We start from the raw sequence: 54,973 nt of genomic DNA on the forward strand, positions 1-54,973 counted from the left end.
TGTTCCACTTCCAGGAATTCCCAGAACGAGTGTTGGTATAAGAGAGCTAGAAGTGACAGCATTGTTTGATGCTTCTGAAGCAATAACTCCTTCCGGATTGCCTTTTCCGAACTGGTCAGGATTATCAGAAGCACGTTTGGCTTCTCCCCAGCTGATGAAGTTGGCGACCGAGGTACCTGCACCGGGGATCGAACCGATAATTGTGCCGATACTAGTAGCTCGGAAAAGTTGGAACGGATTTTTTAATGCGTATTGAACGCCTTCAAAGACGTTATCGTAGGAGTCAACATCAATGTCCGTATCACTGATTTTTTCTTTTTTGATGAGATAGAGTAACTCTGAGATGGCAAATAATCCGACAATAATGGGTATAAACGGTAGATCAGAGTACAGCTCAGGAAATCCAAAGTCTAGTCGTCGCTGGCCTGTAACTGGGTCTAACGTGATTGCGGCTATAAGCAAACCAAACAGTCCTGAGAGTAGCCCTTTGGCGATGTTGTCGCCTAGTACAGATGCTAGGGCGATTATACCGAACATAGAGAGTGCAAAGAATTCTGGCTGTCCGAATAAGAATGCGATCTCTGCAACAGGGTTGATGAGTAGTACAAGGAAGATGGCGGAGGTTAGCCCGCCGAATACGCTTGCAGCAATAGAAATACCGATTGCTTGTCCTGCTTTCCCTTGCTGACTCATTGGATATGCATCCAATACAGTCGCAGTAGCACCAGCAGTACCTGGTGTGTTTATCAGTACTGCAGGAATGGCTCCTCCATAGTTGGCTCCGACGTAAATAGCAGCTAGAAACACGACAGCCGTTTCAGGGGCCATTGCCAACGTGAAGGGAAGTGCAATAGCCACGGTGTTTGTGCCAGTAAACCCTGGTATGGCGCCTGCTACGATGCCGATACAGACTGCAATACTAATTAGTAGCAGATTCTGTATAGACAGAAGGATTCCTAATCCTTGAATGAGATTATCGATCATGCTATAGTTCTCGCTTAGGTTTTACCATGGGGCTGTGAATTCTATCTGTACGTAGCCAGTAGGTGGTCGAATTCCTAAGACCACGACGAACAGTATGTAGACTGCAACAAGGGTGGCTATGCTAACGGTTCCAATTAGCCGCCAGTTCTGTACCCCCCCTACATACATTATTGTGATTATTGCCAAGAATGAGGCTGGAAAAAATCCTATTGTCTCCATAATAGCGATATAACCGATAGCAGTGACTACAACTAAGATCGAAGCACCCCATTCAGAGAGTAGTCGTTTCACCGAATTTGAAATACTCAAAGTATCGTTTGAATTTCTCAAAGTACCGAATATCTCGTTTGCATATATGACTGCAACCATTGCGAGTGCTAGTAGTAAGATCGCGTATGGATAAACGAGCGTGCTTAGATCTAAACGACCCCAAGTACTATTCAGATAGAGTACACAGAAGACCAGCACCAACGTAGGAAACGCAAGCTTCTTTGCTAACGTAATAACAGTGTGATCTAACTTTTCAGTTTGTTCACCGTCGCTACGTGCTGATATCTGATTTGATGCTGATTGTTCAGAAGACATGTGATAGGCTAAATTACCTCTTCCATAGTATCAATATGGCTTTCCATTTGGTCTTGTTTCTCCTGCACCAATTGTTCAGTTTCGTCTGGCGGTCTAAAATCTCGCTTCCTTTCCTGGGGAGGTGATAATTCGCTTAGATACTCTTCGTATTCTTGTGAGGTAACGGATTCTTCGAAAGATTCTCGGAGGATACTGAGACGTTCTGAGTATTCATCCGCCGCCTCAGTACTAGTATACCATGCATATCTGACTTCAGGCCCACTTGGTGGCACTTTTTCTTGTTCAAATCCAAGAGCATCGCTAAATGTAGGGGCATTATCTGTCAATTCAGCCCAATTGTTTTCTTCCGCGTGGATTGCTAGAACCTCTGTATCATCAGTAGTATTCACGCTATTGTAGACGTTTGCATGAACTAAATCTACCTCTCGAGTAACGAGCGCGTTACGGGATGGGCCCCCTCCGTCGTAGGGGACAATATTAAATTCTGCGCCAGTTACTTCTTGCAGAAGAGCAAGCCCCAACACGTTCTGATTATACGGGCCAGAGGTACTCACCGAAAGGTCGCCTGGATTTTCACTTGCGTATTCGATTACATCAGTAATGTCTTCGAATCGGTCATCATCTCGATGTTTGCGCAGAACACCCGGATCTACCAATTTGGTACCGATCCAGGCAAAATCACTGAGTTCATAATCTGCACCACCCGTAATCATAGTGAAATTAAATGCGGGAAGCGATGCTACTCCTACAGTGTAACAATCAGAGTTTGCATCCAAAACTGCTTGTTGACCGATTTGCGTTCCTCCGCCTGGCCTGTATTCTAGTCGAAGTCGACCATCGATGGATTCCTCAAAGAAAGACTGGAGTTCACGGACGCTTCGATCAACACCTCCGCCTTCACTGAATGGAATGATTGTTTGTATTGGGTTCGATGGATAATCTTCTGCGCCGCCACTACTATTGTCACTACTGACACTTAGACAGCCAGTGATGCCAACTACACTTGCACTACCAACTGTACCTAAGAATCGTCGCCGTGATTTGATTTTTGTTGTCATATAACCATCAGTATGAGTGTTATCCACTGCCAAGACAAACATCTGATCCACTACACTTAACTCTTGTGCTTCTATAAGCAAAAGCCATGATAATGCTTCTATGAGACGCCAGAAGAGTGGAGTCAGGATATAGAATCTATATCTTCAATAGGTCTGATTGTAACTAGTGACCATGATCAATGAGCGTGGGTCTGATCGAACGATACAGTCTCTCAAGACGGGATTCAAAATAATCGAATTATTGCGTGATCAGGATGGTGGGTATCTAACGGATGTTTCTACTCAACTCGATATACCGAAGAGTACTGCGTATCAGTATTTGGATACGCTCGAAGAGATCGGCTATTTAGTCAAAGAGGACAGCAAATACGAATTGAGTTTGAATTTTGTGTCCCTTGGTGAGTACGCACGGACACGCAAGGAAGCCTATACACTCGCTAAACCCATGGTTCAGCAGCTCGCTGATAAAACTGGAGAGCGTGCCCAATTTCTTATTGAAGAACACGGAAGAGGGATCTATCTTTATACTGACCAGGGGAGTCAGGGAGTCCAGACAGACCGTTGGATCGGTGAACAACGATATCTCCATTCGAGCGCGGGGGGGAAAGCAATACTAGCATACTCGGAGACAAGGAGAGTTAAAAAGATAATCGATCAGATAGGGCTGCCAGCTGAAACACAAAATACGATTACAGAATCTGAAAAATTATTTAGAGAATTAGAGGAGATCACGGAACGGGGATATAGCATAAATAACGAGGAATCAATTGATGGGCTTCGAGGTATAGGAGTGCCAGTAATTGGACCAGATGACATGATATTTGGAGCATTTAGCATTTCTGGCCCGATTCAGCGGTTTTCAGGAGATTGGTTCCAGGAGGAACTACCTGATCTCTTACTCGGAACAGCGAATGAGCTCGAATTACGTCTAAAATACTTATAAAATATCAAAATTAATAAATTAGTTTGTCATAGACGGACCCAAGGAGTCAGTAGATAACATCCATATGTATGTAATACATGCTTTGATAGAGAATGAAGAGAATCCTTTTAGATAAGTACAATTCTTCTATACTAGATTATAATATACTATTCCGTCATCGACGAACTGTGGGTAGCATACCCACCACATATCACTCCCGTATTGCTTCTATTTTCTGGGGGAAAAGTTCAAGTCGGTTACTATCGCTGGTGATGTTACAGCGAGACAATCACATGGAGATTCGTACGATAGACGTTCACCGACTCGAAGTGCCGATGAAAGGCTCATACCGTGCATCTGTTCACGACTTTTCAGTTATGGATTCGGTATTAGTTGTACTGAACACCGCTGATGGCGAGCGAGGAATTGGGACAGTTGATCCATCGCCAGGATACTCGAGGCAAACACCATCCAGTATTGAAAATGTACTCATCAACTATTTACTGCCAGCCCTTATCGAAGTAGAACCAGAATCACCCAATAAACTGACCGAGCTACTACGTTCGTTCGAAGGGAACGCGAACGCGAAATGTGGGATAGAAATGGCGTATCTTGATCTATACTGTCGGCAACGGGGACAGACACTAGCTGAGCTATTTGGTGGAGCACTTAGACAAAGAGAGAGCCTCAATGCATGGATCGGTATTGATGATCCTGAGAAAATGGGTGAAGAAGCAAAGCAATGGAGAAACAAAGGATATGAATCAGCAAAATTGAAACTGAGCGGTGATCTCGAAATAGACTCTGCTCGTATCGAAACAGTATGTGAAATGGTGAACCCGCAGAGAAAAGGAATGGAAGTTCGTGCTGATGCAAACGGGGCATATTCAGTACCAGATGCAATCAGCCTTGCACGCTCTGTAGAGCACCTTCCACTTGCCCATTTAGAGCAACCAGTCCCCTTCAACGATTTAGAAGGATTAGCTCGGGTCAGCGAATCAACGTCAGTACCGGTGATGGCGGACGAGTGTTTACTAAGTATTCAACACCTCTCGTCTGTGATCAGTCTAAAAGCTGCAGACAGAGTGAAGCTGAAGCCAATGCGGCTAGGGAGTCTTCTATCTACGAGGACTGGAATTGAGATCGCGGCAGCGAGTGGTCGATCTACGGTAGTGGGACATGGTTTCGGCCTATCACCAGCAACTAGTGCTGAGATTCAGCTAACTGCGTCCACAAAAGGGGTACATCGCCCGGTTGAAAGTGTAGGCCCCATCAAGATGCGAGACGAACCATTTGAACCAACAATTACAGATTCTAATGGATCTGTAGAACTACCAACTGGAGCAGGGCTCGGCATTGATCTCGTCGACAGCAAACTGCACTCATTCGCCACAAATTCCACAACGATCAGCTGATGATCGGCTGAAACAGTAAACTTAATACATATCATGTAATAGGTACTCATGGTATGTCGCAACAAGCCCAGAAGCAAGAGTCAATACAAGATACAACTATCGTCGATACAGACGTTCACTTATCAGTACCAGCGAAAGAAGTGGCGAAGTATACTGACGAACCATATCGGAGTCATATGGCGAATACAGGTTATGCACCACTACCCTCAAGCGGCTGGGATCGGAATCTTGCGGGGAAGATCGAGCATTATACCGTGCAATCTCCAGAAGACGTCCAACAAAGACTCTGTGAAGAATTCCAAATAGATCATCCAATTCTCAATGCGACTTCAAAACTTCCTCGTCTCCCCCAATCAGACTTGGCAGTAAATTTGATGTCTGCCTACAACGACCTGCTTATAGATCAGTATCTCGATGAGTATGACCACTTCTATGGACTGGCATCGCTAGCGACTCAAAAACCCGATAAAGCAGCAGAAGAGCTTGACCGTCTCGGTGATGAGGATCAGATTGTCGGCGCATATATTGCTACCACCGGTCCAAATCCACCACTTGGAGACCCAGAGTACGATATACTATACCAAGCAGCTCAGGACAACGATATCCATATCGCGTATCATGGTAGTGGCGGAGCATTTATGTTCGAATTTCCTCGACAGAACCAGTCGTTTGAGAAGTTCATTGAGGTCCATACCATGGCTCATACGTGGAGTCAGATGATGACTTTGTCAAGTCTCCTCGTACATGGCGTTCCTGAGAAGTTCCCCGATCTCAATTTCACTTTCCTTGAAGCAGGCATTGGATGGATTCCGATGATGATGTTCCGGCTTAATAAGGAATACTCCATTCGTCGCAGCGAGGCGCCTCTCCTCGAGAAGAGTCCTGAGGAATATATTCGTGAATTCTACTTCGCCAGCCAACCTATCGGTGAAGCGAACGACCCGAAGCACATGAAACAACTGATAGATATAGTTGGCGTGGACTCGCTTACATTCGCATCTGACTACCCACACTGGGATTTTGATCATCCAGATGCGCTTGAGCAATATCTTTCAACGTTCAATGAAGAAGGTCGCCAGAAGATAATGTACAAAAACGCCGCCGATGCGTTTGCGCTTGATCTATGACCGACCATATTGTAGCACCTGCAGACGAGCTTGAAGAAGGAGGCCGAATCATCACCGAGTTGAATGGGAGAGAGATCTGTGTATTCAATATCGACGGAGAGTACTATGCATACAACAATTGGTGTGCGCATCAAGCAGGACCGATCTGTGAGGGAAACATAACAGGAACTACCGAGGCTTCCTTTGATCCCGAGTCTCTAGAAGTCTCATTAGACTACTGCCGCGAGGGGGAGATCCTGAATTGTCCTTGGCATGGATGGGAATATGAAGTTAAATCTGGCAAGTGTTTATCCAGACAGAAGGTTCAGCTCCCCAGTTACGCAGTTCGAGTTGAGGGAGAGGATATCATCGTAACGCTATAGCGCGAGTTAGCCTTGGAATGAAGTTGATATCAGCTGGCAGAATTCCGAGGACGTCATTTCATAAACAGTATTTCCTTTCTCATTGCGATATCGACCGATTCGCCCTACAGTTGATCCATCGACTCTGACTTCCCAATCATCACCGTATCGAGTATCGATACCTATTAGCGAAATAGTACAGCCATGTTCTTGCTCGAGGCGAGTAATGACGGTGTGTGTATAACGCCCATCTACGAATTTGGGAGCGTCGTACTCAGGTAGATTAAGTTCATCTCGTATCTTTTGATTGGTTATCCACCAATCCGGATAGGTGTCGTTAGCCATGATAGCAGGAATGTCTATTGGGAGTTACTTAGGTGTTTGAGAAATGCAACCAGTAAACCTCCAAGCGTCAGGCTCACTATGAGGGCCGAAAATGATACAGCGAAATTTGAGATATCTGCGAGATAGCCTACAAGTGCAGGGGAAAGTGCTCCAATGAGAGTCATAACCGTTCGGACGATCCCCAGAACACCTCCCCCGAGAGAGGTGGGTATCAAATCCATTAGATAGGAATCGCGAACGGGTCTAAAACCGTGAAGACCGATTCCCATTGTAAGCGTCAATACTAACAGCGGAATGGTCGTCTCAAGGATGATTATGAGTATGAGACTAACTGTCATAACTAGAAACAGGAGAATTGAGATAGGAAGGCGACCGATCCTGTCACTTAGATTTCCTGTTATCAACTGGCTGAGACTCGCTACGAACAACAGTGAGTATGCGGTACTCGCTATTGCTGGTGAAAATCCTTTCTGATTAGTGAAAAAGAGAGGTAGGAAAGAAGCGATACCATTCCAGCTAAAGGTGAAAAGAGTCATTACAACCAGAAAAACAGCCAATTTCGTATCAGAGAAGATCGAGAGATACAGAGATAAGCTGTGATCAGCACTATCTTCCGCTACTGCAGTATGGTTCGGAGGAAGAGAAGATGGTGGAATGTTTCGAACGAACAGAACTGCTAGGAGGATACCGGCAATAGAGATAAGTGGGAATACCAAGCTCCAATGAAATGAGCTTGCTAATAATCCAACAACAATAACAGGAGCCACAATACCCCCAAATTGGCCGATTGTATCCAGGATACCGAGTGCAGATCCAGTTCGCTGGGGATATTGTTTCGAGAGAAACGGTATTGCAACGGTCTTGTGAATGCCAGTACCAATACCAATTAGAACAGCCGCAGCGGTAAAGAGGGTAAATGAAGGTGCAAAGAAAATCACAATCGAAGCTGCAGCAAAGATGCCAACCCCGCTTATGATTATGGCAGGTTCTCCAAATCGATCTCCCAATATCCCCGCCGGTAGCTGTGCAGCAGAATATCCTAACATAAGAAGAGTGAACAACAGCCCAGTCTGGGTATTAGAGACGCTATATGTTGTCTGGAGCGTTTCAAAAAGAGGAGGAAACACATATCGTGAAAACTGCACCATAAACCAGATAAGAGAGACAAGAATTATTAGTCGGTACTCAAGCAGTCGGAGTAGCGCTGCTGAAAGTCGCTGGCTTCTGACCACGATGTCCTATACATAACCTACATAAGAGACTGTTTCACTCTTTGGTTGTAGGCAGTATGCGTGAAAGATTGAACAGACAGAATACAGAAGATAGTATTAAAAAGGTAGGCGGAGAGCAATACTCATGGACTTACAGTTAGAAGACAAGACGGCGTTCGTGTCTGCTTCAAGCAAAGGCCTCGGAAAAGCAAGCGCTAAACGATTAGCAAAAGAAGGAGCAAACGTCGTTATCTCCTCTCGGAAGCAGGAGAATGTATCACAGACGCGGAAAGAGATCATTTCGGAGGCAGGAGTCAAAGACTCCCAGATATATGCAACAATTTGTGATCTGAATGATAGTGTTTCGATTGAATCCGCTATTGAAGCAACGACCGAGGAGTTTGGAGGATTGGATATTCTCGTAAATAATCATGGAGGCCCTCCAGCGGTAACGTTTGAGGCAGCAACTGAAGAACAATGGGATGATGCGTATGTGAGTGTGATCAAAGCAAATATTCGTCTTGCTCAGGCCGGGCTGCCTTATCTTCAACAGGGGGATGGTGGGTCACTAATCACGGTGACAAGTGCATCTGCTCGTGAACCAGGAAGCAATCATGCAATTTCCAATGTATTTCGTTTAGGCCTATATGGCTTGACAAAATCTATTGCTCATGAGTATTCGCCATCTGTTCGTGCAAACTGCATCACACCACGGTTTGTGATGACAGATCGAATAAAGTATAAGATTGAACGACGGGCAGAACATCGAGACATCTCTATAGAGGAAGCTACAGAATCTAGAGAGCAGGAAGTTCTATTGAAACGAGCTGGGAGACCAGACGAGTTTGCAGATGCAGTTGCGTTCTTGGCATCACCACGGGCTAGTTACACTACTGGAAGCGTTTTTGATGTGGATGGGGGATGGTCTCGAAGTGTACTTTGAATTGTATTTGAATCATCATGACGTTTGAGTAGTTGTAAAGTGAGAATTGGCCATGATAGTGGCAGCCGCGATTGACGGGAGTAGAAGCTCTGGGCATCTTGTATCAGAGGCAGCAGAATTAGCAGATGCTCTGGGTAGAGAATTGCATGTTATTCATGTGATGGAGCAAGCAGATATGAAACAAGGAACTGGAGATGTAGAAGGTCCAGATGCTCGTTCAATTAAACAACAGGCGAAGGACATAGCTGCAGATACGAGTTCAGCAACTAGCGCTGATTTTACACCAATTGGTCTAATAGGACAACCAGTAAGGGAAGTAATAGAATATACAAAAGTCACGATATAGATTACCTATTATTGGGGAAAAGATCAATCACCCGTAGGAAAGGCTATGTTTGGTAGCACGGTACAGCAAATTCTTCTCAATGCAGACTGTACGGTTGTAGTTGTAACTGATGTAAGTACTTCGAATAAGAAATAAGCTTGTCCTCCCTATGGGAGAATTGCGGCTGAGAGTCCTAGAGTCGTGTCTTTTTGTAGAAATCGAGATTGGCATCTATCTGCTCTCGTTTGTGATTACACTAACTCTGTGTTGTGCAATATATCATTTTCATTGAGAGCCAACGTTGCACACCGTAGACTCTTTTTACGAGTGACTACCCCTTTCGGTTCTAGACAACGGATACGCTTCACTCCATCGGTCGACATCATGTGTCGCTCGATACTAGTGATCGTACGCTTTCTCGACAGTCCGGAGATCGAGCCCACCTGGGTTCCGTTCCGGAGTGTAGTACGGAGTCGTGGGTAGTCAGAACGTCGTAGTGCTCGGTCCTCACCGAGGAGGGCTGCAACCATGTATCGATCACCGACTACGTAGGTCGTCGGATTGTGAAACGCGAGAACGACTGTGGCGGCCGCAGGCCCGATCTCAGGGATTGACGTGAGGGTTTCCATCTGGAGCTTTGGATCGCCGACGAGGAAGGCTGCTTCACGTATTCGCTGGACGAATGCTGCAGGAACCTTGGACATCCACTTGATGTATCGATCACGCTGTCCACATTGCGGTCAGTTTCCACTGCGTCACCTTCTATTGGGTATTTAGGACCGCTGGAATTCGTCGTGCTTGCCAGTATCACGAATCCCCTTAGAAGTTCGTTCGGCGAATCCGTACTGCTTAAGATACTCGAATCGCCGTTCGATCTCATCTTCTGCAACACCTAACTCGGAGGCCAGTTTGCTCACAGATTTTGGAGCAGTATCGTCCAAGTGTATTCGGAGCTCGTACCCATCCATATACCGCCGATAGTACTCCCCAACAACGCCGTCGAGTGGCGTCTGGACTCCCTCGTTTTCATCGAGCCGCTCCAGGGATTCGGACATCACCGTGACGAAGAGCTCCCCGCCCAAGAGCTCTACTTGGTGTTCGATTTCGTCTTCGATGGCGTCAAAGTCGAGATCCGTCTGGATGAGCGTGGCCATGTCGCTGATATCATCCGGACGCTCTGCAACGGCTTTGAAAAGAAAAATGTCCTCGAACGAGACGAGACCGATCGAGAAGTACTTGTCCGAGAGAAACGGCTCGCTTCGTGTACGCATTCCATCGCTGAAGAACAGCTTATCGGCGATCTGTCGGTAGAAGATATCGAACTGGCACCCAGCGTCGTTCCGTACGCAGTGGCGTGCACCCAACCGATCGTACTCGTCACCAAGATCAATAACTTCCTCGTACCCGAGGTCGTCGAGTACCCCCAACAGGCGGCTGAGAGCAGCCTCGTCGACAACAACGAGATCGATGTCTTTGGTCGTGTCCTTGAGTGACGGTTCGTGAAGTGACATCGCGCCACCGCCGATGAGATACGCCTCAACCTTCGTCTGAAGATGATCTGCAATCGTTTGAAGTTCGGTCTCGATATAGCTACGACCAAACCGTTTACGAGAGCTCATACAGTAATCTCGTAGTCTCTGGCTGTTTGTTTGAACTCTTCCCATTGAGGCAGTTGCTCAGTCGTTGTTTCTCCGTCTGTTTCGAGATATTCGCTGAGATCGTCAACGATAGCGCGTAGATCGATCGCTGTCTCGGGGAGATAGTGTTCGGCACAGTCCTGTAGTGCCGCCTGGTCGACCTCCTGCTTTTGTATCAACAACAGACAGTACGTTCGGTACCGAGAGCCATCGTCGATCAGCAGTGTATGGCAAACTAACTCCGCGGGAGTGATCTCTGAAAGTCGATCTGTCCGGACGTAGTGTCGTCGATCACGGGTGAGAAGTGGAACACCGAAATCGCCGAACAATGCTGGCCCAGTGAGATGAAATCCTTCAGTGCTAACGTCGTTGTCGCACGCAAAGAGATACTCGTCGTGTGTTTCCCATACAAAGTTGAGTCCAGTCGCGTGTTGCTCTGCTTCACGGCGATGTTTCTGGTGGAACAGCCCTCTAGCGATCGACACTAGTACTGTGAACGGGTCGTTGAGACGGTATCGGGATTTCGATTTTCCGACGACACCAACACGCTGGAGGTTATCTAAACGCCGATATACCGTTGCCCGGCTAATGCTACTTCGTTCAGCCAATTCGGTCGCAGTCCGTCTCTGATCGAGATAATAGAGGATCTGTAACCCAGAGCCGGCGATGAGGCTAGGGAGGTCCATATGACTATATTCCGTAAGAAGTCCCTCCAGTTGCTCGATTGGTTCGATATCCGTGAGTGAGACCAACTTTTGTCGACTACTTTGTTCGGTGTGTACGTATCCGTCCGCTTCTAATTCAGCGACAATGCGTGAGGAGTGGCCAGGACTCCATCCGAGTTGATCAGCAAGTGTGCTGATACTCACTTCCGACTCACCCTCTACTATGAGATGTGAGATTATCCGAAAATGGCTTTCCTTGATCATATTGTCTCAAAAGACGCAAGCAATATATAAAACCTTTTCTCAATTTGAGACATAATATCCGATTTATAACAGATGAGGTCTGGAATTCCACCGATGCCGTCTCTATTATCTGAACTCGGCTAGGTCGATTCATTATGCATAGTCCTATGTGGAATTTAGATCATCAATTGATTCCGATATCCATCATGCATGAGAAAACCACCTGCCTGCCTTCAGCTCTTCTGGAGTGCGCTCGTATTTTCGCTTTCGATGGGGGTGATCGCAGCGTACCCTGTCAACGTCCTCCTCATCAAGTGAGGTGTGAAAGAAGGGATGGCAAATCCGGCAAGCATGGCGTCATAAGAAGCCGATTTTCGCGCTGTTATAACCTTTAGGGCATATGTCCCGGCTGGGTGACGATCATCGCCCCTGCGACATCGCTTTGGTTCGGGTGGGCAACGATGACACAGCCCGCCCAGTCATCGCTGAGGCTTGACGAGCCACAGACGGGACAGGCTTGCACGCTCGCCTCGTGGAGACTGTGACACTCCCGGCAGGCCAGTCGATCCGTCATTAGACTGCTGCCTCCGTCTCGGTGTATTCTCGCTGTTCAGCCTGCTGACGCTTCCCTTCGACTTCGAGCAGCTCTTGATATCGATTCCGGATCGTGACGGTGCTGACGCCGACCACCTCGCTGACTTCGTCCTGCGTCAGTCCATCGTTCGTCAGGATACCAGCAGCGTACAGCGCAGCGCCGGCGAGGCCGACGGGACTCTTGCCGGAGTGTGCTCCTTCTTCCATCACCGTTTGAATGAGTTCACGAGCACGGCCTTCGGTCTCGTCGTTCACATTGAGGTCGGACGCGAACCGCGGCAGGTACTGGTCGGGAGCCGGCGGCCCGACTTCGAGGCTGAGTTCCTGATTGATGTAGCGGTAGGCGCGCTTGAACTCCATCTCGTCCACGCGCGACACCGCTCCGACCTCCTCGACGCTTCGGGGAAGTCCCATCTGGCGAATCGCGGCGTACAGCGCGGCGGTCGTGACGCCCTCGATGGAGCGCCCTGGCAGGAGATCCTCCGAGAGCGCCCGTCGGTAGATGACGCTCGCGGTCTCGCGGACATCCTCCGGGACGCCGAGCGCGCTCCCCATGCGCTCGATTTCGGCGAGCGCCTGTTTGAGATTGCGTTCCTTCGAGTTGCGAGTGCGAAAGCGCTCGTCCCACGTGCGGAGGCGACTCATCTGCTGGCGCTTGCGCGAACTCAGGGCGTTGCCGTAGGCGTCCTTGTTCTGCCAGCCGATCTGGCTCGACAGCCCCTTGTCGTGCATCAGCTTCGTGGTGGGTGCGCCGGTGCGTTTCTTTCGATCGCGTTCGGCCGAGTCGAACGCGCGCCACTCGGGGCCGTGATCGATCTCGTCCTCCTTGACAACGAGACCACACTCGGCGCAGGTGGTTTCGCCGTGCTCGGCGTCGTTCACGAGTCGGCCACCGCACTCGGGGCAGACGCGTTCGGTTTCGTCAGTGGTTTCTTCGCGTGTGTCTTCAGTGGTTTGTTCGTTCGATTCGTGCGTACGGATGCGGGTTGTGTTGCCTTCCAAGATGACGTACGAGTGAGCGCATGCTCACTGGGTTGATTGCGACGGCGATACAACGAATTGCTACATCAGTAGATAGGAACCGAAGCTATTTAAATTCTCGTCTGAAGTCGACGAAAATTGGCCTATAGATGCGTCATGCTCGTCGATTACGGGCGTTGTGGTGGAGCAGCTCGCGCTCCAGACCCCAATCGAAAGGAACCCATATCTCTAATACTCTGCATTGAGTAGCGGGATCATATGACAAACGAACAGGTGATAGAGCTGCTCCGAAGCGCCTACAACGACGAGATCGAGACCGTAATGAACTACCTGACGAACGCGACCGTCCTCGATGGGGTCAGCGCAGAAGAGGTCAAAGAGAGCCTCCGAGCCGACGCGAAGCAGGAAGAACTCATTCACGCTGAGCGAATCGGGAAGCGACTAAAGGAACTCGATGCCCAGCCCCCGGCTTCATTCGAATTTGAGCCGGAACAAGAGGCACTCCAACCACCGGAAGACACGGCCGACGTACTCTCGGTCATCGACGGGGTGATCGAATACGAAGAAGACGCAATCGATACGTACCGGTCGCTCATGGAAGCTGCCAGAGAGGCGGACGACCCGGTCACCGAAGACCTCGCTATTGATATCCTCAGCGACGAGGAATCCCATCGGAGCGAGTTTCGCAGCTTCCGGAAAGGCTACGATTAAACGACGTCTCTGTCACGCCTTCTGGGTCGTAACTGTGTACTTCTGTGGTCGAGCGGAGACGGTATCTCGGTCTGGTTCACGGGATCGGTCGAGAGCGTTCTATACTGTCGGACAGAGTCGCGTACGGATTAGAATGGAATATCTATCTGCTGTCCGGTGATTCACCGGCGTCTGATATTCAATCACCTCTGTCCGACAGTATAATCCGGAGAATAGGGCGTTTCAATGTTCTCACAGCAGTATTGCTTCGATGGCCGTCGTCACGCCGTGTTCGGTGAACAGGATTGGTTCGTTTGCAAAACCGAGTCACCTCGCCACCTTCGGCTTTATCCATACTACTGGTCCGTTGGCGACCGCATGTAGTGTCCGCCAAAGATTTCGTCGGCTCTATTTGCCCGCCGATCAACCAGGTGAGATGAAACTTGCTGAGGATGACGCCACCCGGATCTGTAAGCGAGTTGTTGATCACGGCGTGGACACTGCGGTGGTTGCTGAGCAGTTCGAGGTCAGTCGGCGGCGTGTGCAGCAACTCGCCAAAGCTACCGTGAAAGCGGTGAGATTCCACAGCTGGAGACGCCAGGACGCAGACCCTACGCAGAGTATCCCGACGATCTCGAAGACCGCGTACTCGACGTACGTCAGCGCCTCGGCGCTGGCGCAGTCGTCATCGTGCACGTACTCCGCGTCAGAGACGGTCTCTCGGTCGCCAACAAGCGCGTTCACGAGATCCTTCAGGAGCACGACCACGTGACCGAGAATCCTACCAAGCAGGGCCGCAAGCGGCCGTGGGTGCGCTTCGAACGCGAGCATGCGGCGGTGACGGTCCATCTGGACTGGTACCGCAATAACCGTGGCCAGCAGGTGCTGGCGGTCGAAGACGACGCCTCGCGGGGTGTCTTTAATACGATCGCGACCGACAGCAGTTCGGCGAGCCAAACTGTCCCGATCCAGGAGGTCATCACCGACCACGGATCGGAGTTCGTCAATCCTCGTCGAGATGATCGACCGTGTCTCGATCACGAGTTTGAACGCTTTCTCCACGATAATGACATCGACCACACGCTCTGCAAAGTCGGCCGACCGCAGTCGAATGGGAAGATCGAGCGGTTCTTCCAGACCTACGAGAAACACCGCGGACGGTTCGGAACTCTCTCCGAGTTCCTCACCTTCTATAACGAGGAGCGCCCGCACATGAGCCTCGACTGGGACAACTTAGAGACGCCAGCTGAGGCGTTCGAGCGGTTGGTGCCATCGCCAGCGACGGGCGGTGGCGACCTGCTCACGACCGAGGTGACTGTCGATGGATGACCGACGAAATCTTTACCGAACAGCACAACCGTCGATGGGTATGATACAGCCGCAAAACGAGGCATGGTTGAATAGCGAGGTCGGAACGTGCTCAACGGGGAGGAACGTCGACGCTCGAACCGACAGCCATGCCGAGACCGATCGCTCGCCTCGTGCGACAATCCGGACCTGCCTGGAATGTGACTCGACCGACGTTCGTCACGTCCCGACTCGCGGGGAGATCGTCTGTGCGTCCTGTGGGCTCGTCGTCGAAACTGACGAGGATCTCCCGCGCACGCTCGACGAACTCGCCGACGTCTCGCGGGTCGAGAAGAGCGAGATCGGGCATACCCACCAGTACCTCTCGGGAAAACTCGACCTCAATCTGGAACCCGTCGATCCTGCGAAGTACGTTCCGCGCTTTTGTTCGGCGCTTGGTCTCTCGGGGGAGATCCAACACCAGGCGAACAGGATCATCCGGGCGGGCGTCGAGGAGAGAGCGCTCTTGGGGAAGTCCCCCTCGGTGTTCGCTGCCGGTGCGATCTACTTCGTCTCGCGGCTCTGTATCGAAGGCGTGACCCAGCACGACATCGCCAGTGCTGTACAAGTCTCTACGGTCGCGGTTCCCAATCATTACCAGGCCCAGGTCGACGTGTTAGGACGCTTAGACGGGGACGTCTTCCAGGAGCGATGCGTCCCGCTTCGCCGTGAAGACGAGGAGGAGGCCACCTCGTGAGCACGATCGCGGGGATTACGGGACCGCTCGGACACGTCGGGGCAAGAGCGACGCCGTTTCTCCAGCTCGTACACGACGGAAGCGGACTCGGTGCTCTCCAGGAGGTGCTCCGAAGCGCTCTCACGAACCCGGCGTTTCTCGCCGTGTGGGGGGTGCTCGTTTGCGGATCGCTCGCCGTACTCGCCTGGGATCTCCGGACGAATAATTCGATGTTGGGGAGCTTGATGAAGTACGTCTGGGGCTTTACTGTGCTTTACTCCGGGCCGCTCGGGCTACTGGTATACTGGTACTCGGGCCGAGCACAGATCGCCCACGACTCGCTGTGGCGGCGGGGCTTTCGCTCGGTGAGCCACTGTTATTCCGGATGCGGTGCCGGCGAGATAACTGGCGTCGTCATCGCCGTGGGTCTGTTGTCCCTCGGCAAGCTCCCTGTTGCGCTGATAACGTTCACCTTCGCGTTCGTCTTCGGCTACACGATGACCGTCGGCCCGCTGCTCGAAGACGGTGTCGGATTTGGTGAGGCGCTGGCCGACGCCTTCTACTCGGAGACCGCCAGCATCGCGATGATGGAGGTCGTCGCGATCAGCACCGACCTCTGGTTGGCGGGCGAGGCGACGATGGGCGATGTTCTCTTCTGGAGTGTGCTCGTATTCTCGCTCACGATGGGATTGCTCGCGGCGTACCCGGTCAACGTCCTCCTCCTCAAACGGGGTGTCAAAGAGGGGATGATGAACCCCAGGGAGATGGCGTCGTGAGAACCCGAGAGGAGGATCGTGCTACCCGGCCACCGACCGAACGATGTCGTCGAAACGTTCGCCAGTCGGTCGACCAACGAAAAGAACAAGCCGTCGGTCGGAGTACGCCCGTTGATGCGTAACTTCACCGTGAGAACGGCTCTCCATCGACGACGGGAATCGACGCCCCGTCGCGTGCGACGATCGTCGTTGACCATCGGGATCGACGACTCCGTTGGAGGACCGGGATGAGTGACGAAGGGACCGATCAAGAAGGTCAGATCCATGAGCCGGACCGCGCCGCCTCAGGCGTGCCGGTCACCGGCTGGGCGATCGGCGACCGCTTCTCGACGAACGAGATCTTCCAGCGACTCCTTGCAAGCGCCGACGAGGAGGTCGCCACCGGTACGACGGAACTGCTCTTCAGTGGGATCGCTGCGGGCTTCGCGATCGTGTTGACGTTCGTCGGCCACGCGGTGGGCAGTGCAGTCTTCCCGAACAACGGGTTCTTGGCCGCGATTCTTTATCCGCTCGGGTTCGTCTACATCATCGTCGGTCGCTATCAGCTCTATACCGAGAACACCCTTCCTCCAGTAGCGCTTGTGTTGACCAGATTGGCCAGCCTCCCGTTGCTGTTGCGCGTCTGGGGGATCGTGCTGTTCGCGAACGTCGTCGGGGCGGGCCTCGGAGCGTTCATTCTCGCCAATAGCCACGTCCTCTCGACGGCAGCGATGCACGCCGGCGCGGAGTTCACCAGGAGTGGGCTCGAACACGCGTGGTGGGACGTGTTCTTGAAAGCTCTGTTCGCGGGCTGGCTCGTCGCCGGGGTAGTGTGGCTCGGTACTGCTGCGCAGGACACGATCGCCCGCCTGTTGCTCATCTACAGTGTCTTCTACATGATCGCTGCAGCGGAACTCTATCACGTCGTCACGGCGGCGGCGGACGCGCTCTTTTTCGTGTTTCTCGACGTCCCCAGCCCTGGGTTGCTCGTTGTTTTCTACGATTTCTGGCTACCGGTGTTGCTTGGGAACACCGTCGGCGGCGTGTTCTTAGTCGCGCTCGTGAACTACGGTCAGACCGAACAACGGCGCTTCCCGGAGGTCCGCGAGCTCTCCGCGCGCGAGGTGCTCTTCAGCTGGAAGGGCGGCCGATCGCACACCACGCCCCGCCCGTACGTCGAGGAGAACGAGCCCGGAACCGACTGATCGACGACCCGTCGCTCCGCCCTCAACGAACTCGTCGTCTTGGAAACCCCGCAGAGCGAGATTTCCGGTGGGGCCTTGTGGTATTCCTGTAACTGTTTCGGTTTTTGGAGAAATAAGTTACTGAGACCTGTCTCTTCCTGTTTTAGCCGGTAGATTTTGGCTTCGACTTCGAATCAGAATCAACGGCCGATAGCGTGGTGTGTCTCTTCGAAAGCCCATAGACGACACTGGCGCGGACGGCCAACAGGAGCACGAGCGCAACGAGGACAAGTTGGCCGACACCGAGGATTTGCTCGGAGGACACCTGGAGCCCGATGGCGATGAACAACACCGTGTTGAGCAGGAAGACGATCCATAGCTTCCTTCGTCAGTGGCTGGCGAAGTTCAGGGGCGTCTCGAAGCACCACCACCAGAAATACCTCGGATTCCTCGGACTGAAACTCAACTCACCGGACGACTGGTTCGAGAAACTGCTATGTTGCAATGTATCGGGATGAGCGTCTAGCATAAATGTTTATGTGAGTTGCACACACACGTACGGACTGGGTATGACCGACGCAAACGTCGCCCTCCTCGTTCGACTCCAAGCACAGTCCGGCAAAGAATCCGATGTCGAGGAATTCCTCCGTTCGGCACTGCCGATAGCCGAGGAAGAACCGGACACCACCACGTGGTTCGCGCTCCGCATGGACGATTCGACGTTCGGCATCTTCGACACCTTTCCGGATGAATCCAGTCGGGAAGCGCATCTCTCGGGCGAAATCGCTGCTGCCTTGGAGGAAAACGCGGACGAGCTGTTCGCAGAACCGCCGGAGATAGAAGAAATCGACGTACTGGAGGCCAAACTCCCCTAACATCTGAAATTGGACAGACAGAAGCAGCAAAGACGAATCTCACATCTCGTTCACGAACGCCGGACGTTGCGATGGACCCTTTCGTGCTACCGCGCCGTTAGTGGCGACCCTCCTCGAACTCCTCGATGATTTTATCACAGAAGGCATCCAAGTCGTCGGGCTTGCGGCTGGTCACCAGTCCCTCGTCGACGACGACTTCCTCGTTAACCCACTCGCCGCCCGCGTTGCGGATGTCGGTCTGTAAACTGGGGAAGGAAGTCAGCGTCCGACCCTCGACCACGTCGGCCTCGACCAGCATCCACGGGCCGTGGCAGATGACTCCTGCGGGCTTTCCTGCCTCGATGAACTCCCTGACGAGATCCACTGCGTCGCCGTCTGCGCGGAGTTGGTCCGCTCCGACGGAGCCACCCGGAACGACGAGCGCATCGTAATCTTCGGGGGAGACCTCGGAGAAGGTTTTCTCCACCTCGAACGTGTCACCCGGGTCGAGGTCGTTGTTGACGGTTTGGACCTCGCCGGTTTCGGCACCGACGACATCGGTGCTCGCCCCGGCGTCCTCGACGGCTCCCTTCGGTTCGGTGAACTCGACTTCCTCGGTGCCTCTCTGTGCGAGGAAGACAGCGACGTTCGTATCGGTGAGTGATTCTGCCATGGTGTTTTGCCTCCGTCCCTAATGACTCCCGCGTTTCAGATAAAACGAGGGGCTGCCCTCGCAAAGACGTGGTCCACCTGTTCCCGAATTTCCCTCGTCGGTTCGAGTCGGATGCACCAAGAACAGTGGCTCGCGGCGCTCGAAACCATTGACGACCACCTCCCGGTCCCGAACAGTTTTCCACAGGATGAGGAAAATCAGGACCACAACTACGAGTTCATGTGTACCTTCGATGGCGAACACGAAAACCCCGGAGAGCGCTGGACGCAGGGCGAATCCATCGATGGGAAAGGCGAGTTCTCCTACGGACGACAGCCCGGCGGCGGCAAACCCGACCTTGACGAGGTCATCGAGGAGATGCACAACGAAGTGAGCTAGTCGGCGTTTTCTCCGGTCTATTTTAGTTTCACGATGATGAGAGTGCCATCAAGGGCGAGAACGGTCAGCGTGTCGCCACCGTTTCTGTACCGTCTCTTGAATAGCCTCCTGAGAGCTATTCGCGCTCGGGAAGTTGTGATTCGTTGAGAAAGAACGGGCCGATCGTCAGCGTCCGGTTCATGACGGTGAGCAGCCGCAGCAGGTAGGCCAACAGGAGCGCGAACGGGAGCAGTGAGAGCGCGAACACGACGCCGACGAACAGAAAGCCCGTACTGACGCCGACCACATCGGTGACCCCGAACAGCCAGTCGGACACCGCGGTCGGGTCGAACAGGACCATCATGTACGCCGTGAGCGCGATTGCGGGCAACGCGGCGTACAACACGGCGCGCCCGACGCCCACGAGTTCGCGCTGGAAATAGAGCGACTTGAAATACTCGCGCGTCGGGCCGAAGAACAACAGCGTCTCGATGAGTTCGTCGAACTGTTCCATTGCTTCTTCCGAGAGTTCGTCCGCGTGTTCGTCGCGGAGCTGTCGCCCGAGATAGATTTTCCACGAGTAGTTGTGGTTGAGTACCGGCAACAATGCGCCGAAGGAGCCGAACGTCGGGGTTTCCAACTGCTCACGTTCGTCCTCGCTGTACGCGCGGACGACATCGATGTACTCGGCGACCTCTCCGGTCTCGGAGGGATTGTCGCCATCGGCCATCGCCCCGTCCAAGCCGTCGAGTTTCTCTTCGACTGCTCTGGCGAGCGCCTGAAAGAACTCCGTGGGCTGTCCGGGGCTGACGCCGACATCGATGTGGTTCTCCGCGTCGCGGCGGAACTCCATCGAGTTGTTCATGTGGTCGCGGAAGCTCCCGAGGTCCGAGAGTTGCTGTGAGAGACCGAACTGCGAGAGCGTGAGCACCAACGTCACAGTCGTGATGATGCCGGTCATCAGCGCATAGAACAGCGTTCCAATGGTGCCAGTTGAGAGAAATTTCTGTATCGAGCGTGGACCGTACAGACCGAAAATCATGAACGCCACGAAGTCCCGACGAGCATGGCGGCGGCGACGGCGCGGCGGTCGCCCGTGATGAGCAACCACTGGGTGACTCGGTTGTTCCCGGCCTGTTCGACCATCGTCTCCGGCGGTTGTGAAATGTCGTACGATTCCGTCTCACTCATTGTTGACCACCATGGCCGTCGCTCGGATAAGTGACTTCGTGACGATGAGTCGCCGACTCCGTTCGCCCCACAGTCGCTCCCGATTTAGCGTCTCTTGTAACGTTTTCGAACGATTTCTCCATCGGCCCGTTCGACGTGTCCCGTATCGTCGCGCGCCAGCGGCCGCACTCGACGAGACCCGCATCCGCGAGCGTCGGCAGGTCTCTGTAGTGCAGTCCGACGGCGACCGCCTTGCGGTGCTTCTCGGGTTCGAGCGTTTCTCGTGATGGTTCCGAGTCACTCTCGCGTCGTCTTCCCGATTCGTGTGCGAACATTCGCCGACGAAGGCGTCGAACGAAACGGTTCCATGGGGGGGCGGGAGCGAGCACCGGAGCACATCGGTCACGCGACGGCGTGAGCGTTTGCAGTGTGGTCGGCGGATGCGGAGTGTTTTGGGCGTAGTTGGTGTATCCGCACTATGGTCGCGCTATACCCCATCCTATCGCTACTGCTCGTGTTCGCGTTAGCGACGCTCATCACACGAATCGGGGCAATCGCATTGGAAATGTCTGGCCTCTCGCCGGATGTCGCTCAGTTCCAAGCCGCAACGGCGTTTACCGGAGCAGGGTATACGACTGACGAGGCCGAAGCAGTGACAGAAACACCCGGTAGACGAACCATCGTCACGCAACTCTTCCGACTCGGGAGTCTCGGTCTCATCAGTGCGATTGCCTCGCTCGTCCTGTCGTTCACTCGGAGCGGCGGTGATGATTTCCTCAGTATTGTGTATATCGTCGCGGGATCTGTCATACTATTTCTCGTTGCGAGGAGTTCGTGGCTCAATAGTGTCGTCACGCCAATCATCAAGCGGATACTCAACCGGAGGACTGACCTCGAAATCCGTGATTATGCACAGGTTCTCGGACTTCGGGACGAGTATCGCATTGCAGAAATCGATGCTGACGAAGGGGATTGGATCACTGGAAGCCCACTGGCTGAATTAAATCTCCCTGACGAGGGAGTTCGCGTATTAGCTATTGAGAGGAAAGATGGGTCATATATCGGTGCTCCGGGGTCTGATAGCGAGATACAGCCGGGTGATACGGCTGTGTTCTACGGACAGGAACATAGACTGCAAGAACTCTCAGATCGTGACCAAAGCGATACTCAAGCACATGAGGATGCCGTTGAAGAGCACGACGAATACGTCAAAGAACAGGAACCGTCTGAGGGGTAGTGGAATTAACTTCTCCTGTAACCAACACTTCCCTACTTACAGGGTGACACTCCCACGATGAAACGGGGACGAGAGTGTTAGTCGAATCATTATCCTCTATCGAGGATTAATCTCTCGGTTGATACTCAACTCCGGGTTCAAAAACACCTGTTTTCCATACCGATACCAAAACCCCCGCTCTTTATATACTGAATCGCGGTACGAATAGGGTGTCCGAACACCCCATGCAGATCGCCGCCTACGTCCGCGTCTCGACCGACGACCAGAACGAGAATCGCCAGATGCGTGCGATCCGACAGAAGTACAACGGGGAGGAGACCTCGAACCAGATCGAGTGGTTCTGTGACCTCGGTGAAAGTGGGGCCTCAACGTCGCGCCAGGAATACCAGCGCCTCCGCGAGCACGTTGCCGAGTACGATGTAGTGGTCGCGCACGAGCTCGATCGGCTCGGTCGGTCGTTCGCCGACCTCGCCGGGTTCGTCGAGGACCTCCGCGAGAAGGGCATCGACATCGACCTCGTGAACCAACCTATCGGGACCGTCGGGGAGGACGACTGGATGGCCGAGATGATGCTCAACATGATGATGGTGTTCGCCGATGCCGAGCGCAAGATGATTCGCTCGCGTGTCCAGGAGGGCATCGACGCCGCCATCGCCGACGGCAAGCGCGTTGGTCGCCCACCCTTCGGCTACACCGTCGAGGACGGCTTCCTCCAGCAGATTCCCGCCGAATACGTTCGTGCCCAGACGTTTATCCGCGAGGTGCGCAAGGGCCGCGAGAAACACGCCACCGCCGCCTTTTTCGAAATTCCCGAGTCAGCCGTCCAGAGCGTCCTCGCACGGGCCGAGGCGAACTACGACGTCCCGTTCGACAACGACCAGTGGCGACTCGAACGCGCAAAGGTCAGCGCTGGCGAGAAGGACCTCCCGCCGCTCGATGGCCAGAGCGAACACCCACCCGCACCGACGAGAAGACCAGAACAGTAACTGTTCGTGGGAGAGCAAGCGTTCGGAGTCATCAGTGCGCTTGAGCCAACCGACTCGATCATGAGCAGGTGACAAGGCGGTCGTCGTACTCGGCAGAAACCGATGGGACAACATTCACTGTACTACGGTAGCCGCGTGTACGCAGCGAGCCCTCCGTCCAGTGTTCGTCTGCCGGACGACTTGTGGGTACGGTTAGATATACGATATGGGTACGAAGTCAACGCCAGAGTCGGACTCAGCCGACACAGATGCACGTATCGACGCAAAATCATCCACCACAACCCCGCTGAACGACACGGCGGAGATGGTGGCAGCGGCTCTCGTCGCCGACGCCACCGGCTACAACGACCAGCCCCGGTTTTTCGAGGGCGAACCCGACGGGAGTGGTGATGGTCTCGACGGTTTCGTCGCGGATGTCACGACCATCGCACAGGCACAGTGCGAGCGGTGGAAGAGCTACGCCGATATCGAGACGCTGATCTGCCACCTCCCGATCGATCATCTCACGTTCGCCACACACGATTCGTTAGCGCCGTATTCGGGGCGATATCCGATGGCAGTCCACGTTCGAGCGGCTCTGCTCAAGGAACTCAACGGCTGGGACGAAACCGCACTCCACGACCACCTCCGAGCCCATCCCTCGCTCCGTCAAAAGCTCGGCTTTGAGTCGCTCCCGAATCAATCGACGTTCTGGCGTGCGTGGAACGAACGTTTCAGCGAACAACTTCGTGACGCCGTACAGGAGTGTGCCGATACGATTGTGAGGGCCGCACGCGCCTGTGAGGTGTCGCTTCCCGATCGGATCGAGACTCACGGACCGGCTGACTCCGACCCCGACAGCCGTCCCAAGCACCAGCTTGTCGCCGCAAAGACCGACGAGGTCTGGCAGCAGGCCAAACCGTTCGTGACCGACGCCTTCGCGCTTGACCGCGGCCAGAACTGGCAGATTCATGAGAGCGCCTTCTGGGAACAGCACGCCTACATGGGGATGCGCGAGGACATGTACGCGCGCAGCGGCCCCGCCTCGTTCTCGCTTGATACGACACGAGAGCGGATTCCCACGGGATCGACCCACCGCTATCAGATCGGGAAGCTCTCAGTCGGGGGGATTCGGGAGATGCTGCGCAACACCACGCGGATGTTGATCGCTCGCGCCCGCCAGAACGGCGAGCTCGGCGGGCCGGTCTTTGCGGCTATCGACGTGACCAAGGGATTCCCGTTCACTGGCGACGAAGAGGGCCACGAGGACGACATCCTCGGCTACAAGGACGGCAACGACTACTACCAGTGGGCCGTGCTCAAGATCGTTGGGATGGACGTCCCGCTCGTGCTCGACATTGTCCCGCGCGAACGAGGCCAATCGAAAGACGAGATCGTGGAGAAACTGCTGGAACACACGACCCAAATGGTGGATATCGACCTCGTGATGATGGACCGTGAGTTCGACAGCGACCCAGTGAAAGAGACCTGTGAAGAACACGGCCTCCACTACCTGAATCCGACGCGCATCTTCACGAACAGCGACGAGGCCGAGACCATCGAGTGGATGTACCGCAACGGCAAACGGTTCCACGTCACGGAGGAGAAAGCCGACGAGGGGACGCTCACGCGTAAGCAGGTCTACCTCCCGAAACGGTCGAACTCGGACAACGAGGATGAAGACGACGATCTCTCGGCAGTCTGGACGGAGATATGCGGCGAGTGGGGGTTCGAGGACGTGGAGGGCGAACCGAGCGAAGGGATGTCGTTCTCGCGGCTGCTCGCGGACATCCAACGCGAGGAAGACATCGAAGAGCGCAAGCAGAGAGCACAGAACGGAGACGTCGACACCAGCGAAACCGTCGTCTTCGAGACGAACCACCCCTACGTGACCACCCGCGACGCCGACGGTCAGCAGATGAACGGAAAGGAGTTCATTCACATGATCGAGCGGCTGATCCGGTGGTATCGGCACCGTTGGGGTATTGAGAACGGCTTCAAGAAGCAGAAACACTTCATGGTGCGAACCACCTCGACCGAACGCGACTATCGGTTCTTCAATTTCGCGTTCGCGTGCGTCCTCTATAACGTCTGGCGGCTGGTGGACCTGCTCGTGAAGATCGCCATCGACGGCGAGAACCGCACATACAAGCCCCGAGTGGATGCGAACCAATTTCTGACCGTGGCGAAGCAGTACCACGGGCTCGATCCGCCTGACTGACGCCCGGCCATCCCTGCGACCGCCCGGTCGTGAGCGTCGGCTCTATCGGACGTTCGTTTGTTTCACGCTTTGAGGAACTGATTCTGAGATTGCGGCCCGATTCCGTCAGTGGGTTCTTTGCTACGGCAAGAAAACACCTGCAACGAATGTCCGTTCCGTGCATTCAGCGGCTACCTAGCCGACATCAGCTTACACAGTTCCACGAAGCCAAAGCCAAGGGGATGACTCAGGGAACTATCGACGAAACGCCAAGCGCGTCATCATCCGCTGGATCAACTGGCTCACCTAACGAGACATCGAGCGCTTTGAGCAGCTTGACGAAACCGTCCTCGCCCACTAGGCCGAACATCTCCGCTGTCGTGTCGCCGCAAGCGAAGCCGAGACGACCGACGGGGGTATCGCCCGCTCAACCGCCTAGACCTACTACAAGACGGTCTCAGCCTTTCTCGGCTGGGCCTCCAAATGGGGCTACCTGCAAGAGAACTACGCCCGAGCTAGCCTCGCTCAGGAGTCGATGCCTGAACAGTCCGCATTACAGCAGTCCCAACAACAGTTCTGGGCTCCAGAGCAGCGCACGCAGATCCTCGACTACGTCAACAAGCGTGCTCACGACGCCATCGACGAGAAGGGTTCGATGCTGACCGTGAAGCACGAGATCGCGCTCTCGTCGCCGTCCTCGCATTCACTGGAGTGCGTGCATCCGAAATTTCCGCTCTGAACACGACAATCGTACCGGCCGTCAGGGCATTCGCTGGCGCGACGTCGACCTCGACGAACGGACATCTCCGTCCTCGGGAAGAACCAGCAACGCCAATCCGCATGGCTCCTTGAGCAAGCGATCCCCGCTGTCGAACGCTATCGGACGATCAGTGATCCACCGACCGATGATTGACCGGTCTTTCCCACGAGACACGCGCTATCGCTCTACGAGTGTGCTCGCACGCATCTTTGCGAAGTGGAGGGTAAAGACGAGGAGACGATAGAAGCGGTTCTCGAGGAGAACTCAATCGAGGACGTGTTGCGGGAGTACCGGATGGTCTCACCTGCGATCACGACGACGGGCGCGCGAAGCGTGATGAAACGGCTCTGTGCGGCCGCAGAGCTCGACATTCCGACTCCACTGGAGGGTCCTGGGTATCTCCAACTCCACGGCGCTCGCCGCGGGATCGGTGATATCTTTTATCGGATGGATCATGGCACTGCGCAGGACCTCATGCGCCACCAGAGGCTCGAAACGACCAAAGACCACTATTCACATATCGACGCGACGGGGGGCGCGAAACGTGCGAGTGAAATACTCGACCAGTCTGAAGAGTAAGCTGGTGGGTCGAAGCCTAATAGAGATATCGACAATATCGCTATAGACGACGTTCGCGCCAACGATAATTTTCAGATAGTGTAGATAATAGGATATATAGGGAATATTTAGTGGTGCATAATTCACGCTGTGCGCACAATTTGCAAAATGTGAAAAATGGGTATTGCATCAGATACCTGGAGGACCAGTGAATCCCTTCCTTAGTTACGTAGCACCTCAACTATTTCCTGAACTCGTTGTTCATCAGCCTCAATATCACGTTCACGAAGGATTTGAAGAGCGACCTCGTCAGCGTGATCTGCAACGACCTGAAGGCATGCATCCTGAAACTCTCTGCCTTCAAATTCGGGAAGATCGAACATTGAGCAAGCAGCAGTCACTGACGACCGTGCTCGAGTAAGGTCATGCCACGTCTCATCACGGACATAGAATCCATGCATATCAGTTTCGTCAAACGAAAACGGTGGTCCACTAGTAGATTCGTCTCCATCCGAGTCAACCGGTTGCTGAGGAGATTCAGATTTTTTGTTCACCTGTTGATCATGTTCTTCGACAGGCGAGTTGGTGTCTTCTTCCGAGATAAAATCTTCCTCGGTGTCTAGTGCTTCTTTCTCCGTTTGTTTGAGCTGCTTAGCGACGTCACTAAACCGGTCGTCCTCATCAGTCATGACTGTGTTCCTCCACGAGATCCGCTAAGTAGTCGAAGTTCGGGATCTGATCGCAGTCCTCGTCGAATTCCGAGACTGGTAGTCCCTGTTTGAAAGCCCGAGAAATAGCCGTTCGTTCACGGATCCCAGGCTTCGGGACCTCATCGATACTGCGTTCTGGATCGTCAAGCGCATCGAAAATATCTGGATCAATCTGAGCATATTTGGGAACAAAGGAGCCGAATTCTCGATTGAGGTTCTCAACGAGAATTCGATGCTCGTTGTGCTGACCCATCGTCTCCCGAATCATATTAGGCGTCACGGCGAGGATATCGAGACCAATATTCTCTCGAATCGGCGAAATCTGACGTCCGATCATCTTATTCAGTCCATTGATCGAGCCTGCACGGGGAATAAGCGGGATGATTACCCGTTGGACAGCGATGAGTGCATTGTCGGACAGTTTACCTCGGCCGCCTGCTGCGTCAATGATTACGTAATCGAACCCGTTTTGGATCAGTGGTTCAACTACGTTCCGACGAAGCTTCACGTCTGCAAATCGTTCGTCCTTCAACCTCGTTTCTACGTTCTCCAGATCGTCGTTCGAAGGCAAGAGATAGACTCCGAATTCCGTCTCGATAAGTAACTCGCGGGGATCTTCACCGTCGATGACTGCATCGCCAAGATTTGTATCTCGGTCGTACGCATCATCATACCCCAGCTGAGTGGTCATATGGCCATCTTTATCGAGATCAATCAAGACAGTCTCATGACCTCGAGCTGCGAGCCGATCAGCGATATTGAGTGCGATTGTGGACTTTCCCACCCCACCCTTCAGGAGGGAAATTGCTGCACCAGGAAGTCCTTCGAACTCTCCAGTACTCATTGGCCATCACCAAGATAATATCGAGATATTGCACATTGTATGGGGAATCTAGATTTTGTAGATTTTGTGGGCAATTTAGGTTTTGTAAGCAATGTACGTTTTGTGGAAGTCATATATACCCCATGTAGCTCGCACAACTTAATTCTACGTCAGACGCATCGTCTACATTTTTTACATAATGTAAAAAATCCTCGATCTAGGAATCGTCCCCTGCACCATTTTGCTCCCAATCTGGTTCCAATGGATGACGTAAACAGTGTAGATTTTTCAGATTATGCAAAAAATACAGATTATGTAAGCTATGGAGGTTGTGTCACCAATCCAGAAATCTTGCACTCTACAGAGCAATCGTCAGATTGGACTAATAGACTATTCAATATTGCACATTAGTGAACTACCTTCAAACCAAGAGGAGGATAGATAGTCTCAATCCAAAACCAGGTGCTGCTTCTCTTATTGATACTCCTCGAAAGCCTCCCCTTCGTGAGCTACTAATTCCACTGCGAAGTCGATAGTTCGTGCTCCAAGGCCACTGATTGCATAGTAAGAGTAGGGCTGATGTTTCTCAGGATCCGTCTGTTTCCAGTGTGTGACAAGATTAGTTTCTACAAGCTTGTCAAGATGTGAATGGAGGGCGTTTCCGCTTCGGCCAGTCATGTTAGAGAGTTCCTTTGCACTCATGCCATCGGCGTCCCGAAGTCGATACAAAATGGCGAATCGCAGCGGATGAGCTACCGCCTTAAATCGATCAGTGAAATCGGACAACTCCTGTGGATTCGTCTCTTCGAGTAGCTCTGCTGTAACGTCAGCAATGAGCTGTGAAGCCGTATTCCCCTCCACATCGGTATCCGCTCCTGTGCTTGCCATATGGATCGATAAGAGCTTAGCAAGTAAGAAGGTATCGACTGTTACCTTCGTCTGGATACACCATCTCTAACGTCAAGAAGACGCAATGAGAACAAATGGGTTTTATCCATATGAGCTGTAGAATCTCCTATGCGCGAGTATGATGGGAAGCCGATGCGAGACGTTCTCCTTGAGCGACTTCCTGTTGCCCCTTATCCGAACTTTCTCGTCTATATGATGGGCCCATACACGAAATTCGAGCTGGAGTACGTCCTTTCAGAAGAGACGGACTCAGAGGATGTCAAGGCCGATCTTGGTGCATTTAGCACTGCTGATCAGGAATTCATTACTGAACTCGAGAACCTCTGTTCGTTCCTTCGAGACGACCCAGGTGTGAATGCATTCATCGCTACCGATCCCGAGATTCCCCTTCCTGAGAACAAAGACGACGAAGAGCCGGTGATGAATGCTATTGCACAGTCAAAAGCATATGCTGAAGCCAGCAATGCTATCGCGTTCGTTCTTCCGATCGCTGGCCTCCGAGACGGAGTAAGTGCGGAAATAGGGGCGGTACTTGAGTCAATGGATCTAGAAAATAGTGATCCCGGTCCCTCAGTGAAGGATCCACGTCGATTTCGAATTTTCGCCGAAGCTGGAATTACGAGTACGACGATCTACGCCACAGAAGACGAATATAGCGTGCCGATCGTGGAGTACAGTTCTAAAGAACAGTTACGAAAGGAGCTTCATGAGTTCGTGACGGATGTCGCTATCCTCGAGCAGAACGGAATCCTTCCTCCAGTGCAAGAAGAGAGTAACGAAGAAACGTCCTAGTAGCATTATCTTGTGGAGAGAGTGAGATTGCTCGTAGAGACTGGATCTTCTGAAGGCTATTCATTCTCGTGTTTTAGTACCTTGTGCAACATCGGTTCGACCAAAACGATGTTGCACAAGGTGGCTACGAGATGAAACTCAGACAGATAGTGAGAATCCAGAGAGACACCACTCTTGCAAGTGAAGCTGAGAAATAAGACGGGAGAGGGAGTCAAATGGGAGAATAACTAATCAGATAGATAACAGTTACTCCAACTATTCGAGAGAAGTGCTCAGAACACCAACAGAGAAGAGAAGAACTAGTTACATGTCAACGCTTTAGTTGTAATCATGGACTGTTCTTCTAGCTAGTCTCTCTAGTCTAGTGTTTCACTTGTAACAGTGGTGTGTGTCTATGACTTCACTTGAAACAGATGCAGGGGTGGTTTTATATAGAAAGCATGGGAAGAGTCTCACATGCGTCGGTTCGAGCGGAAGCAAAACATCTTCCGCAATAAAGACGCCCTTGGAGAATCTTATCAGCCCGATCAAATTGAGGAACGCGACGAAGAGATCGATGAGTATATGGATGCTCTTCAACCAGTCGTCGACGGTTGGGAACCGAACAATATCTTCCTCTACGGGAATACTGGCGTTGGGAAAACGGCTGTTACCGACTACCTTCTTGAGAGACTGCAAAATGACGTCTCTGAGTACGAGGATATTGATCTCTCAGTCATCTCGCTCAACTGCAAGACATTGAATTCATCGTACCAGGTAGCTGTTGAACTCGTCAACAAACTTCGACCAGCCGGTGGAGAGATTAGTTCGACAGGATATCCACAACAAACCGTTTTCAAAAAACTGTATAAAGAGTTTGAAGCAATTGGAGGAACGATTCTTTTGGTGCTTGACGAAATCGATTCGATTGGGGCACGTGACGAACTCTTGTATGAGCTGCCACGGGCACGAGCAAACAACAATCTCGATACAGCGAAAGTCGGTGTTATCGGAATTAGCAATGATTTCAAGTTCCGTGATCAACTGGACCCTCGTGTCCAGGATACACTCTGTGAGAGAGAGCTACATTTCCCACCATATGATGCACCTGAACTAGAAAACATCCTTGATTCCCGGGCTGATGTCGCAATTACTGAAGACGGGCTTGAGCAAGGTGTTCTAAATTTTTGCGCTGCCCTTGCTGCACGTGATAGTGGAAGTGCTCGACAGGCGCTTGACCTACTTCGACTTGCTGGAGAAATCGCCGAAAACAGTGATGCAGATCTTATTGAGCGTGATCACGTCGAAGGAGCGCGAGCACGACTTGAGCAAGAGCGTGTTGAAGAGGGGATGCGGGAGCTAACGACACACGGTCGACTAGCATTACTGGCAGTGATTTCGAAGACTGCAAAGGGGGAAACGCCGTGTCGGACTCGTGATATTTATGAGGAATATCTCACTCTCTGTAACTCCTCCGGGACCGATTCGCTCGCCCAACGGTCGGTACACAACCACCTCTCCGATCTCCGAATGCTTGGCATCCTATCGGCATACGAGAATCGTAGTGGATCTCGCGGTAACTACTACAGCTATGAGTTAGATGTCCCGTTCACCAGCGCAATCGAAGCAATGTCCGATGTTCTTCGAATGGACGGTGAGATTGAGGTAATTCAAGAGATTGCGTCGGTCAACGGCGTTTCATAGACGGACCACACCACCCTTACAAGTGAGCTTCACTTGCAGCAGTGGTGTGTGCGACCCTCTCTGTTTCACTTGTAAGAGTGGTGTGCTTCACTTGTAACCACGGTGTGTCCCTTGAGGACCTCAGCGTCAGCGACTCTCGTTAGATCGTTCATTCCTCTCTAGCTAACCTTGTACAACCGTATTAATAGAATAACAATCTTTGTTGCACAAGGTAGAATGCCCCCGACAGCACCTTCGTCTTTTCCGAACTACCTTGCCGAAGGATTTCCCAAGCAAGACGACAAGACACTTCAGGAAGCGCGTATATTGACGAGTTGCTTAAAGCCCGTAAGCACCGTTGAAAAGAGCCAGTCACTGAAGACGAATTACCCGAGAATGCTCAGGTTCTTAAAGACGAATCGAGTAGCGCAGTGTATCTCGAATATCGAACCTGCGGTGACGAGAGTTGATCGTGTATGAGCGGCGGTGCAAAACACGGCCCGTATAAGTACCGTGCCTACCGCGACGGTGATACCGTCCACCGGGACTACCTGGGGAAAGCAACCAAGACGGACACTGATACCAATGCTGATTAACACTGATCAGCCATGGCTCCCAGCCGAGATCGATCGTGTCTCGTGGTCGCAACCTTCTAGAGTGCTGAGTGGTAGTACTGAATGTAATGAACAAGAAAGAGCAGCCAGCAGTTTACTATCAGCTTAGTGATACTGTTGATGTTCTCGCAGCATTCGATAGAGCGGGGATCGAACATTTAGAGGTGTCTGCAGAACGGACGATCGTCATCTACAGTCGAACGATCTTCGATTTCGAGATCGATAGTGGTCGGTTAGAAGACGCTCAAACGGTTACCGTGGAGGTGTTCGATATCTCACCTGATCTCGATGCTGATACCGATTCAGTCCCGCTTATCGAGACCTTAGTTGAGGAACTTGCAACCACGGCAAGCGTCGACTGGGAGCGCCGCTGAGCGCTCTCCTAGTCGGTCGTGTGCTCGTAGACCGAGACCATTCCAAGCGAAAGGTACTCGACGATGTGGCGCTACTCTCGCCGCTCGATGATGCTCGCAAACGCGACGTTCGACTGGACGGTGTCGATTTCAACGGTTACCTCCTCGTCAGGTTCGGCATCCGGAACGATTACCACATATCCCCGTTCAACACGGGTGATTCCATCTCCTTGATCGCCGAGCGTATCGATCGTCACCGTTCGAACTTCACCCTCCTTGACTGGTGGCTCCGGTCTCTCTGCCGGGGAAGAAGATGATAAAGCAGCAGTGGATGCTGTGCCCTGGTGGTCGTCTACTGCGTCCTCAGTCTTCGTAGGAAGCACGGCGACGTGATAGACTTCTCCTGGATTGACCGTCATTTGTTCGACCACCTCTCGTGGAACCTCGAGCTGCAGTCCTCCGTTTTGTTCAGTCAGACGAGACGTAATGAGCGCTCGAAGACGATCTGGGATTGAAACCATTGATACGTATCGTGAGTAGGTGCATACACGTCACGCTATATAACCTCTTTCGGCAAATGTGTCTGCTAGAGCGTACTCTTTGCTACGTGTCTCCGTTATCTCACTCGATACGATGTCGCTGGAGAAATCTGCAAACTCTTCGCTTGGTGAGCAGCTGCAGGCACTTCACGATACTGCGCCTCAACGCTATAGTCTGCTTGAACGCTATGCAGAGGACCTCAGACAGGCTTTCGAACAGTCTGGGCGAAACTACGCATCGGCGAAGCAACTCTATCGGACGTGGGATAACCCGCCGTTCGAACCACAGATTCTCGGCCAGCTCCTAAGTGCTGCCGCGGATCTCGGCGTGCTCCGGGTCTATACCCATCGGAGCAATCACAATCGATACGACCTCACTGCGTACGATTCGGCGCGAATGGACCGGCTCGCAGCGATCTTCACTGACGAAGCAGCATCAGCGACAGATGCGAAGTTCGCCGACCGATAACTCCTGTTCAGGCTGCATTCAGCGTGTCGTGGAGGTACTGCTGTTCCCATTCGCGACGAGCGCTGAGTTCTCGCTGGCCACGTGCCGTGAGTTTGTAGAGGTTCGTTCGACGATCCTGCTGTGATTTCTCGACGAGTCCTTTATCGACAAGGGTATCGAGATTAGGGTAGAGCCGCCCGTGCTGGATCTCTTTGTCGTAGTACCCTTCGAGCTCGGCTTTGAGTGCGAGGCCATGCGGGTCGTCTAATCCGCCGATGACATAGAGCAGATCCCGCTGGAACCCGGTGAGATCGTACATGTTTTTATATTGTACCGAGTCTTTGTCAACTTATTGTATAATATACACCGTGAGTGTGTCTGAGATAACACAGACTGACTCAAATCCATAATGTCGATAAGACGATAATTACAATCTCACACATCTAGATACTAGCCGGTCATTGTTCCTTGAATCGATACAGAAAGACAGCAGCTGAATTGGTGCTCTGCTGTCCATATATACGAGCAGAGCTGACCCTGTGACTTAGTGCGCGACGGGGTTGATCCGTGGTCATAAAGGAGTATATCACTCGTCTGATCGAGCATGGCCTCATCTACGAGCAGATCGACGGGACCATTGACATCGCTTGCCGGGGTCCTGTATGGTCTCGCTGCTTGTAGTCGACACCGGTACTGATAAGTTGCCGTGGCACTACGTACCAGACGCACACCCTGCACTGCTCCCAGGGGCGTGCGAGTCGTTCCGACCCGCGGTACCGAACCGCGTGAGGAAAATTGTGTTGTCAGCAGAAGATAACACGAGTCTGTACATGGATCCTACTGTTTGCCGACGGTGGTCCACATCGGGCCACCGTCGGCGGCATCAACGGAATTTCTGATCCCCTACAAAGAAGTCTCCGTAGCATTGATTAGCAGTCGTATACCCCGGAGATGGCACCCGAGGCCGTGTCCACGCACGAGTGCAGGTGTTCCTTGCGCTGTTCATCACGTCGTCGTCATTGTCAATTACCTCACCCCCAGTAATCGAGTACCTGGAAGCATGATGGTTAGTCGATAGAAATCCGGAATCCTACGATCGTCGCTGTTACAGAGCGAACTTATAGTTGCTGTGCGTCCGTGACGTCACGAGGCGTGGCAGCGGGTCCGCGATGTGGTCGTGGTGCCAATATTTGAGAAACGGCGTGCTGAACTGCTATCACGGGCATCCGGACTCCCGAACGCTCGCGAACTCGTTTCGTCGTCCACAGCCAAAAGTGGTTATGGATTTGCAGTCGAATCACAATCCATTACGCCGTGGACATCGTACTGCACACATCATGCAAGCCCTGCCGGCCGCGAGTCCGATGCCGATACAGATCAGTAAGGTCGGCGTCACCGCCGGCTACGACCTCGCGGTGTTTTTCCTCATCGGGCTGTTCGGCGGCGCACACTGCATTGGAATGTGTGGCCCGCTCGTCGCGACCTACGCCGAGCGCATGGAAACCAACGACCGGTGGTCGGGCGCGCTCACCCTCTATGAGATGCGCCAGCATGCATTGTTCAACCTCGGTCGAACGGTGAGCTACGCGTGCATTGGAGCCGTCTTCGGGACCGCCGGCGCGCTCCTCTACGGAACGATCGGGCTCGCCGGCATTCTCGGCCCGTTCCAGGGCGCTGTCGGCGTGCTCGCGGGTGCGGCGATCCTCGTAATGGGTCTTACCCGGTTGGCGGGCTACCGGCAGGGAGCAGTCGAGGGGATCATCGCCGGAACCGGCGTCGGTTCGCTGTTCGCCCGGAGCTACACGGCGATCTCGACGCGGATCGATCGCTGGGTCAACGGTGTCGGCATCCTCGGCCTTGGCGCGCTCCACGGACTACTGCCGTGCATGCTACTCTATCCGGCCTTCCTGTATGTGTTCGCACAGGGATCGCCCGTCTATGGCCTGTTCGCCCTCGGTACGCTCGGACTCGGCACCGTACCGAGCGTGTTCCTCTACGGGACCGTGATCGGGTCGGTGAGTGCGCGCCAGCGACAAACTGTCCACTACGGACTAGGCGTGCTCTTCATTGGACTCGGGTATGTACTGCTAGCAATGGGGTTCATGCGCTTCGGAATCATGCTCCCGCTGCCCGATATCCCGTACTACCAACCGCTCGCCGGCCCGGAGGCGATGACCTGAGATGGCGACCTGCACGCTCTGTGAGCTTCCCGTCGAGGACCCGATCACGAGTACAGAAGTCGATGGCGACTTTTGCTGTCAGGGCTGTCTGGAAGTCGCCCGCCTCGTCGACGACGGCGAGGACGTCGATCTCTCAATCGCGGCGGTTCGCGAGCGCGTTGCGGCCGAAAACACTCGGCCCGACATCCCTGACGGTGCCGAAACCGTCTATCTCTCAATCGATGGGATGCACTGCCAGACCTGTGAGGGGTTTATCGAACTCCTTGCCGAGGAGGAAGAAGGCATCCACGAGGCACGGGCCAGCTACGCAACCGAGATGGTCCAGGTGGTGTACGACCCCGACCAGATCGACCGCAACACGATCGCCACGACCCTGAGCCAATTGGGCTATCGGGCCAACGATCCCGATGAGGAGAACGACTCGCTGCGCTCACGCGTCGAGTTCGGCAAGTATCGTGCCGTGCTTGCAGCCATCCTGATGATGCCGGTATTGATTTTCTACGTCCTGTTCATCTACCCGGTATACCTCGGGATCTACCCCGAGAGTTTCCTCTATGGCACCACCATCGAGGCGATGGTGTTCGGGCCGCTAGCAATCTGGAGCACGCTGATCGTCATCGGGCTCGGCTACCCTATCTTCCGCGGAGCCTACGTCAGCCTGCGTGTCGGCCGTCCGAACATGGACGTACTGATCGCCATCGCGGTGCTCGCGGCCTACGTCTACTCGATGGTTACCTATCTCACGGGCGGGCGCGATCCGTACTTCGACGTCGCGGTAATGGTGCTCGCAGTTGTCACCATTGGCAATCACCTCGAGTCCCGTGTCAAACGCGCCGCGCTCGGCAACCGGGCTGATCTGACCGACTCACGTGTCGACGAGGCCCGCCGGCTTGACGACGACACTGACGCCAGTGAAACTATTGAGATCGATAAGTGTGAACCCGGCGACCGCCTTCTCGTTAAACCCGGCGAGCGGATCCCAGTAGACGGTCGGATCATCGATGGCACCGCCGCGATCGACGAGGCGCTCATCACGGGCGAATCCATCCCCCAGCGCAAGTCCATCGGCGACGACGTGCTCGGCGGCTCGATCCTCACCGACAGCGCGATCGTCATTGAGGTTGGCCCTGACGCCACCAGCACGATGGATCGCCTCGTCGAACTCCTCTGGAACGTCAAGAGTTCCGCGACGGGTGTCCAGCGCCTCGTCAACCGGTTTGCCGTCCTGTTTGTCCCTTTCGTGCTTGTACTCGCCGGGCTGACTGCCGCCAGCTGGTTCGTACTTGGCAACGACCCGAACACAGCCGTAATGGCGGGTGTCTCCGTACTGGTGGTCTCGTGTCCGTGTTCGCTCGGGATCGCCACCCCACTCGCACTCGCGGCGGCCACTCGCGATGCCACCGACAACCGAATGCTCGTACTCAACGAGACGGTGCTCGAACGAATCGACGACTCATCGGTGGTGGTGTTCGACAAGACTGGGACGCTCACCACAGGAAAAATGGAGCTCACGGATGTCTTCGGTGACGATCCCGACGAAGTACTCGCAATGGCAGCCGCCGTCGAGCGCCGGTCGAGCCACCCGATCGCCGCCGCGATCGACGACGCTGCACCGCCGACCACACGCTCAGTGTCGAGCTTCAAGCGCGCCGACCGCACCGTTTCGGCGATCGTCGACGACACCCGAGTGGTGGTCGGCCATCCCGGCTCCTTCGATACTGACGAGTGGACGATTCCTGCGGCAATCGAGGCAGCCGTCGCGGATGCCTACGAGTCGGGCACCCATCCCACAGCGGTCGCGTGGGCGGGTGCCGTCCGCGGGATCGTTACGGTTCGGGATACGCCGCGCGAGAACTGGGAACGTGTGGTTACCGACCTTGCTGACGCGGGCCGAGAGATCGTCGTCCTGACTGGCGACGACGAGCGGATGACTGGGACGTTCGCGAACCATCCCGCGATCGATCACGTGTTCGCGGGCGTGCGCCCCGAGTCGAAGGAGGTGATCGTTCAGGGCCTTCGCGAGCGCGGGACGACAACGATGATCGGTGACGGGACGAACGATGCACCCGCACTGGCAAGTGCGGACCTCGGGATCGCAGTGTCGAGCGGCACCGAACTCGCGATCGAGGCGGCCGACGTAGTAGTGCTCGACGATCGCCTCGACGCCGTCCCCGAGTTATTCGAGCTCGCGGGGAACACCCGCGGACGGATCAAGCAGAACCTGATCTGGGCGGCGGGCTACAACACGATCGCGCTCCCGCTCGCGATGGCTGGAGTCATCACACCACTGATCGCCGCAGTTATGATGGCAATTAGCAGCCTCGTCGTCGTTTTCAACTCGAAGCGTCGGCTCCTGCCGTCGAGCGACGAACACTCAATCGAACCCGGCCCGGACGACCGCGACGACCGGATCGCCACCCCAACATATTCCGACTGACGTTGAACGGGGTATTCTCGCCTTACTATTCCCTCGTCAGTCGTTTAATTGTCTCTGGCAGTGAGATATAGATATGAGCGAAGCGCGGCCAGCATCGGTTCATGACGGCATTCACAGTATCATTCTATGAAATCCTCGGGATCGCAATACTCTTCTTACTCACCAGTCGCAAGCGAGGATTCAGTGACGACTGGTTGCCGTTTCAGACTCATCGGCGTAGATCGATATCGCCTCACGAAGCGTCAGAACTTCGATCTCGCGTTCTTCAACCCACCCAAGCATTTGGCCGATCGACTCTTCAGTCATCTTCTTTTTGACCGTATGTGCCCCAACTACGCCAAGAAGTGCCTCCTCAGCAATCTCATCTAAATCTCGCTTGACTGCCGTCTCTGTCGTGAATTCAATGAAGTAATCTCGTTTGGTTTCATATGGATCGTACTCTGTGGGGTCATTAATTGTTAGTGATAGATAGTAGTGTGTTTGACAGTATCATGATAAACCTACCCCCATTCATGAGGACGTTTCATTTGGTACTACTCTACTACATACATGTCTATTGTGATACGAGGAGAAACTGATATGTACGATACGATTGTATGCGTAGCTGATGCTCGAAAGACAAGACGGATTAACAGCACTTATAGTGCTCTTCCTCACGGTCGGAATGCTCACTTCGTTCAGCGTAGGCGTTGGAGCAGCTGAGCCAACTACTGATGACCTCGACGATGCCATTGATGACGTTGGCTCCTACGAATACGAAACTGAGACGAACTCAACGAGCGTTATCGTTCAAAATGGTGAAACACAAGAGACGTCATCAGAAGCTGTCGGGAACGGTGTTGTTGACATCACTGACGAAAAGATGAAACAAATAACGAGCACGAAAACAACCGGAGAGAGTGCTCTCGAGGGTGATCGTATTGAAACACAAGTGTATCTCGTCGATGGCACCTATTACACTGCAACCACAGTACCTGGTGAAGACACTGAGTGGATCCAGATGGATGTCCCAGAAAATGCGGGCGTAGCTGGAGGCCCACTTGCTGAGTACACCTCTTTGCTCAACGCTTCAGATGTCGAGACTGTCGACAGAGAAGACCTCAACGGCACAGAGACGTATGTGCTTGAGCTCGATGTCGACATGGATGCGTACTTAGAGGAGATGACCAGCGAGCTTAATACTACAAATAACAGTATGGACGCTAACGACACAGCGATGAATAGCGCCACATCGGGGAGTCTCGATGGGCTAACACAGGAGATGACCATGACGCTATGGATCAACACTGAGACGGATCTGCCGATCAAGTCCGAACTTGTGACCGAGACATCCATGGACGGTCTTGGAGCGTCCGACGCGAACAACACTAGTGAAGCAGCCGGAGAGATCGAGAGCATCGACACAACTACCACGCAGACGACACACTACGAAGCGTACAACGAGCCAGTTGACATTGATCTCCCTGAAGAGGCTGAAAACGCACAGAATCTCGACGAACAGCTCGCTGAGCTTGAGACGGGACTCGCTGAGAATAACAGTTCCAATATTGACGAGGGTGACGTTAACGACTCTGATGCTGAAGAGCTAAGCGAGGAAGCTACCGAGAACGACTGCTAACTCCGGTTTCTGTTTTATCGCGTTTATCGAGGGCACAACTGGACGCGTGTCACCAGACCGTTCTCGTGATCGACTGAGTGGCTTGACTCACGGTATCGCTAATTGAGCAGTCGGCCGGTCATCGTTCATCGGGTAGTGAGCTGAGTCATCCCAGTCGGTTAGTAACGGCCGAAGTATGTGTAGTGACAGCACGATTAGATCTAGCGAGGTGTCGTCCCGGCAGAATACTTTTTCTCGGTGGCGCGACCAGTAGGAGACGATGCTCTCCCGCAGGACCCGTGCACGCCTCGACCTTTTTGGAACTGTCGTCGGACTGATCATACTGTGGTACTTCCGATTCGAGGCAAAGCAGTACGCCGACATCGATCGGGAAGGTCTGATTGAATCGCTCGATCGCACAGGTACGACTGAGAGCTGCGCAAGCGGGACAGAAGAGACGAATACAGATATTACCACAGACGATCTCAAAGCGCTGTTCGGATCCGGATTGGTGGAGGCTGGCATGGCGGACCCGATCAAACCGCGCTGGATCGCAGTCGGCGCTACGGAGTCGATCGTCTGGACACTCCTGTTCGATCACGATGTGGGCGGAATCCGGCGATCGTATCGCCGACGTGTCGCTGCGATCGTCCTCCTGTACCCCTACTACCGGCTGCGGTACCGTCGCGACACCACGTGGAGCATCGGGGTTGGGCGAAGCGTCGGGACGATTGTCTACCGGTTGAAGTACGGCCTGCTCGAGGATCCGCCGGGGGCGTGACGTGGCTTCGATACCGAACTCGTCGACTGTGACCCTATATGTGTTAGCTGATGAACCCAACCGGATACCAACGATCAGCCAAATCCCAGTATTGGGGAGCCGGCGAATGCGACTGCAGATGGCATCGCAAGGAAACTAAGGAACTATTCCTCATCACTGGCCGACATCGCGTGTCTCTCAATAGTGGTGGTAGTACGTCCTCTCGACAGTCCGGAGATCGAACTCACTCGAATTCCGTTCGCGGAGCTCAGTAAGGATTCGCGGGTAATCAGAACGCCACTGTACTCGGTCGTTACCGTAGGGTGCGGCCTTGTTGAAACCCTTTGTTGCTAACATTCAATAGAGGGACTCTCATAGCCATTCAAGACCAAAGCAGCAGAAACCAACTCTATGGGTGAATAAGTCCGCGATATTCGCAGTTTCCGTCGGCTAGCTATTTCATTCGATATTATGTACGAGATATTTGACGCCGACGGCGACCACGCCGGTGATATTGAAGGGCAATTCGCAGTGCGGGATACCTACACAGTTAGTATCGACGACGCGAGCGATATTCCAAAAGAGGCTGTATCGCTTCTGCGTGCATCCTTGACGCTCTTGATTTCCTCCACTCCCCCTATTTACAGGACGCACCTCGCTGCGTGCAACCCGTGGAGTCGCGCCCGAAAGGGGTCCGCAGGGAGTTCGAACCTTGTGCAACATTTCCCTTTCTCACAAAGGCGACTATTGCACAAGGAAAGATAGCAAAGAATGATTTGACTGATTTGGTTTCACGTCAAACTTCGACGACTTTACTGATACATAGAACGTGCGAATGTAACGATTGCTTCTCTATTTATCTCACTCAAATAGCTGCCATAGAGAGGTTAATATACGTTAAATTAGGACAAGAACGAAATTGCGATACATTATTACGTATTTAGAATATAATATTTATTATGGATGGTGGAGGTGGAATGTCCAACAGAATCCTTATTTTCACTACCATAGCCCTTTGTATCGCTGGGATTTCCCAATTATACCGGGTTGTTAGTGGAGAAGGAGGGAATGTAGCTATTTTCGCAGTTATATCCTTTTCAATAGGGGTTATAATTAGTATAATAGAGTTATATCGGAGATATATCTCTCCATGATGGATATTCTCACCTCTATCTAACGGTTGGTGCCAACTTTAGTTCCCAGCCAAAATGAATGAAGCACCTGTGACAAAGAGATATTAGTAACTGGCCGCTGATTCGGCGGTAGCGGGCCCAGCTGACTGGAACAGACGATAATACGTCCACAGACGGTCTATATAATGAGCAAGACGATGAACATAACGAGTGCACTACCGCCGAGCGCTTGAACAGCTCTCAGGTAGCGGTCACGGGACCGGTACAACTGTCCGCTGATCAGTCCACCTGAGAGAAGAAGAACCCCGAGACAAACAGCAGTTACTACTAAGACCCAGAGCATGATCCTGAGATCGAAGAAGTTGGTTCCTTGCAGCCAGTGGATGTGTAGCGTAAAGAGTGCCCAAATGCTAGCAAGAAACCCCGCTAATACGTCCCAGGGTGATCGTGGTTGAAGCCATTCCATTGTATGAACTTACGGTATTTTGATATAAAGATGTATTGCCTACTTTCAGAGAGAATTGGACGGGGATTGTGGAGTCCATCGAGCACAAGCTTGATCAGCGACGCGACCAGCGTCGGTAAACTATGACGTGTAGATATGAGCGAAATGGTGGGTCATCAGTGGACTGACAGAGAGTGGCGACTGATTACTCTACTGCAATCCGAGTGGAATCTCAATCACCTAAATCCAGTCCGGAACCTGATTATTGACACTTCCAAGTGTGTCGCTGCAATATCCTTGTTCAATATTCTCAGTCTCATGGCCTATCTTGCAAATTGAAACGAGAATCAGCAAAAATGACTGCTCTATTGGAGTACTGATACGTAGATAGTCTGTACCTAACGAATCAGTAGTGACGTTGAAGAAGAGAAGAGAAGTTAGTCGCTAATGTTCACGCCGGACTGGATCTCATATTCGAGTTCGACCTGCGACATGGACAGCAAGGCCGCGAGTTCCGGTGTCATATCGGGGTGATCCATCGCCCGATCGAGATTCTTCATCATCTCCTCGGTAAACTGTGCGCTCGCATCGATCGCGCCCGACCGCGTAGATTCGTTCAGAAGATCGCCTACGCGGTCGTATAAGTCTGTACGCCACTCGTATTTGTCGGATGTGTTGATTCTCATGGATCTGTCTTTACCTAATGCTTATACGCAATAGGAAATAAAGACATCAATATGCTATTGAGCAATAGGGATTATGTAGGTGGGGCAGGTATCGTCTGATATGGAGCGAAAGCGCGACGATTCGGGGAAATTCGTCCCACAAGTTACCGATGAACGGGTCTTGGACGCACTCGGAGAGGGAACCTTATCGGCTCAGCAGGTAGCCGATAAACTCGGATGCTCGCGACAGGCGGCCGACCGACGGCTACGGAATCTCCTCGAGGACGGGACAGTCGAGAAACACACCTTCGGACCCAGAAGCGTCGCGTGGTCGCTCACCGACGAGCTTCAGGATGTCGTCTGTGAGGGCGAAAGCGATGACGAATAGCGGTGATGGCACTCTCCCGACAGCGAAAGATATCGTAACTGTCCACGATGAGATTGATGAGGAATATGATTTGAAGTACAAGGGTGCCCGCGTTGCATCACCGAGACTTGAACTCCGTCCACATACCCGCAAGGCGGCCGAATATGACGATGTGTACATACGAGCCGCCTTTTTGCTTCGGAAGGTGGTGACGGCCCATGTATTCGAAGATGGAAATAAGCGCACTGCATGGAACGTGGCAACATCGTATTTAGAGCAGGCCGGCGCGCAACGAGCTGATACAGACGTGGCGGAAGCTCGTGTCGTGCGTAGTATCCGGAAATATGAGGTGGAGGAAATCGCCAAGTGGTTGGAAACCGGCGCGATCGACAAATCACGATTGAACCCACCCCGGACGGATAATGAATAAGTAGGTGTGAACACTATGGAAGACAACATGAGCAAGACGCACAACCAGGAATCAAACGACAGCGAGAACGAATCATTCGTCGAGACAGCCCGTCGGATGCGGGATGAGGAACGTGATGTTCTCGACGCGCTTGAGGATTAGCTCCGTTTTTTGAGGTTGCGCCTACGGCCCGCGGAATGAGAAGCGCCTGATTCTCGAGCAGCGGGAGGAAAACACGGAACTCATGAACCACGCTCAGACGGAACACGCCTATCGTGAGGCAAGTTTTTACTGCTCCTTGGATGGCATACCTGTCAACCACCATTTAGCGCGTGTCATAATTCCTGCTTGAGCACGTTGCTTCTGAAGTGATTGCTCGTCTTCTACGACTTTGACTAGTTCATTGGATGCATCTATCTTCTCAGTGGTTGCAATCAGTTTAGATTGAAGCTCATCGATTCGTGCTTCAGCATGATTCAACTCTGATTCAAGCTGCTCCGTCTGTGATTCACACTGAATCGCTCGATCAAAAATACGTCTAATAGCCTCTGCATCACTAATATCGCTATCTGCCTTTGATTGTACTTCATTAATATACTCGATATGTTCTGCTCGGACTTGTGGAGTGATTCGCTTCATGATGCAGTATGAATCGTTAATGGATCATAGAGGTACGTCAGCCAACCGTCAGACATTCATTCGCTATCTGTCACTGACCTTTATAAGCAAGGTGTGTGAGGTCATACGCAAAGCTACGGAACACGAAAAAGGCCGGAAGGGGCCAGACCTAATACATCTCCCCTTTCTGGCTGGCATGGCATAACTGTTTGCCTGTCTCGTTAGCCCGTGGCTCATCAGATGGCCATGACAGCAATTCCCAATGCTGCAGAGAGACACGCGGTCGGTGCGACCTTCTTCAGCATGGATGCTGCACCGGAGGCGCAGCTGATAGAAGACGAGATTACGTTAGATACGCGAGGCTGTGCAGGTAGTTCGATCGAACGGCGCTGGGAGCCCCCTCTTGAGACGGGGTCCAGGCTCCCATCAGCGCCGAAACACGCACAATCGAAGGCTGGCACCTTCGATGCGAGGCCTTGGGCCTCTACCTGGGTATTGGACGTCCGGGTTCATGGGTCTTTCTCGTCGCGGTGCGGTGCCCGGCCCGTCCGGCCGTGATCGGACGACCGGAACGATGACGACTGACAGCATCACCAAACCAGACCACGACTCGGAGTTCGTACGCGCAACTGCCCTCTCGCGATTTGACCCGCGACAGAGCACGCTCACGGAGGCGATCTAATGGCTCAATGCGAGGGCGGCGGCCACGTCACAGCCCTATTCGTCCGAGTGTTCGGGGTATCGGGCGCGATCGCTGGCTGTTTCGAGTGTTCTGACCGCCAGACGGTTCGGAGTGGGTTCGATGAGTGAGTCACGTTTCCTGCTTGAGACGGCTGTGGACGAATTTGGTGGGAACCTGATTTACACCGGAAACGACCTCCTCCCGCACTTCGCACTCGACAAGGCGGTTAAGGACGCCGACGGATCGGCCCGCGCCCGGTTCGACAGGGGCGACGAAACGTGGGTAGCCACACTCTCCTATCAGGAATCGGGGCTTGCACCGCGCGATCACCCGGACTATCGCCTCCAGACGGTTCGCGAGCACCGGATTACCGTCAAACCAGTAGAGGACCAGGCCGGGAAACGTCGGGCGCGCTTCCATGTCGCGCCACGCTGGCCGGATATGCGAACGACAGACGGAGATTCAATCTCGACACCCGATATTGTAGGCGTGAACGTTCGCGCTCAGGGTGCCAAACTCGACTTTGGGGAGTATCCTGAACTCCTCCGAGGGGGGGCCGAAGCCCTAGACATCAATCCGGCGTACTTCACGGGCGAGCACTCCTACTCAAATATCTACGAGGCCGAAACGTACGTTCGGGTCAATCGGTCCAAGTCGGGCCGTGTGTTCGGGCGCGGGTCCGTCATGGAACGAATCTTTGAGTTGGCCGCCGAATCGGGCAAATACCGAAAACTCGTCGAGGACGATACGGGCGGAGACGGGTTCATGCACATGGCGGCGTTCCGGCCTGAGACGGCAGGTGCGCTCATCTCGGGCCACGAATACGGTAAGCGGATCAAACACTACCTGCTCAAGAATCCGCCTGAGGACCCGTCAGACCCGTTGTATCACCCAAAGGTGTGTATGCTGTTCAAGAAGTCGCTCAATACGTCTACGGTCCCGTGGTCGGACAAGGCGGGGCTTCGACGGGAGTTAGACGAGCAGCTGCTAAATCTCTTGAGTTGGGCTGGCCTGCCGACCCGTCCGAACGAATCGAGCGACACCTACGTTCCCGATGGATACTTTGAGGACACGGACACGATTCGGCCGACGATCTCCCTGATAGACGACCCGACACCGGACATCAAGCGAGAGCAAGGGACGGCCGTAATCAAGGCGCTTGCTGGCCTTGGGACAGGAAACCCGGACCTCAACAACTCGGACGCCGAAGCCTTGCAGGTCATGGCCGACGGGGGACAGGTCCAAGACGTCACCTCACTGGCCGAGGCGATCGGCCGTTCGCGCCGGACGGTCTACCGGATCGTCGACCGTCTCTCGGACCTCTTAACGCTCGAGAACGGGGCCGTCGCCTTCGGGTCGGACTATCTGGCCTCGCAGGCCCGCCACGGGCTCAGACACGCCCGTGAGGCCTTCGAGAACGACGGCAAGGGTTCGGGCGAATCGAGCGCATGGTCGGCGTGGTGCGCCGAATACGGGCCTGAGGTTTCTGACCGGTTTCCTGACGCCGACATTACCCGGGTCAAACTCGAGTTTGGTGAGATACCCGACGAGGCCGACATGGAGGAGATGCTGAAAGAAGGGCTAACGGCGTGGATCCGTTCAGGCCGTGATAAAGTCGAGTACGTAGCAGGCCGTGCCTTCTGGCGTCAGAACGGAGAGGGGCTATCCACATCGGACACGCCCGGCAGTCGGGCCGGTGGTATGCCAGATACTGTCCCGTCCCGGTCAACGACGACCGGATCAGATCTCAAATCCGTCAGATAGCGCGGCGTTCCTGAGTGGCAACACTATCCACCGTCCCGTTTTCGGCTTGATTTTCGTCGTCTGAGGCTCCGTTTCGGGTGGAATTTTTCGCGCGTTTCTGCGAAGGTGGCGGTGGTATTTTGATTGAGTGCCCTTAGGCACGCCTCCTAAGAGAATATTGACACCCCCTGTCGAAACCGGACTAACCCCACACTGTGAGGCGGTGCGGTTCATCCTGCTGCGGTGGGGGGGAAGCGGGGCTGGTATCTTATCTCGCACTTCTCCAAACGGAGTAGAAGCATTTCCGATTAGCCGTCATGCGTCTGAGGGCCATCCGCCGATTACCGTTCTTTCTCTGAAGGAGACAGCTTTATGGCGCACGTGGACGTACATGTATGTGTATGGCTACAAAGACACTCACGATCACCGAGGACGCCTATGAGCGCCTGAAAGCGCACAAGCGCGGTGACGAGAGCTTCAGCGATGTAGTAAACCGGCTCTCGAAGTCACGAGACAACCCGAAAAAGGCGCGAGGGCTTTGGGATGACATCGACGCAGGGCAGGACCACAAAGAGAAACACCAGCAACTTGGCGAGGAGATTGACGACCACTACGATGAGATGTTTGGACAATAGCGTCCTAAGCGACTATCTTCGCTCGGACAACCCCCGCCACGAACAGGCGGCCACAGTAATCGAGTCCTATGATGGAGCGTGGTATCTCCCGATGCCAGTGTTGTGGGAGGCTCTGCGATACGGAGCACAGGCCTCCCGAAAACCCGGTGTTACCAAAACTGAGGCAGCGCTAAATTGGGCCGATCCCCTTCCGGTAACGGCAGGTGCGGTCACTGAGGCAGCCATGATCGAGGCTGAACTCCTCGACCAGGGCACGCCGATCAATGCAGTGGACATGCTAATAGCAGGGATTGTCCGTGAAGCAGGCGCGACGATCGTTACCCGCGATAGTGACTTCAACCGTATTGAGGGCCTCCAAGTCACCAATATTGACGAGTAGGCTCTATCGCTGGCTACTCGTCGCCGTCGTCGCTCTCCTCGCTCTCGTCGTCCTCCGATCCAACGGTGATTTTGTGTAGTACTCGTTTTCGTACACCTCGACACAGTTCCGTTGTCTGGCGTCTCGATCGTTCCCGAGTACGCCGAGTTCTTTCAGTCGGCGAGTGACTGTTTACCTTATCCTGCCAGCCCCGACGGCCCCAAAGGGGCCGTGAGGCTCCCGCGGTGGAGGAGGGGAGAAACAAACTAATAGGCAAGTTCAAGTGCTCACCATAAGCAATAGCTCTCAATGTCCGCAAGCGACGACTACGAATACAAGATGATCCAGCCGTCGACTGGTCTATTAGGAATTAAGACAGAAAACACGGAAAAGAAAGTCAACAGACTTGCTAAAGACGGCTGGGAACTTGACGAGGTAATCGAGAACTGGTTTTGGGGAGATAATCTCATCTTCAAACGCCCTCGGTCAAGTGGGAACGCAAACGTAGACTAGCCGTTCGAACCACATGGTGATAAAACCGATTTTGGATATGGGCCAGCAATCGGCTATTGCTACGCTGTTGCTATTTGGGTTCGGTGTCGTATTTCTATTGATTGGCGGGTTTGTCGGTTTTCAACTGGATACGGTCACTGCTGGCTACGGGCGTCAGCGTGTGGCTTTCATGTGTATCTTTCTATGGCATTTGGTCTAGCATTTTCTACGTAGCCTGCGTCAGATAATGACCACCCCCGTCAGTAGTCACTTGCTTACTGACAGAGGGCTCTGACAGAGTTGATTGCAGCAGCGAGGCCTAGAGCACCAGTCACGGCACCCAAACAGATATATCAGCGGTCGTCGTTCAGAGCGCATGAATCCCATCGTATGGGCGAAATCCAAAGGTCCCGCGTATGTCGGATTAGAGATCACAGCAACGATTTGCATTGTTCTCTTAATCTCGTTTACTGTGGTGAAAATCAACAACCCCTCTTACCAACCTACTATTGATTCATCGCTTATTGCCGTTGCCGCGATCTTCTTCGCAATTGTCGGTATGCAATTCGACAAATCCAACCGCGATAGTAGTAGTAGTCTGTAGCCACCTGGTTGCTGACCCGGGGTGTCGCTCCGGTGTAATTAGCATGCTACTGAGCGTGTCATAGAATCGGTCACGTGACCTTTGAAATCCGTAGTGAACGGTAGATATAGACCGTTCACACCCATTAACTGGGTTTATCCCGCTAGAAATCCAAAGACATCATATGTCTGACGAAGAGGACGATCAAATAGATTCGAATAAGATGGGTCTAGGGATTGCGTTCGGACCTCTAATGGGAGTCGTTCTTGGGCTTGTACTGAATGATATCGGGATAGGTATTGCGATTGGGATGAGTCTCGGTACCATTTTCGGTGTAGTGTGGGGCCTAACGTAGTTTACTGCCACGTGCGAACGTGAACAGCTGACCCTGTACTTACAGGTATATGTGCCGGCTGATTCAAGCAGAACAAGTTGAAACCAACGCTCTGAGTGTCTTTCTATGACACGCTCTGCTACTCTCAATAGACCGCTCTTGTTGACAGGGGTATTCTGAATTAAACGGCGTGGGGCTACTAACAGTCTGTCAGTAAGCAAGTGGCTACTTGTATGGAGAGATAGAGATAAGCCACTGGCACGATCAGCAATAACATGGTTTCAAAGCCTACACAACAGACACTAGGCACTGCTTGGATGATAGTCATCCTCGGCATTTCGACATTCCTGATAATACTCGCCTCCAGCGGCGACGGAGCCGTTTGGGGAATGCTTGGAGTGATTGTCGGAACCGCCTGTGCGCTGCTCGGATTATACATTGGGCACACTGAGAGTGGCGATCCAGCCTGTGCGTGTCGAAGTTAGGGAACAACCGCGCCGCCCTGTAACGAAGGGAGTGACTGCTGACAGGGAGTGAGCTATACAGATTCCGTATTCGCGGTGTCGAATTGCTCGCGTTTGCTGTAGAGATACACCGCAACGAACGCGGGTACGACGACTCCCAAAAGTGTTACCGGTTCAGGTGTCTGTACCACCGCGATAAGGCTACTGATCGCTGCACCAGTATAGAGGACGAACCCCCACGTCCATGCCCAAGATCGCCCGATCCACAACCCGGCAGCGACGACGAGCAAGCCGACACCCACAACGAATACGAAGGCAACGACGAGGAGGGATGCAGTAGTCCCATCTGTGAGACTGGGGTTCGTAGCGATTTCAAGAGCGGCGATGGCTAGCACGAATGCGGCGACTCCGAAGATGGCCGCGAGGATTTTGACTCCTATCGAAGGTTTTCTAGAAGACCCGACCGTGTCTGCCCATCGACTTATCATACCCATACCGAATCTAGTGTTCGGTCGTCACATAGTTATTTCGCGGAGTGCTGGAGGAGCGGGAACCCGACCGTCAAATGAGCCATGCACTTCGGCGTTCACCCCCGTATCCCGCCAGCGCGCCGCGGTTTGGCGCGCGTCGGCAGGGGCCGGGTATGGGTCCGGTCCCGGCCGGGTCGGCATGACTTATGATAGAGGCAAGGAAGGATTCGGCCACGTTGACCCACCAAGGCGACGATAGACCGCGGTTAAGCACCCATGTTTAAGTGTCTAGCCGTATATAAAATATATGGAAGCGGCGATGACCACCGACCTGCGCACTCGGTGCGAGCATCGGCGCGATTCGTCGTCAAGTCATAGCTGGGGGGTTCGACACCCCTCTGCGGGTTTCAAATACACAATCATAATCAGACAATCATAATCATGAGTAGCAACACAAGCGAGCGGTTGGCACAGACGGTCGATTTGGTCGGCAAGGACCTCGAGGACCTGACGGTTGCGGAGTTTGCAAAGGCGCTTGAAGCGGCCGGATTCGTCCGAGCGGGCGAGGGCGAGGGAGACGAATCGGTGGAGGCAGCGGCACGCCGGGTCGTCATGCAGGACACCGACGCCGCTCAGGACACACTCGCGAAGTACGGGACTGGCGTGGACGACAACGGCCTCAAAACCACCGGGGAAATGACGGCCGAATCCCGTCGCCGACAGGCCGAGATCGCGGCGACCGAGGCCGAGTCACGGTCTGGCGACCCGCTCGAAGCGTTCGGGACTGGTGTCGATAACAACGGCCTCGAGGAGTTGACGGCCAACGAGATTCCGGCCGAACTCGACGCCGACACCGCGAGCGACGCCCATCCGTATCAGCATGGCCCGGCCGACGCCTCCGAGGACGACCCCAACCCCCTCGTTGAGGAGTACGGCACGGGCGTCCAGGGGGACCACTCGCGGGCTGACGAGGAACGGACCAAACTCGCCAAAGCAATTGCTCGCGAACTGAGCAAGCGGGAGTGAGTTCATGCGCTCACCTCGAGATCTCACGTCTCGCGTCTCGGACCTGGAGGGGGGCACCGGCCCCGAAAACCTCCCGGCGGCGGGGATAATCGTCCTCCTCTCGACGGCGAAGGCGGGCGGCTCACTCCTCTGGGAGGACAAAGAGCGGGGCATCATCCTCGTGGATGGCGAGCCTCACAAGGTCACGGACAACGCAGTCGAGAAGTTGGATCTAGACCCGTCGATAAGCCGCGGATAATCTCACCACTCATGCACGCTATAACCACCGACATTGCCGAGACCGGGCGGGAAGTACGCCAACCCATGGGGGGTTCGGTATGAGCGCGGATTCGCCGCCGACACCAGAGACCGACGGGCCGGACATCCCGGACCGCGCGGAAGTGATTTCCCTCCTCGAGGACGGCATATCAGAGGCCCACCGGAAGGTGACTGCCGGGCGGGTTCGCGACGCCGAGAACGAAAAGGTCCGTCAGGGGTGGATTCGCCAGCTGGCATACGCATGCGGACAGTATCGTCAGTTGAAAAAGGACCAGGACCTCGAGGAACTGGCCGAGCGGGTTGAGCAACTGGAGGAGCGCCAATGACTCGACAGGGGCTCGCGAATCGGATTGAGTCACTGGAGGCCGAGCGTCCGGGTGACGGGACAGTAATCGAACTCCGGGATACGGTGGTCGCGACGCCGTGGGAACCGACGGAAGGCGAGGCCCCGGAACCGGGGGTTACTGAGGAGCGGATCGAACTATGACTCGGCGTTCGCTCGAGGACCGAGTTGACTCGCTCGAATCGGGCCGGTCGGGTGGCTCGCTCGGCATTGAGTTCAACCACGTCTTAGTCATGTCTCGCGAGCGTGCCGAGCGCGAAGGCCGGGAGATACTCGGTGTGGCCGATACGCCCGGCGACGCCGAACATGTCAGGGTCGAGCCATGACCCGCCGTTCTCTCGCGAATCGGGTCGGGGACCTGGAGGACGACCAACCGAGCGAGGGTTTCCAGAAGTTCGTGATCGGTGGGGACGCCGACGAAGCGGATCGGAAGAGCGGCTTTTACGAGTGGAACGCCGAACGGGGCGTCTATGTCAACGAGCAGGGCGTTGAGATCGCTCCGGGCAAGGAACCGGGCAGTGATCTTGAGTACAAGATTGAGTATTCCGGGACGGGGGACGAATGACCCCCGACCTCAGTGAGAGTGATCGGGCGCTGGTCCGGGGAATCGTGTACGAACTCGACGGGCTCGACGGTGATGAGGACCGCCTGTCACTTGTCCACGCCCTGCTGCTCGCGAACGACCTCGAGCCCAACGAGGACGTGGTCTACGTCCGCGGCGAGGACGGCGCTCTGCGACTCGACACCCTCCGTGACGACGCCGACGCTGAGGCGGCCCTCCAGCACGCTCGTGAGATGGTCGCCTACGCTGGCGAGATCCAGGACGACGAGCTGGAGATGGCCCTCAACGGCTCGATTCGCCGGCGGGCGGACCTTCCCCTCTCGGTTCGGCTTCGCGACCGTCTAGTCGGCGCGTGGGATCGATTGACTGGAGGCCTGTCCCGATGACCCACGACTTCGCGACCCGTGGCGAGGGCGTCGCGACGCCCGCTGCTGTGACTGTCAGCAGCATTAACACCAGTCTTCTCTCCGTTCAAGATCGCCCCACTGACCGCGGTGAGAGTCCGCGGAAGGGGCGTCTTCGCGATCTGGATCGGCAGCTGACCAATTGCAATTGCGATTACAATTACGATTACGATCAACCATGAATTCGAACCGCGAACTCGACCAGGAACAAGTTGATTTGCTTTATGACCACCGGCGGATGAAAGACCGCGGCGAGGATCCAGTCCTCGTTAGCGAGCAGTCGGTTGACGCGATTCGCGAGGTTCTCGGGACTTCGCTCGGCCAGCGCGGCGTCGCCGACCCCGACAGTCTCGATCTCGACGCCCTCGCGGGGCAATTTATCGCGATGGACAGAGACGAGGCAAACGAGACCGTGACGGCCCTCTCCCAGCAGCCCGAGACGGGTGGGGCCAGTCCGGAGTTGCTCGAGGACAACGACGAGGGGAGTGTTGAGGACCTCACGGCCGAGGAGCGCAACACCGCCCGCGAGAAGCTTGAAAGCGCGCAGAGGATGGAGACTCGCGCCCCCCAATATGCCGAGGCCCAGCGCCAGGAGGCAGCGGACATCCTCAACACCTCCCACGAGGACATCGACCTCGAGGCGCTCTAGCGCCCCGAATGAGCGCGGATACTCCCGGCCTCTCGGAGCTACTCGTCGACAAAGTGGTTCCGTGTCCTGAGTGCGGTCGCCCCTTCATCCAAGAAAATGCGATGAAGGTCCACCGCTCGAGCACGCACTGAGTCGTTCCCGATGACCCCTGACGGGCGAGGGACTGTGTTCGTCGAGGTAGGACTCCGTCAGGCCCGGCCCGTGGGCCTGGATCAATCACGGGCATCGCTTCCATCGTTGCTAACTCATTAGCCGCCTCTCGGGGGCCACCCTCCCGGCAGGCGGTCCACTCGTGTTAGGCGGTATGACTACTGTCCCGTAGCGGCGCGAGAATCCCCGTCTCGGAGCGGCCGAAGGCCGCGAGAATACGGCGTTTCTTGGAGCGCCGCTAGGGTTCCGGTTACAGCTGGCCTATCATCATGACTGATATGCCAGACATATCAGGACGCCTGCCGACCCTAGTAGGTTGGGTGGAGGGGGTAAGTTTCGACCTTACTGTAAGCTTGCACTCAGACGCCGACGGCTGTAGGGAGAATTGAGGGGGGAAGTTTTCTATCAGCGATATGGTATGCGGGCGGACTTAGACAGGGCCGGGTATGCCATCGTCTGAGGCCGACGGGGCCGAAACTTACTAGGTACTGTACCACATTGGTATCTACTGTGGTAGAATTGGTATGAAACCGACAGATGAGAGGTGAATTGAGAAGAAACCAATGCGAATTTTAGCTTGCCTACCGCTCCGCTCACCAGCAAAACCACCACTTAGCCAGCCCGCATACCCACCCCTCAAAGAACTAACCAACACATGAGCAGAGACACAGTCATCAGCGTCTACGTATCAGAATCAGAGAAGAATCACCTCAAGAGCGAGGCCAACGATGCAGGAGAAACACTCTCCAGCTATGTCTACAAGCTCATGCAGGCCGAGCGCCAACGCCAGAATCTGGATCAATCGGCTACAGAGCTATCCGCCGAGGAACGCATCGAGGCCTTGATCGCTGAAGGGACAGATGCCCTCGAGGAAATCGCCGAAGACATACGAGACATGAACGCTCGTGCCGGGACCTACTCAGTCGCGAACTTCGAGCTGCTGAAACAGAACTACCCGGATGCTCGTCGACGTGAGGTACTTCAGACGGGTGCTCGCCGGCTTCGCTACCCGCTTGAGGAACATACTGATCTCTCGAGTGAGGAGTCGAACAGTGCCGACTCAGACGCTGAAACCGACGATAAAGACGATGATGGACCGACGGAAGTCGATGACCTCCTATGACGACGTTTCTCCAGACGGAGTATCGTGATTCTGGCGCAGGGAAACTCATGGCATACATCGGCAGAGAGGGAGATACACCGGTTCACGACAGAGCCGGCCGCCTCATATCCAACAAGCAGAAAGAGCGATTCGTCGAAAAGAGCGAACGTCACCAATTCGAGAGACACATGATAATCAGCCCAGAGAACGGAAATGACCTCTCAAACGATGAGATCGGCAAAGAGACGCGCCGAACAATGGAACAGTTCACGAAAAACCGACCCACGGTGACCTACGCGTATAGTGTTCATCGGGATACTGAACACCCGCACGCTCACGTTGCCATGACGGGTGAGAAGACGGACCTCTACATGGATCGTGGTGACGTCGAGAATGTCCGAGAGACGGCCAATGAGCGGATGGTCGAACGAGAGAGGTACAAACACCGCCGACAG

At 54.0% G+C, this 54,973-nt stretch carries 64 protein-coding genes and 2 pseudogenes (2 of these 66 cut by a window edge); 46 read left to right on the top strand and 20 right to left on the bottom strand.

Annotation, left to right across the window (positions count from 1 at the left end; all coding sequences use genetic code 11):
• The 3 genes in view from HACJB3_RS16920 to HACJB3_RS19200 are tightly spaced (at most 21 nt apart) and all read right to left on the bottom strand, a layout consistent with a single transcriptional unit that may run on beyond the window.
• Positions 1 to 984, bottom strand: partial view of a tripartite tricarboxylate transporter permease gene (locus HACJB3_RS16920; protein WP_008415539.1) — the 5' portion only. Its footprint begins 498 nt before the window's first position; only the first 984 of its 1,482 coding nucleotides appear in the window; the start codon lies at positions 982 to 984; its stop codon lies off the left edge, out of view.
• Between the two features lie 21 nt (positions 985 to 1,005).
• Positions 1,006 to 1,569 carry a tripartite tricarboxylate transporter TctB family protein gene (locus HACJB3_RS19195; RefSeq protein WP_081461369.1) on the bottom strand — a complete coding sequence of 188 codons (564 nt, stop codon included), beginning with the start codon at positions 1,567 to 1,569 and terminating at the stop codon, positions 1,006 to 1,008.
• Between the two features lie 8 nt (positions 1,570 to 1,577).
• The gene (locus HACJB3_RS19200) at positions 1,578 to 2,669 is read right to left on the bottom strand and encodes a Bug family tripartite tricarboxylate transporter substrate binding protein (RefSeq protein WP_081461370.1); all 1,092 of its coding nucleotides are present in this window, start codon (positions 2,667 to 2,669) and stop codon (positions 1,578 to 1,580) included.
• 130 nt (positions 2,670 to 2,799) lie between these two features.
• Between HACJB3_RS19200 and HACJB3_RS16925 the strand changes: the two genes are divergently transcribed.
• The 4 genes from HACJB3_RS16925 to HACJB3_RS19210 all read left to right on the top strand — a co-directional run bounded on the left by HACJB3_RS16925 (position 2,800) and on the right by HACJB3_RS19210 (position 6,453).
• Positions 2,800 to 3,570: an IclR family transcriptional regulator gene (locus tag HACJB3_RS16925; protein ID WP_008415536.1), complete on the top strand. Its 771-nt coding sequence runs from the start codon at positions 2,800 to 2,802 to the stop codon at positions 3,568 to 3,570.
• A 272-nt stretch (positions 3,571 to 3,842) separates the two neighbouring features.
• Entirely contained in the window at positions 3,843 to 4,964 is a 1,122-nt protein-coding gene (locus tag HACJB3_RS19205) for a mandelate racemase/muconate lactonizing enzyme family protein (RefSeq protein WP_158306597.1), read from the top strand.
• Between the two features lie 53 nt (positions 4,965 to 5,017).
• On the top strand, positions 5,018 to 6,091 hold the full coding sequence (locus HACJB3_RS16930; protein WP_081461372.1) for an amidohydrolase family protein: 1,074 nt from the start codon (positions 5,018 to 5,020) through the stop codon (positions 6,089 to 6,091).
• Positions 6,088 to 6,453, top strand: coding sequence for a Rieske (2Fe-2S) protein (locus tag HACJB3_RS19210; RefSeq protein WP_008415533.1), 366 nt, complete (start codon positions 6,088 to 6,090; stop codon positions 6,451 to 6,453). The genes HACJB3_RS16930 and HACJB3_RS19210 overlap by 4 nt, the downstream gene beginning before the upstream one ends.
• A 338-nt stretch (positions 6,454 to 6,791) precedes the next feature.
• Here the strand turns inward: HACJB3_RS19210 and HACJB3_RS19215 are convergent, their stop codons facing one another.
• Positions 6,792 to 8,009 (bottom strand): MFS transporter, encoded by a 1,218-nt coding sequence (locus tag HACJB3_RS19215; RefSeq protein WP_008415532.1) that lies wholly within the window; start codon positions 8,007 to 8,009, stop codon positions 6,792 to 6,794.
• Positions 8,010 to 8,133: 124 nt separating this feature from the next.
• On the opposite strand from HACJB3_RS19215, the gene HACJB3_RS19220 reads away from it, so the two are divergent.
• A complete protein-coding gene (locus HACJB3_RS19220; protein ID WP_013199637.1) occupies positions 8,134 to 8,931 on the top strand; it encodes an SDR family oxidoreductase in 798 nt (265 codons plus the stop codon).
• Positions 8,932 to 8,983: 52 nt separating this feature from the next.
• Positions 8,984 to 9,277 (top strand): universal stress protein, encoded by a 294-nt coding sequence (locus HACJB3_RS19225; protein WP_081461373.1) that lies wholly within the window; start codon positions 8,984 to 8,986, stop codon positions 9,275 to 9,277.
• Positions 9,278 to 10,029: 752 nt separating this feature from the next.
• Here HACJB3_RS19225 and HACJB3_RS20025 read toward each other — a convergent pair.
• From HACJB3_RS20025 to HACJB3_RS16950, 4 genes and pseudogenes are all read right to left on the bottom strand, one after another.
• Positions 10,030 to 10,875, bottom strand: a complete 846-nt coding sequence (locus HACJB3_RS20025; protein WP_049934725.1) for a DUF6036 family nucleotidyltransferase — start codon at positions 10,873 to 10,875, stop codon at positions 10,030 to 10,032.
• Positions 10,872 to 11,822, bottom strand: a complete 951-nt coding sequence (locus HACJB3_RS16940) for a MarR family transcriptional regulator (RefSeq protein ID WP_148258278.1) — start codon at positions 11,820 to 11,822, stop codon at positions 10,872 to 10,874. Before HACJB3_RS16940 ends, HACJB3_RS20025 begins: the two co-directional genes overlap by 4 nt.
• 365 nt (positions 11,823 to 12,187) lie before the next feature.
• Positions 12,188 to 12,375: pseudogene (gene spt4 / locus HACJB3_RS16945) on the bottom strand (transcription elongation factor subunit Spt4); the annotation flags it as partial.
• Positions 12,375 to 13,397: a transcription initiation factor IIB gene (locus tag HACJB3_RS16950; protein ID WP_008415523.1), complete on the bottom strand. Its 1,023-nt coding sequence runs from the start codon at positions 13,395 to 13,397 to the stop codon at positions 12,375 to 12,377. The gene HACJB3_RS16950 and the pseudogene spt4, both read right to left, overlap by 1 nt.
• 237 nt (positions 13,398 to 13,634) lie before the next feature.
• On the opposite strand from HACJB3_RS16950, the gene HACJB3_RS16955 reads away from it, so the two are divergent.
• The 7 genes and pseudogenes from HACJB3_RS16955 (at position 13,635) to HACJB3_RS16990 (ending at position 18,903) form a co-directional block, all read left to right on the top strand.
• On the top strand, positions 13,635 to 14,087 hold the full coding sequence (locus HACJB3_RS16955) for a ferritin-like domain-containing protein (RefSeq protein ID WP_008415522.1): 453 nt from the start codon (positions 13,635 to 13,637) through the stop codon (positions 14,085 to 14,087).
• Between the two features lie 669 nt (positions 14,088 to 14,756).
• A complete protein-coding gene (locus HACJB3_RS16965; RefSeq protein ID WP_238532957.1) occupies positions 14,757 to 15,395 on the top strand; it encodes an IS481 family transposase in 639 nt (212 codons plus the stop codon).
• 40 nt (positions 15,396 to 15,435) lie between these two features.
• The gene (locus HACJB3_RS16970) at positions 15,436 to 16,110 is read left to right on the top strand and encodes a transcription factor TFIIB cyclin-related protein (protein ID WP_008415518.1); all 675 of its coding nucleotides are present in this window, start codon (positions 15,436 to 15,438) and stop codon (positions 16,108 to 16,110) included.
• Positions 16,107 to 16,865, top strand: coding sequence for a DUF4396 domain-containing protein (locus HACJB3_RS16975; RefSeq protein ID WP_008415517.1), 759 nt, complete (start codon positions 16,107 to 16,109; stop codon positions 16,863 to 16,865). The genes HACJB3_RS16970 and HACJB3_RS16975 overlap by 4 nt, the downstream gene beginning before the upstream one ends.
• A gap of 227 nt (positions 16,866 to 17,092) precedes the next feature.
• Complete coding sequence (locus HACJB3_RS16980; protein ID WP_008415516.1) at positions 17,093 to 18,049, top strand: formate/nitrite transporter family protein; 957 nt, start codon at positions 17,093 to 17,095, stop codon at positions 18,047 to 18,049.
• A gap of 353 nt (positions 18,050 to 18,402) precedes the next feature.
• Positions 18,403 to 18,546 (top strand): annotated as a pseudogene (locus tag HACJB3_RS19820) (IS1595 family transposase); the annotation flags it as partial.
• Between the two features lie 51 nt (positions 18,547 to 18,597).
• A complete protein-coding gene (locus HACJB3_RS16990; RefSeq protein ID WP_008415514.1) occupies positions 18,598 to 18,903 on the top strand; it encodes a putative quinol monooxygenase in 306 nt (101 codons plus the stop codon).
• A 97-nt stretch (positions 18,904 to 19,000) separates the two neighbouring features.
• Here the strand turns inward: HACJB3_RS16990 and HACJB3_RS16995 are convergent, their stop codons facing one another.
• A complete protein-coding gene (locus HACJB3_RS16995) occupies positions 19,001 to 19,555 on the bottom strand; it encodes a type 1 glutamine amidotransferase domain-containing protein (RefSeq protein ID WP_008415513.1) in 555 nt (184 codons plus the stop codon).
• 111 nt (positions 19,556 to 19,666) lie between these two features.
• Here HACJB3_RS16995 and HACJB3_RS17000 point away from each other — a divergent pair, with 111 nt between their 5' ends.
• The gene (locus tag HACJB3_RS17000) at positions 19,667 to 19,933 is read left to right on the top strand and encodes a manganese catalase family protein (protein WP_008415511.1); all 267 of its coding nucleotides are present in this window, start codon (positions 19,667 to 19,669) and stop codon (positions 19,931 to 19,933) included.
• Positions 19,934 to 20,048: 115 nt separating this feature from the next.
• On the opposite strand, the gene HACJB3_RS17005 is transcribed toward HACJB3_RS17000, so the two are convergent.
• Positions 20,049 to 20,954, bottom strand: coding sequence for a hypothetical protein (locus HACJB3_RS17005; RefSeq protein ID WP_008415510.1), 906 nt, complete (start codon positions 20,952 to 20,954; stop codon positions 20,049 to 20,051).
• Positions 20,951 to 21,103 carry a hypothetical protein gene (locus HACJB3_RS20385; protein WP_008415509.1) on the bottom strand — a complete coding sequence of 51 codons (153 nt, stop codon included), beginning with the start codon at positions 21,101 to 21,103 and terminating at the stop codon, positions 20,951 to 20,953. The genes HACJB3_RS17005 and HACJB3_RS20385 overlap by 4 nt, the downstream gene beginning before the upstream one ends.
• Positions 21,104 to 21,560: 457 nt before the next feature.
• Between HACJB3_RS20385 and HACJB3_RS17015 the strand changes: the two genes are divergently transcribed.
• The 5 genes from HACJB3_RS17015 (at position 21,561) to HACJB3_RS17035 (ending at position 26,823) form a co-directional block, all read left to right on the top strand.
• Positions 21,561 to 22,319 carry a TrkA C-terminal domain-containing protein gene (locus tag HACJB3_RS17015; protein ID WP_008415507.1) on the top strand — a complete coding sequence of 253 codons (759 nt, stop codon included), beginning with the start codon at positions 21,561 to 21,563 and terminating at the stop codon, positions 22,317 to 22,319.
• 224 nt (positions 22,320 to 22,543) lie between these two features.
• Complete coding sequence (locus HACJB3_RS19240) at positions 22,544 to 23,305, top strand: recombinase family protein (protein ID WP_008415506.1); 762 nt, start codon at positions 22,544 to 22,546, stop codon at positions 23,303 to 23,305.
• Positions 23,306 to 23,609: 304 nt separating this feature from the next.
• Positions 23,610 to 25,505 (top strand): transposase, encoded by a 1,896-nt coding sequence (locus HACJB3_RS17025; protein ID WP_008415505.1) that lies wholly within the window; start codon positions 23,610 to 23,612, stop codon positions 25,503 to 25,505.
• A 514-nt stretch (positions 25,506 to 26,019) separates the two neighbouring features.
• Positions 26,020 to 26,223: a hypothetical protein gene (locus HACJB3_RS17030; RefSeq protein WP_008415503.1), complete on the top strand. Its 204-nt coding sequence runs from the start codon at positions 26,020 to 26,022 to the stop codon at positions 26,221 to 26,223.
• A gap of 237 nt (positions 26,224 to 26,460) precedes the next feature.
• Positions 26,461 to 26,823, top strand: coding sequence for a hypothetical protein (locus HACJB3_RS17035; RefSeq protein ID WP_008415502.1), 363 nt, complete (start codon positions 26,461 to 26,463; stop codon positions 26,821 to 26,823).
• A 200-nt stretch (positions 26,824 to 27,023) separates the two neighbouring features.
• Here HACJB3_RS17035 and HACJB3_RS20390 read toward each other — a convergent pair whose 3' ends face one another.
• From HACJB3_RS20390 to HACJB3_RS17050, 3 genes are all read right to left on the bottom strand, one after another.
• Positions 27,024 to 27,491, bottom strand: a complete 468-nt coding sequence (locus HACJB3_RS20390) for a hypothetical protein (protein ID WP_169312212.1) — start codon at positions 27,489 to 27,491, stop codon at positions 27,024 to 27,026.
• Positions 27,484 to 28,356 (bottom strand): ParA family protein, encoded by an 873-nt coding sequence (locus HACJB3_RS17045; protein WP_008415498.1) that lies wholly within the window; start codon positions 28,354 to 28,356, stop codon positions 27,484 to 27,486. Before HACJB3_RS17045 ends, HACJB3_RS20390 begins: the two co-directional genes overlap by 8 nt.
• Before the next feature lie 453 nt (positions 28,357 to 28,809).
• A complete protein-coding gene (locus HACJB3_RS17050; RefSeq protein ID WP_008415497.1) occupies positions 28,810 to 29,223 on the bottom strand; it encodes a winged helix-turn-helix domain-containing protein in 414 nt (137 codons plus the stop codon).
• A 129-nt stretch (positions 29,224 to 29,352) separates the two neighbouring features.
• Here HACJB3_RS17050 and HACJB3_RS17055 point away from each other — a divergent pair, with 129 nt between their 5' ends.
• The 3 genes from HACJB3_RS17055 to HACJB3_RS17065 all read left to right on the top strand — a co-directional run bounded on the left by HACJB3_RS17055 (position 29,353) and on the right by HACJB3_RS17065 (position 32,686).
• Positions 29,353 to 30,036, top strand: coding sequence for a DUF7509 family protein (locus HACJB3_RS17055; protein ID WP_008415496.1), 684 nt, complete (start codon positions 29,353 to 29,355; stop codon positions 30,034 to 30,036).
• Positions 30,037 to 30,492: 456 nt separating this feature from the next.
• A complete protein-coding gene (locus HACJB3_RS17060) occupies positions 30,493 to 31,719 on the top strand; it encodes an orc1/cdc6 family replication initiation protein (protein WP_008415495.1) in 1,227 nt (408 codons plus the stop codon).
• 661 nt (positions 31,720 to 32,380) lie between these two features.
• Positions 32,381 to 32,686 (top strand): hypothetical protein, encoded by a 306-nt coding sequence (locus HACJB3_RS17065; protein ID WP_008415494.1) that lies wholly within the window; start codon positions 32,381 to 32,383, stop codon positions 32,684 to 32,686.
• 71 nt (positions 32,687 to 32,757) lie between these two features.
• On the opposite strand, the gene HACJB3_RS17070 is transcribed toward HACJB3_RS17065, so the two are convergent.
• Positions 32,758 to 33,096 (bottom strand): TRAM domain-containing protein, encoded by a 339-nt coding sequence (locus HACJB3_RS17070; protein WP_238532958.1) that lies wholly within the window; start codon positions 33,094 to 33,096, stop codon positions 32,758 to 32,760.
• A gap of 202 nt (positions 33,097 to 33,298) precedes the next feature.
• Between HACJB3_RS17070 and HACJB3_RS17075 the strand changes: the two genes are divergently transcribed.
• Positions 33,299 to 33,673: a hypothetical protein gene (locus tag HACJB3_RS17075; protein WP_013199641.1), complete on the top strand. Its 375-nt coding sequence runs from the start codon at positions 33,299 to 33,301 to the stop codon at positions 33,671 to 33,673.
• A gap of 7 nt (positions 33,674 to 33,680) precedes the next feature.
• Here HACJB3_RS17075 and HACJB3_RS17080 read toward each other — a convergent pair whose 3' ends face one another.
• Positions 33,681 to 33,971, bottom strand: coding sequence for a PadR family transcriptional regulator (locus HACJB3_RS17080; protein WP_008415490.1), 291 nt, complete (start codon positions 33,969 to 33,971; stop codon positions 33,681 to 33,683).
• 1,018 nt (positions 33,972 to 34,989) lie between these two features.
• Between HACJB3_RS17080 and HACJB3_RS17085 the strand changes: the two genes are divergently transcribed.
• Both HACJB3_RS17085 and HACJB3_RS17090 read left to right on the top strand, forming a co-directional pair.
• Positions 34,990 to 35,832 (top strand): sulfite exporter TauE/SafE family protein, encoded by an 843-nt coding sequence (locus tag HACJB3_RS17085; RefSeq protein ID WP_008415489.1) that lies wholly within the window; start codon positions 34,990 to 34,992, stop codon positions 35,830 to 35,832.
• 1 nt (position 35,833) lies between these two features.
• Positions 35,834 to 38,269 carry a heavy metal translocating P-type ATPase gene (locus tag HACJB3_RS17090; protein WP_008415488.1) on the top strand — a complete coding sequence of 812 codons (2,436 nt, stop codon included), beginning with the start codon at positions 35,834 to 35,836 and terminating at the stop codon, positions 38,267 to 38,269.
• 180 nt (positions 38,270 to 38,449) lie between these two features.
• Here HACJB3_RS17090 and HACJB3_RS21130 read toward each other — a convergent pair whose 3' ends face one another.
• A complete protein-coding gene (locus HACJB3_RS21130) occupies positions 38,450 to 38,575 on the bottom strand; it encodes a hypothetical protein (RefSeq protein ID WP_008415487.1) in 126 nt (41 codons plus the stop codon).
• A 301-nt stretch (positions 38,576 to 38,876) separates the two neighbouring features.
• On the opposite strand from HACJB3_RS21130, the gene HACJB3_RS17095 reads away from it, so the two are divergent.
• Positions 38,877 to 39,887: a hypothetical protein gene (locus tag HACJB3_RS17095; RefSeq protein ID WP_008415486.1), complete on the top strand. Its 1,011-nt coding sequence runs from the start codon at positions 38,877 to 38,879 to the stop codon at positions 39,885 to 39,887.
• Between the two features lie 502 nt (positions 39,888 to 40,389).
• Complete coding sequence (locus tag HACJB3_RS20870) at positions 40,390 to 40,647, top strand: hypothetical protein (RefSeq protein ID WP_238532959.1); 258 nt, start codon at positions 40,390 to 40,392, stop codon at positions 40,645 to 40,647.
• Positions 40,648 to 42,641: 1,994 nt separating this feature from the next.
• Here HACJB3_RS20870 and HACJB3_RS17110 read toward each other — a convergent pair.
• The gene (locus HACJB3_RS17110; protein ID WP_008415481.1) at positions 42,642 to 42,890 is read right to left on the bottom strand and encodes a DUF7692 domain-containing protein; all 249 of its coding nucleotides are present in this window, start codon (positions 42,888 to 42,890) and stop codon (positions 42,642 to 42,644) included.
• Between the two features lie 100 nt (positions 42,891 to 42,990).
• On the opposite strand from HACJB3_RS17110, the gene HACJB3_RS17115 reads away from it, so the two are divergent.
• Genes HACJB3_RS17115 through HACJB3_RS21135 form a run of 3 tightly spaced genes read left to right on the top strand, consistent with a single transcriptional unit; the run spans position 42,991 to position 43,807 of the window.
• The gene (locus tag HACJB3_RS17115; RefSeq protein ID WP_008415473.1) at positions 42,991 to 43,257 is read left to right on the top strand and encodes a winged helix-turn-helix domain-containing protein; all 267 of its coding nucleotides are present in this window, start codon (positions 42,991 to 42,993) and stop codon (positions 43,255 to 43,257) included.
• Entirely contained in the window at positions 43,247 to 43,666 is a 420-nt protein-coding gene (locus tag HACJB3_RS17120; protein ID WP_013199642.1) for a Fic family protein, read from the top strand. Before HACJB3_RS17115 ends, HACJB3_RS17120 begins: the two co-directional genes overlap by 11 nt.
• A gap of 15 nt (positions 43,667 to 43,681) precedes the next feature.
• Positions 43,682 to 43,807, top strand: coding sequence for a hypothetical protein (locus HACJB3_RS21135; protein ID WP_008415469.1), 126 nt, complete (start codon positions 43,682 to 43,684; stop codon positions 43,805 to 43,807).
• Positions 43,808 to 43,933: 126 nt separating this feature from the next.
• Here HACJB3_RS21135 and HACJB3_RS20875 read toward each other — a convergent pair whose 3' ends face one another.
• Positions 43,934 to 44,284, bottom strand: coding sequence for a hypothetical protein (locus HACJB3_RS20875; RefSeq protein WP_206537098.1), 351 nt, complete (start codon positions 44,282 to 44,284; stop codon positions 43,934 to 43,936).
• Between the two features lie 660 nt (positions 44,285 to 44,944).
• Between HACJB3_RS20875 and HACJB3_RS21140 the strand changes: the two genes are divergently transcribed.
• From HACJB3_RS21140 to HACJB3_RS20395, 6 genes are all read left to right on the top strand, one after another.
• Positions 44,945 to 45,073, top strand: a complete 129-nt coding sequence (locus tag HACJB3_RS21140) for a DUF7563 family protein (RefSeq protein ID WP_274378069.1) — start codon at positions 44,945 to 44,947, stop codon at positions 45,071 to 45,073.
• The gene (locus HACJB3_RS17125) at positions 45,066 to 46,709 is read left to right on the top strand and encodes a DUF7845 domain-containing protein (protein WP_013199643.1); all 1,644 of its coding nucleotides are present in this window, start codon (positions 45,066 to 45,068) and stop codon (positions 46,707 to 46,709) included. Before HACJB3_RS21140 ends, HACJB3_RS17125 begins: the two co-directional genes overlap by 8 nt.
• 380 nt (positions 46,710 to 47,089) lie before the next feature.
• A complete protein-coding gene (locus HACJB3_RS17130; protein WP_008415464.1) occupies positions 47,090 to 47,323 on the top strand; it encodes an antitoxin VapB family protein in 234 nt (77 codons plus the stop codon).
• Entirely contained in the window at positions 47,313 to 47,702 is a 390-nt protein-coding gene (locus tag HACJB3_RS17135; RefSeq protein ID WP_008415462.1) for a PIN domain-containing protein, read from the top strand. Before HACJB3_RS17130 ends, HACJB3_RS17135 begins: the two co-directional genes overlap by 11 nt.
• Positions 47,703 to 47,990: 288 nt before the next feature.
• Positions 47,991 to 48,194 carry a DUF4177 domain-containing protein gene (locus tag HACJB3_RS19255; RefSeq protein ID WP_008415455.1) on the top strand — a complete coding sequence of 68 codons (204 nt, stop codon included), beginning with the start codon at positions 47,991 to 47,993 and terminating at the stop codon, positions 48,192 to 48,194.
• 746 nt (positions 48,195 to 48,940) lie between these two features.
• The gene (locus HACJB3_RS20395) at positions 48,941 to 49,111 is read left to right on the top strand and encodes a hypothetical protein (protein ID WP_008415452.1); all 171 of its coding nucleotides are present in this window, start codon (positions 48,941 to 48,943) and stop codon (positions 49,109 to 49,111) included.
• Positions 49,112 to 49,628: 517 nt separating this feature from the next.
• On the opposite strand, the gene HACJB3_RS17145 is transcribed toward HACJB3_RS20395, so the two are convergent.
• On the bottom strand, positions 49,629 to 50,048 hold the full coding sequence (locus HACJB3_RS17145) for a hypothetical protein (protein WP_013199647.1): 420 nt from the start codon (positions 50,046 to 50,048) through the stop codon (positions 49,629 to 49,631).
• Positions 50,049 to 50,465: 417 nt separating this feature from the next.
• Here HACJB3_RS17145 and HACJB3_RS17150 point away from each other — a divergent pair, with 417 nt between their 5' ends.
• The 10 genes from HACJB3_RS17150 to HACJB3_RS17195 form a co-directional block, all read left to right on the top strand.
• Complete coding sequence (locus HACJB3_RS17150) at positions 50,466 to 51,050, top strand: hypothetical protein (RefSeq protein WP_008415449.1); 585 nt, start codon at positions 50,466 to 50,468, stop codon at positions 51,048 to 51,050.
• Positions 51,051 to 51,054: 4 nt separating this feature from the next.
• Positions 51,055 to 51,288 carry a hypothetical protein gene (locus HACJB3_RS17155; RefSeq protein ID WP_013199648.1) on the top strand — a complete coding sequence of 78 codons (234 nt, stop codon included), beginning with the start codon at positions 51,055 to 51,057 and terminating at the stop codon, positions 51,286 to 51,288.
• A 79-nt stretch (positions 51,289 to 51,367) separates the two neighbouring features.
• A complete protein-coding gene (locus tag HACJB3_RS17160) occupies positions 51,368 to 51,634 on the top strand; it encodes a hypothetical protein (RefSeq protein ID WP_008415447.1) in 267 nt (88 codons plus the stop codon).
• On the top strand, positions 51,631 to 51,795 hold the full coding sequence (locus HACJB3_RS20400) for a hypothetical protein (RefSeq protein WP_008415446.1): 165 nt from the start codon (positions 51,631 to 51,633) through the stop codon (positions 51,793 to 51,795). Before HACJB3_RS17160 ends, HACJB3_RS20400 begins: the two co-directional genes overlap by 4 nt.
• Positions 51,792 to 51,977: a hypothetical protein gene (locus tag HACJB3_RS17165; RefSeq protein WP_013199649.1), complete on the top strand. Its 186-nt coding sequence runs from the start codon at positions 51,792 to 51,794 to the stop codon at positions 51,975 to 51,977. Before HACJB3_RS20400 ends, HACJB3_RS17165 begins: the two co-directional genes overlap by 4 nt.
• On the top strand, positions 51,974 to 52,216 hold the full coding sequence (locus HACJB3_RS17170; RefSeq protein ID WP_008415445.1) for a hypothetical protein: 243 nt from the start codon (positions 51,974 to 51,976) through the stop codon (positions 52,214 to 52,216). The genes HACJB3_RS17165 and HACJB3_RS17170 overlap by 4 nt, the downstream gene beginning before the upstream one ends.
• On the top strand, positions 52,213 to 52,599 hold the full coding sequence (locus tag HACJB3_RS17175; RefSeq protein WP_008415444.1) for a hypothetical protein: 387 nt from the start codon (positions 52,213 to 52,215) through the stop codon (positions 52,597 to 52,599). Before HACJB3_RS17170 ends, HACJB3_RS17175 begins: the two co-directional genes overlap by 4 nt.
• Positions 52,600 to 52,795: 196 nt before the next feature.
• Positions 52,796 to 53,266: a hypothetical protein gene (locus HACJB3_RS17185; RefSeq protein ID WP_013199650.1), complete on the top strand. Its 471-nt coding sequence runs from the start codon at positions 52,796 to 52,798 to the stop codon at positions 53,264 to 53,266.
• A gap of 805 nt (positions 53,267 to 54,071) precedes the next feature.
• Entirely contained in the window at positions 54,072 to 54,539 is a 468-nt protein-coding gene (locus HACJB3_RS17190; RefSeq protein WP_008415441.1) for a hypothetical protein, read from the top strand.
• Positions 54,536 to 54,973 carry the 5' portion of a relaxase/mobilization nuclease domain-containing protein gene (locus tag HACJB3_RS17195; RefSeq protein ID WP_013199651.1) on the top strand. Its footprint extends 84 nt past the window's final position, so only the first 438 of its 522 coding nucleotides appear in the window; its start codon is at positions 54,536 to 54,538; its stop codon lies beyond the right edge, outside the window. Before HACJB3_RS17190 ends, HACJB3_RS17195 begins: the two co-directional genes overlap by 4 nt.

Source organism: Halalkalicoccus jeotgali B3, assembly GCF_000196895.1.
Classification (GTDB): Archaea; Halobacteriota; Halobacteria; order Halobacteriales; family Halalkalicoccaceae; genus Halalkalicoccus; species Halalkalicoccus jeotgali.

Coding starts and splice junctions, on each gene's coding strand:
- HACJB3_RS19195 (WP_081461369.1), bottom strand. CDS start 1,569: ATGTCTTCTGAACAATCAGCATCAAATCAGATATCAGCACGTAGCGAC.
- HACJB3_RS19200 (WP_081461370.1), bottom strand. CDS start 2,669: ATGTTTGTCTTGGCAGTGGATAACACTCATACTGATGGTTATATGACA.
- HACJB3_RS16925 (WP_008415536.1), top strand. CDS start 2,800: ATGATCAATGAGCGTGGGTCTGATCGAACGATACAGTCTCTCAAGACG.
- HACJB3_RS19205 (WP_158306597.1), top strand. CDS start 3,843: ATGGAGATTCGTACGATAGACGTTCACCGACTCGAAGTGCCGATGAAA.
- HACJB3_RS16930 (WP_081461372.1), top strand. CDS start 5,018: ATGTCGCAACAAGCCCAGAAGCAAGAGTCAATACAAGATACAACTATC.
- HACJB3_RS19210 (WP_008415533.1), top strand. CDS start 6,088: ATGACCGACCATATTGTAGCACCTGCAGACGAGCTTGAAGAAGGAGGC.
- HACJB3_RS19220 (WP_013199637.1), top strand. CDS start 8,134: ATGGACTTACAGTTAGAAGACAAGACGGCGTTCGTGTCTGCTTCAAGC.
- HACJB3_RS19225 (WP_081461373.1), top strand. CDS start 8,984: ATGATAGTGGCAGCCGCGATTGACGGGAGTAGAAGCTCTGGGCATCTT.
- HACJB3_RS20025 (WP_049934725.1), bottom strand. CDS start 10,875: ATGAGCTCTCGTAAACGGTTTGGTCGTAGCTATATCGAGACCGAACTT.
- HACJB3_RS16940 (WP_148258278.1), bottom strand. CDS start 11,822: ATGATCAAGGAAAGCCATTTTCGGATAATCTCACATCTCATAGTAGAG.
- HACJB3_RS16955 (WP_008415522.1), top strand. CDS start 13,635: ATGACAAACGAACAGGTGATAGAGCTGCTCCGAAGCGCCTACAACGAC.
- HACJB3_RS16970 (WP_008415518.1), top strand. CDS start 15,436: ATGATACAGCCGCAAAACGAGGCATGGTTGAATAGCGAGGTCGGAACG.
- HACJB3_RS16980 (WP_008415516.1), top strand. CDS start 17,093: ATGAGTGACGAAGGGACCGATCAAGAAGGTCAGATCCATGAGCCGGAC.
- HACJB3_RS16990 (WP_008415514.1), top strand. CDS start 18,598: ATGACCGACGCAAACGTCGCCCTCCTCGTTCGACTCCAAGCACAGTCC.
- HACJB3_RS16995 (WP_008415513.1), bottom strand. CDS start 19,555: ATGGCAGAATCACTCACCGATACGAACGTCGCTGTCTTCCTCGCACAG.
- HACJB3_RS17000 (WP_008415511.1), top strand. CDS start 19,667: ATGCACCAAGAACAGTGGCTCGCGGCGCTCGAAACCATTGACGACCAC.
- HACJB3_RS17005 (WP_008415510.1), bottom strand. CDS start 20,954: ATGATTTTCGGTCTGTACGGTCCACGCTCGATACAGAAATTTCTCTCA.
- HACJB3_RS20385 (WP_008415509.1), bottom strand. CDS start 21,103: ATGAGTGAGACGGAATCGTACGACATTTCACAACCGCCGGAGACGATG.
- HACJB3_RS17015 (WP_008415507.1), top strand. CDS start 21,561: ATGGTCGCGCTATACCCCATCCTATCGCTACTGCTCGTGTTCGCGTTA.
- HACJB3_RS19240 (WP_008415506.1), top strand. CDS start 22,544: ATGCAGATCGCCGCCTACGTCCGCGTCTCGACCGACGACCAGAACGAG.
- HACJB3_RS17025 (WP_008415505.1), top strand. CDS start 23,610: ATGGTGGCAGCGGCTCTCGTCGCCGACGCCACCGGCTACAACGACCAG.
- HACJB3_RS17030 (WP_008415503.1), top strand. CDS start 26,020: ATGCCTGAACAGTCCGCATTACAGCAGTCCCAACAACAGTTCTGGGCT.
- HACJB3_RS20390 (WP_169312212.1), bottom strand. CDS start 27,491: ATGACTGATGAGGACGACCGGTTTAGTGACGTCGCTAAGCAGCTCAAA.
- HACJB3_RS17045 (WP_008415498.1), bottom strand. CDS start 28,356: ATGAGTACTGGAGAGTTCGAAGGACTTCCTGGTGCAGCAATTTCCCTC.
- HACJB3_RS17050 (WP_008415497.1), bottom strand. CDS start 29,223: ATGGCAAGCACAGGAGCGGATACCGATGTGGAGGGGAATACGGCTTCA.
- HACJB3_RS17055 (WP_008415496.1), top strand. CDS start 29,353: ATGCGCGAGTATGATGGGAAGCCGATGCGAGACGTTCTCCTTGAGCGA.
- HACJB3_RS17060 (WP_008415495.1), top strand. CDS start 30,493: ATGCGTCGGTTCGAGCGGAAGCAAAACATCTTCCGCAATAAAGACGCC.
- HACJB3_RS17065 (WP_008415494.1), top strand. CDS start 32,381: ATGAACAAGAAAGAGCAGCCAGCAGTTTACTATCAGCTTAGTGATACT.
- HACJB3_RS17075 (WP_013199641.1), top strand. CDS start 33,299: ATGTCGCTGGAGAAATCTGCAAACTCTTCGCTTGGTGAGCAGCTGCAG.
- HACJB3_RS17080 (WP_008415490.1), bottom strand. CDS start 33,971: ATGTACGATCTCACCGGGTTCCAGCGGGATCTGCTCTATGTCATCGGC.
- HACJB3_RS17085 (WP_008415489.1), top strand. CDS start 34,990: ATGCAAGCCCTGCCGGCCGCGAGTCCGATGCCGATACAGATCAGTAAG.
- HACJB3_RS17090 (WP_008415488.1), top strand. CDS start 35,834: ATGGCGACCTGCACGCTCTGTGAGCTTCCCGTCGAGGACCCGATCACG.
- HACJB3_RS21130 (WP_008415487.1), bottom strand. CDS start 38,575: ATGACTGAAGAGTCGATCGGCCAAATGCTTGGGTGGGTTGAAGAACGC.
- HACJB3_RS17095 (WP_008415486.1), top strand. CDS start 38,877: ATGCTCGAAAGACAAGACGGATTAACAGCACTTATAGTGCTCTTCCTC.
- HACJB3_RS20870 (WP_238532959.1), top strand. CDS start 40,390: ATGGCGGACCCGATCAAACCGCGCTGGATCGCAGTCGGCGCTACGGAG.
- HACJB3_RS17110 (WP_008415481.1), bottom strand. CDS start 42,890: ATGAGAATCAACACATCCGACAAATACGAGTGGCGTACAGACTTATAC.
- HACJB3_RS17115 (WP_008415473.1), top strand. CDS start 42,991: ATGGAGCGAAAGCGCGACGATTCGGGGAAATTCGTCCCACAAGTTACC.
- HACJB3_RS17120 (WP_013199642.1), top strand. CDS start 43,247: ATGACGAATAGCGGTGATGGCACTCTCCCGACAGCGAAAGATATCGTA.
- HACJB3_RS21135 (WP_008415469.1), top strand. CDS start 43,682: ATGGAAGACAACATGAGCAAGACGCACAACCAGGAATCAAACGACAGC.
- HACJB3_RS20875 (WP_206537098.1), bottom strand. CDS start 44,284: ATGAAGCGAATCACTCCACAAGTCCGAGCAGAACATATCGAGTATATT.
- HACJB3_RS21140 (WP_274378069.1), top strand. CDS start 44,945: ATGGCTCAATGCGAGGGCGGCGGCCACGTCACAGCCCTATTCGTCCGA.
- HACJB3_RS17125 (WP_013199643.1), top strand. CDS start 45,066: ATGAGTGAGTCACGTTTCCTGCTTGAGACGGCTGTGGACGAATTTGGT.
- HACJB3_RS17130 (WP_008415464.1), top strand. CDS start 47,090: ATGGCTACAAAGACACTCACGATCACCGAGGACGCCTATGAGCGCCTG.
- HACJB3_RS19255 (WP_008415455.1), top strand. CDS start 47,991: ATGTCCGCAAGCGACGACTACGAATACAAGATGATCCAGCCGTCGACT.
- HACJB3_RS20395 (WP_008415452.1), top strand. CDS start 48,941: ATGTCTGACGAAGAGGACGATCAAATAGATTCGAATAAGATGGGTCTA.
- HACJB3_RS17145 (WP_013199647.1), bottom strand. CDS start 50,048: ATGGGTATGATAAGTCGATGGGCAGACACGGTCGGGTCTTCTAGAAAA.
- HACJB3_RS17150 (WP_008415449.1), top strand. CDS start 50,466: ATGAGTAGCAACACAAGCGAGCGGTTGGCACAGACGGTCGATTTGGTC.
- HACJB3_RS17155 (WP_013199648.1), top strand. CDS start 51,055: ATGCGCTCACCTCGAGATCTCACGTCTCGCGTCTCGGACCTGGAGGGG.
- HACJB3_RS17160 (WP_008415447.1), top strand. CDS start 51,368: ATGAGCGCGGATTCGCCGCCGACACCAGAGACCGACGGGCCGGACATC.
- HACJB3_RS20400 (WP_008415446.1), top strand. CDS start 51,631: ATGACTCGACAGGGGCTCGCGAATCGGATTGAGTCACTGGAGGCCGAG.
- HACJB3_RS17165 (WP_013199649.1), top strand. CDS start 51,792: ATGACTCGGCGTTCGCTCGAGGACCGAGTTGACTCGCTCGAATCGGGC.
- HACJB3_RS17170 (WP_008415445.1), top strand. CDS start 51,974: ATGACCCGCCGTTCTCTCGCGAATCGGGTCGGGGACCTGGAGGACGAC.
- HACJB3_RS17175 (WP_008415444.1), top strand. CDS start 52,213: ATGACCCCCGACCTCAGTGAGAGTGATCGGGCGCTGGTCCGGGGAATC.
- HACJB3_RS17185 (WP_013199650.1), top strand. CDS start 52,796: ATGAATTCGAACCGCGAACTCGACCAGGAACAAGTTGATTTGCTTTAT.
- HACJB3_RS17190 (WP_008415441.1), top strand. CDS start 54,072: ATGAGCAGAGACACAGTCATCAGCGTCTACGTATCAGAATCAGAGAAG.